This is a genomic window from Pseudomonas sp. c313 (genome assembly GCF_055407145.1).
The window spans coordinates 1-52122 of sequence record NZ_JBUZRD010000018.1; the positions used below are offsets into that span (position 1 = coordinate 1).

Annotated in this window: 58 protein-coding genes and 8 pseudogenes; 27 read left to right on the plus strand and 39 right to left on the minus strand. The window is 58.7% G+C overall.

Going from position 1 to position 52122, the window contains the following annotated elements:
* Positions 1-357, minus strand: a 357-nt coding sequence (locus ACZRKZ_RS25825) for a recombinase family protein (protein ID WP_162801227.1), incomplete at its 3' end; no start/stop codon positions are given.
* A gap of 920 nt (positions 358-1277) precedes the next feature.
* Entirely contained in the window at positions 1278-2120 is an 843-nt protein-coding gene (locus ACZRKZ_RS25830; RefSeq protein WP_003464996.1) for a helix-turn-helix transcriptional regulator, read from the minus strand.
* A 75-nt stretch (positions 2121-2195) separates the two neighbouring features.
* Here ACZRKZ_RS25830 and ACZRKZ_RS25835 point away from each other — a divergent pair, with 75 nt between their 5' ends.
* The 4 genes and pseudogenes from ACZRKZ_RS25835 to ACZRKZ_RS25850 all read left to right on the plus strand — a co-directional run bounded on the left by ACZRKZ_RS25835 (position 2196) and on the right by ACZRKZ_RS25850 (position 4021).
* Positions 2196-2771 carry a carboxymuconolactone decarboxylase family protein gene (locus tag ACZRKZ_RS25835; protein ID WP_003464997.1) on the plus strand — a complete coding sequence of 192 codons (576 nt, stop codon included), beginning with the start codon at positions 2196-2198 and terminating at the stop codon, positions 2769-2771.
* Positions 2772-2798: 27 nt separating this feature from the next.
* Positions 2799-3347 carry a cytochrome P460 family protein gene (locus tag ACZRKZ_RS25840; protein WP_003465000.1) on the plus strand — a complete coding sequence of 183 codons (549 nt, stop codon included), beginning with the start codon at positions 2799-2801 and terminating at the stop codon, positions 3345-3347.
* Between the two features lie 73 nt (positions 3348-3420).
* Positions 3421-3696, plus strand: a pseudogene (locus ACZRKZ_RS25845) (uracil-DNA glycosylase family protein); the annotation flags it as partial.
* A gap of 61 nt (positions 3697-3757) precedes the next feature.
* A complete protein-coding gene (locus tag ACZRKZ_RS25850) occupies positions 3758-4021 on the plus strand; it encodes a uracil-DNA glycosylase family protein (RefSeq protein ID WP_003830781.1) in 264 nt (87 codons plus the stop codon).
* 183 nt (positions 4022-4204) lie between these two features.
* Here ACZRKZ_RS25850 and ACZRKZ_RS25855 read toward each other — a convergent pair whose 3' ends face one another.
* Complete coding sequence (locus ACZRKZ_RS25855) at positions 4205-5089, minus strand: LysR family transcriptional regulator (protein WP_003465017.1); 885 nt, start codon at positions 5087-5089, stop codon at positions 4205-4207.
* 114 nt (positions 5090-5203) lie between these two features.
* Between ACZRKZ_RS25855 and argC the strand changes: the two genes are divergently transcribed.
* The 5 genes and pseudogenes from argC (at position 5204) to ACZRKZ_RS25880 (ending at position 9864) form a co-directional block, all read left to right on the plus strand.
* Positions 5204-6133: an N-acetyl-gamma-glutamyl-phosphate reductase gene (argC, locus tag ACZRKZ_RS25860; RefSeq protein ID WP_003465021.1), complete on the plus strand. Its 930-nt coding sequence runs from the start codon at positions 5204-5206 to the stop codon at positions 6131-6133.
* Positions 6134-6546: 413 nt separating this feature from the next.
* Positions 6547-6702, plus strand: a pseudogene (locus ACZRKZ_RS25865) (OmpA family protein); the annotation flags it as partial.
* A gap of 414 nt (positions 6703-7116) precedes the next feature.
* Complete coding sequence (locus ACZRKZ_RS25870; protein WP_003465024.1) at positions 7117-7743, plus strand: DNA methyltransferase; 627 nt, start codon at positions 7117-7119, stop codon at positions 7741-7743.
* A gap of 24 nt (positions 7744-7767) precedes the next feature.
* Positions 7768-8796 carry an IS30 family transposase gene (locus ACZRKZ_RS25875; RefSeq protein WP_003465026.1) on the plus strand — a complete coding sequence of 343 codons (1029 nt, stop codon included), beginning with the start codon at positions 7768-7770 and terminating at the stop codon, positions 8794-8796.
* A 36-nt stretch (positions 8797-8832) separates the two neighbouring features.
* The gene (locus ACZRKZ_RS25880; RefSeq protein WP_073454648.1) at positions 8833-9864 is read left to right on the plus strand and encodes a methyl-accepting chemotaxis protein; all 1032 of its coding nucleotides are present in this window, start codon (positions 8833-8835) and stop codon (positions 9862-9864) included.
* Between the two features lie 349 nt (positions 9865-10213).
* Here ACZRKZ_RS25880 and ACZRKZ_RS25885 read toward each other — a convergent pair whose 3' ends face one another.
* The 8 genes from ACZRKZ_RS25885 to ACZRKZ_RS25920 form a co-directional block, all read right to left on the minus strand.
* Positions 10214-11008, minus strand: coding sequence for an ABC transporter permease (locus tag ACZRKZ_RS25885; RefSeq protein WP_003465028.1), 795 nt, complete (start codon positions 11006-11008; stop codon positions 10214-10216).
* Positions 11009-11938, minus strand: a complete 930-nt coding sequence (locus tag ACZRKZ_RS25890) for an ABC transporter permease (protein WP_003465031.1) — start codon at positions 11936-11938, stop codon at positions 11009-11011.
* Between the two features lie 325 nt (positions 11939-12263).
* Entirely contained in the window at positions 12264-13316 is a 1053-nt protein-coding gene (locus ACZRKZ_RS25895) for an ABC transporter substrate-binding protein (protein ID WP_003465034.1), read from the minus strand.
* A gap of 280 nt (positions 13317-13596) precedes the next feature.
* Positions 13597-13821 carry a DUF2798 domain-containing protein gene (locus ACZRKZ_RS25900; RefSeq protein ID WP_003465037.1) on the minus strand — a complete coding sequence of 75 codons (225 nt, stop codon included), beginning with the start codon at positions 13819-13821 and terminating at the stop codon, positions 13597-13599.
* A gap of 54 nt (positions 13822-13875) precedes the next feature.
* A complete protein-coding gene (locus tag ACZRKZ_RS25905) occupies positions 13876-14577 on the minus strand; it encodes a cysteine hydrolase family protein (protein ID WP_003465039.1) in 702 nt (233 codons plus the stop codon).
* Positions 14578-14667: 90 nt separating this feature from the next.
* Positions 14668-15258 (minus strand): TetR/AcrR family transcriptional regulator, encoded by a 591-nt coding sequence (locus ACZRKZ_RS25910; RefSeq protein ID WP_003465041.1) that lies wholly within the window; start codon positions 15256-15258, stop codon positions 14668-14670.
* 81 nt (positions 15259-15339) lie between these two features.
* Positions 15340-16017 (minus strand): GntR family transcriptional regulator, encoded by a 678-nt coding sequence (locus ACZRKZ_RS25915; RefSeq protein WP_016487046.1) that lies wholly within the window; start codon positions 16015-16017, stop codon positions 15340-15342.
* 69 nt (positions 16018-16086) lie between these two features.
* Entirely contained in the window at positions 16087-16821 is a 735-nt protein-coding gene (locus ACZRKZ_RS25920; RefSeq protein ID WP_016487047.1) for an SDR family NAD(P)-dependent oxidoreductase, read from the minus strand.
* 228 nt (positions 16822-17049) lie between these two features.
* Between ACZRKZ_RS25920 and ACZRKZ_RS25925 the strand changes: the two genes are divergently transcribed.
* Genes ACZRKZ_RS25925 through ACZRKZ_RS25935 form a run of 3 tightly spaced genes read left to right on the plus strand, consistent with a single transcriptional unit; the run spans position 17050 to position 20521 of the window.
* On the plus strand, positions 17050-18081 hold the full coding sequence (locus tag ACZRKZ_RS25925; RefSeq protein WP_060501537.1) for an ABC transporter substrate-binding protein: 1032 nt from the start codon (positions 17050-17052) through the stop codon (positions 18079-18081).
* 53 nt (positions 18082-18134) lie between these two features.
* A complete protein-coding gene (locus tag ACZRKZ_RS25930; RefSeq protein WP_016487049.1) occupies positions 18135-19202 on the plus strand; it encodes a phosphotransferase in 1068 nt (355 codons plus the stop codon).
* Entirely contained in the window at positions 19199-20521 is a 1323-nt protein-coding gene (locus ACZRKZ_RS25935; RefSeq protein WP_016487050.1) for an aspartate aminotransferase family protein, read from the plus strand. Before ACZRKZ_RS25930 ends, ACZRKZ_RS25935 begins: the two co-directional genes overlap by 4 nt.
* Positions 20522-20525: 4 nt before the next feature.
* Here the strand turns inward: ACZRKZ_RS25935 and ACZRKZ_RS25940 are convergent.
* From ACZRKZ_RS25940 to merR, 9 genes and pseudogenes are all read right to left on the minus strand, one after another.
* Positions 20526-21023, minus strand: a pseudogene (locus ACZRKZ_RS25940) (ABC transporter ATP-binding protein); the annotation flags it as partial.
* Complete coding sequence (locus ACZRKZ_RS25945; RefSeq protein ID WP_078481962.1) at positions 20990-21547, minus strand: recombinase family protein; 558 nt, start codon at positions 21545-21547, stop codon at positions 20990-20992. The gene ACZRKZ_RS25945 and the pseudogene ACZRKZ_RS25940, both read right to left, overlap by 34 nt.
* Positions 21541-21912 (minus strand): hypothetical protein, encoded by a 372-nt coding sequence (locus ACZRKZ_RS25950; protein WP_003100853.1) that lies wholly within the window; start codon positions 21910-21912, stop codon positions 21541-21543. Before ACZRKZ_RS25950 ends, ACZRKZ_RS25945 begins: the two co-directional genes overlap by 7 nt.
* Positions 21909-22409, minus strand: coding sequence for a hypothetical protein (locus tag ACZRKZ_RS25955; RefSeq protein WP_003100856.1), 501 nt, complete (start codon positions 22407-22409; stop codon positions 21909-21911). Before ACZRKZ_RS25955 ends, ACZRKZ_RS25950 begins: the two co-directional genes overlap by 4 nt.
* Positions 22406-22732: a hypothetical protein gene (locus ACZRKZ_RS25960; RefSeq protein ID WP_003100858.1), complete on the minus strand. Its 327-nt coding sequence runs from the start codon at positions 22730-22732 to the stop codon at positions 22406-22408. The genes ACZRKZ_RS25955 and ACZRKZ_RS25960 overlap by 4 nt, the downstream gene beginning before the upstream one ends.
* Before the next feature lie 254 nt (positions 22733-22986).
* Positions 22987-23343 (minus strand): cupin domain-containing protein, encoded by a 357-nt coding sequence (locus ACZRKZ_RS25965; RefSeq protein ID WP_003465043.1) that lies wholly within the window; start codon positions 23341-23343, stop codon positions 22987-22989.
* A gap of 236 nt (positions 23344-23579) precedes the next feature.
* The gene (locus ACZRKZ_RS25970; RefSeq protein WP_003100872.1) at positions 23580-23966 is read right to left on the minus strand and encodes a HepT-like ribonuclease domain-containing protein; all 387 of its coding nucleotides are present in this window, start codon (positions 23964-23966) and stop codon (positions 23580-23582) included.
* Positions 23963-24229, minus strand: a complete 267-nt coding sequence (locus tag ACZRKZ_RS25975) for a nucleotidyltransferase family protein (RefSeq protein WP_016487057.1) — start codon at positions 24227-24229, stop codon at positions 23963-23965. The genes ACZRKZ_RS25970 and ACZRKZ_RS25975 overlap by 4 nt, the downstream gene beginning before the upstream one ends.
* A gap of 244 nt (positions 24230-24473) precedes the next feature.
* The gene (merR, locus tag ACZRKZ_RS25980) at positions 24474-24908 is read right to left on the minus strand and encodes an Hg(II)-responsive transcriptional regulator (RefSeq protein WP_000429838.1); all 435 of its coding nucleotides are present in this window, start codon (positions 24906-24908) and stop codon (positions 24474-24476) included.
* Positions 24909-24979: 71 nt separating this feature from the next.
* On the opposite strand from merR, the gene merT reads away from it, so the two are divergent.
* Genes merT through merE (ACZRKZ_RS26010) form a run of 6 tightly spaced genes read left to right on the plus strand, consistent with a single transcriptional unit; the run spans position 24980 to position 28127 of the window.
* Positions 24980-25330, plus strand: coding sequence for a mercuric ion transporter MerT (merT, locus tag ACZRKZ_RS25985; protein ID WP_001294667.1), 351 nt, complete (start codon positions 24980-24982; stop codon positions 25328-25330).
* A 15-nt stretch (positions 25331-25345) separates the two neighbouring features.
* Positions 25346-25621: a mercury resistance system periplasmic binding protein MerP gene (gene merP / locus ACZRKZ_RS25990; RefSeq protein ID WP_000735441.1), complete on the plus strand. Its 276-nt coding sequence runs from the start codon at positions 25346-25348 to the stop codon at positions 25619-25621.
* A gap of 2 nt (positions 25622-25623) precedes the next feature.
* Positions 25624-25869 (plus strand): mercury resistance system transport protein MerF, encoded by a 246-nt coding sequence (gene merF, locus ACZRKZ_RS25995; protein WP_000654684.1) that lies wholly within the window; start codon positions 25624-25626, stop codon positions 25867-25869.
* A complete protein-coding gene (gene merA / locus ACZRKZ_RS26000) occupies positions 25866-27512 on the plus strand; it encodes a mercury(II) reductase (protein WP_000136268.1) in 1647 nt (548 codons plus the stop codon). The genes merF and merA overlap by 4 nt, the downstream gene beginning before the upstream one ends.
* Before the next feature lie 16 nt (positions 27513-27528).
* The gene (gene merD / locus ACZRKZ_RS26005) at positions 27529-27894 is read left to right on the plus strand and encodes a mercury resistance co-regulator MerD (protein ID WP_003465059.1); all 366 of its coding nucleotides are present in this window, start codon (positions 27529-27531) and stop codon (positions 27892-27894) included.
* Entirely contained in the window at positions 27891-28127 is a 237-nt protein-coding gene (merE, locus tag ACZRKZ_RS26010; protein WP_001087809.1) for a broad-spectrum mercury transporter MerE, read from the plus strand. Before merD (ACZRKZ_RS26005) ends, merE (ACZRKZ_RS26010) begins: the two co-directional genes overlap by 4 nt.
* A 52-nt stretch (positions 28128-28179) precedes the next feature.
* Here merE (ACZRKZ_RS26010) and ACZRKZ_RS26015 read toward each other — a convergent pair.
* The 8 genes and pseudogenes from ACZRKZ_RS26015 to gtdA all read right to left on the minus strand — a co-directional run.
* Positions 28180-28644, minus strand: a pseudogene (locus ACZRKZ_RS26015) (recombinase family protein); the annotation flags it as partial.
* A gap of 361 nt (positions 28645-29005) precedes the next feature.
* Positions 29006-29479, minus strand: a pseudogene (istB, locus tag ACZRKZ_RS26020) (IS21-like element ISPre4 family helper ATPase IstB); the annotation flags it as partial.
* The gene (locus ACZRKZ_RS26025) at positions 29469-29768 is read right to left on the minus strand and encodes a beta-ketoacyl-[acyl-carrier-protein] synthase family protein (protein WP_078481977.1); all 300 of its coding nucleotides are present in this window, start codon (positions 29766-29768) and stop codon (positions 29469-29471) included. The gene ACZRKZ_RS26025 and the pseudogene istB, both read right to left, overlap by 11 nt.
* 549 nt (positions 29769-30317) lie before the next feature.
* The gene (locus tag ACZRKZ_RS26030) at positions 30318-31961 is read right to left on the minus strand and encodes an ABC1 kinase family protein (RefSeq protein WP_078481976.1); all 1644 of its coding nucleotides are present in this window, start codon (positions 31959-31961) and stop codon (positions 30318-30320) included.
* Between the two features lie 240 nt (positions 31962-32201).
* Positions 32202-32843 carry a maleylacetoacetate isomerase gene (gene maiA, locus ACZRKZ_RS26035; protein ID WP_078481975.1) on the minus strand — a complete coding sequence of 214 codons (642 nt, stop codon included), beginning with the start codon at positions 32841-32843 and terminating at the stop codon, positions 32202-32204.
* Positions 32830-34182 carry an MFS transporter gene (locus ACZRKZ_RS26040; RefSeq protein WP_078481974.1) on the minus strand — a complete coding sequence of 451 codons (1353 nt, stop codon included), beginning with the start codon at positions 34180-34182 and terminating at the stop codon, positions 32830-32832. The genes maiA and ACZRKZ_RS26040 overlap by 14 nt, the downstream gene beginning before the upstream one ends.
* Positions 34183-34232: 50 nt before the next feature.
* A complete protein-coding gene (locus tag ACZRKZ_RS26045; protein ID WP_078481973.1) occupies positions 34233-34931 on the minus strand; it encodes a fumarylacetoacetate hydrolase family protein in 699 nt (232 codons plus the stop codon).
* A gap of 15 nt (positions 34932-34946) precedes the next feature.
* Positions 34947-35996 (minus strand): gentisate 1,2-dioxygenase, encoded by a 1050-nt coding sequence (gene gtdA, locus ACZRKZ_RS26050; RefSeq protein WP_198834213.1) that lies wholly within the window; start codon positions 35994-35996, stop codon positions 34947-34949.
* Positions 35997-36106: 110 nt separating this feature from the next.
* Between gtdA and ACZRKZ_RS26055 the strand changes: the two genes are divergently transcribed.
* The 3 genes from ACZRKZ_RS26055 to ACZRKZ_RS26065 all read left to right on the plus strand — a co-directional run bounded on the left by ACZRKZ_RS26055 (position 36107) and on the right by ACZRKZ_RS26065 (position 38375).
* Positions 36107-37072, plus strand: a complete 966-nt coding sequence (locus ACZRKZ_RS26055) for a LysR family transcriptional regulator (protein WP_078481971.1) — start codon at positions 36107-36109, stop codon at positions 37070-37072.
* A 165-nt stretch (positions 37073-37237) separates the two neighbouring features.
* A complete protein-coding gene (locus tag ACZRKZ_RS26060) occupies positions 37238-37387 on the plus strand; it encodes a hypothetical protein (RefSeq protein WP_161493052.1) in 150 nt (49 codons plus the stop codon).
* Positions 37388-37466: 79 nt separating this feature from the next.
* Positions 37467-38375, plus strand: coding sequence for a YeeE/YedE thiosulfate transporter family protein (locus tag ACZRKZ_RS26065; protein WP_078481990.1), 909 nt, complete (start codon positions 37467-37469; stop codon positions 38373-38375).
* A gap of 375 nt (positions 38376-38750) precedes the next feature.
* Here the strand turns inward: ACZRKZ_RS26065 and ACZRKZ_RS26070 are convergent, their stop codons facing one another.
* The 5 genes and pseudogenes from ACZRKZ_RS26070 to ACZRKZ_RS26090 all read right to left on the minus strand — a co-directional run bounded on the left by ACZRKZ_RS26070 (position 38751) and on the right by ACZRKZ_RS26090 (position 42059).
* On the minus strand, positions 38751-39740 hold the full coding sequence (locus ACZRKZ_RS26070; protein ID WP_078481988.1) for an LLM class flavin-dependent oxidoreductase: 990 nt from the start codon (positions 39738-39740) through the stop codon (positions 38751-38753).
* On the minus strand, positions 39685-40197 hold the full coding sequence (locus ACZRKZ_RS26075; RefSeq protein WP_371350014.1) for a DDE-type integrase/transposase/recombinase: 513 nt from the start codon (positions 40195-40197) through the stop codon (positions 39685-39687). The genes ACZRKZ_RS26070 and ACZRKZ_RS26075 overlap by 56 nt, the downstream gene beginning before the upstream one ends.
* A 227-nt stretch (positions 40198-40424) precedes the next feature.
* Entirely contained in the window at positions 40425-40928 is a 504-nt protein-coding gene (locus tag ACZRKZ_RS26080) for a YkgB family protein (protein ID WP_078481986.1), read from the minus strand.
* Between the two features lie 225 nt (positions 40929-41153).
* Positions 41154-41352, minus strand: a pseudogene (locus tag ACZRKZ_RS26085) (hypothetical protein).
* Between the two features lie 128 nt (positions 41353-41480).
* Positions 41481-42059 (minus strand): TetR/AcrR family transcriptional regulator, encoded by a 579-nt coding sequence (locus ACZRKZ_RS26090; protein ID WP_078481984.1) that lies wholly within the window; start codon positions 42057-42059, stop codon positions 41481-41483.
* A gap of 39 nt (positions 42060-42098) precedes the next feature.
* On the opposite strand from ACZRKZ_RS26090, the gene ACZRKZ_RS26095 reads away from it, so the two are divergent.
* Positions 42099-42602, plus strand: coding sequence for a flavin monoamine oxidase family protein (locus ACZRKZ_RS26095; RefSeq protein ID WP_233100576.1), 504 nt, complete (start codon positions 42099-42101; stop codon positions 42600-42602).
* Between the two features lie 161 nt (positions 42603-42763).
* On the opposite strand, the gene ACZRKZ_RS26100 is transcribed toward ACZRKZ_RS26095, so the two are convergent.
* The 5 genes from ACZRKZ_RS26100 to ACZRKZ_RS26120 all read right to left on the minus strand — a co-directional run bounded on the left by ACZRKZ_RS26100 (position 42764) and on the right by ACZRKZ_RS26120 (position 46739).
* Positions 42764-43357, minus strand: a complete 594-nt coding sequence (locus tag ACZRKZ_RS26100) for a HupE/UreJ family protein (RefSeq protein ID WP_078481991.1) — start codon at positions 43355-43357, stop codon at positions 42764-42766.
* Positions 43354-44151, minus strand: a complete 798-nt coding sequence (locus ACZRKZ_RS26105; protein ID WP_078481992.1) for a DUF4198 domain-containing protein — start codon at positions 44149-44151, stop codon at positions 43354-43356. Before ACZRKZ_RS26105 ends, ACZRKZ_RS26100 begins: the two co-directional genes overlap by 4 nt.
* A gap of 49 nt (positions 44152-44200) precedes the next feature.
* Entirely contained in the window at positions 44201-44584 is a 384-nt protein-coding gene (locus ACZRKZ_RS26110) for a c-type cytochrome (protein WP_078481993.1), read from the minus strand.
* 55 nt (positions 44585-44639) lie between these two features.
* A complete protein-coding gene (locus ACZRKZ_RS26115) occupies positions 44640-45707 on the minus strand; it encodes a DUF4331 family protein (RefSeq protein ID WP_161493054.1) in 1068 nt (355 codons plus the stop codon).
* A 420-nt stretch (positions 45708-46127) separates the two neighbouring features.
* On the minus strand, positions 46128-46739 hold the full coding sequence (locus ACZRKZ_RS26120) for a TetR/AcrR family transcriptional regulator (protein WP_198834212.1): 612 nt from the start codon (positions 46737-46739) through the stop codon (positions 46128-46130).
* Positions 46740-47766: 1027 nt separating this feature from the next.
* Here ACZRKZ_RS26120 and gorA point away from each other — a divergent pair.
* From gorA to merE (ACZRKZ_RS26145), 5 genes and pseudogenes are all read left to right on the plus strand, one after another.
* A complete protein-coding gene (gene gorA / locus ACZRKZ_RS26125) occupies positions 47767-49125 on the plus strand; it encodes a glutathione-disulfide reductase (protein ID WP_078481996.1) in 1359 nt (452 codons plus the stop codon).
* Between the two features lie 278 nt (positions 49126-49403).
* A pseudogene (locus ACZRKZ_RS26130) lies at positions 49404-49512 on the plus strand (IS30 family transposase); the annotation flags it as partial.
* A 621-nt stretch (positions 49513-50133) separates the two neighbouring features.
* Positions 50134-50736 (plus strand): annotated as a pseudogene (locus ACZRKZ_RS26135) (FAD-dependent oxidoreductase); the annotation flags it as partial.
* Positions 50737-50752: 16 nt separating this feature from the next.
* Positions 50753-51118 carry a mercury resistance co-regulator MerD gene (gene merD / locus ACZRKZ_RS26140; protein WP_003465059.1) on the plus strand — a complete coding sequence of 122 codons (366 nt, stop codon included), beginning with the start codon at positions 50753-50755 and terminating at the stop codon, positions 51116-51118.
* Complete coding sequence (merE, locus tag ACZRKZ_RS26145) at positions 51115-51351, plus strand: broad-spectrum mercury transporter MerE (RefSeq protein ID WP_001087809.1); 237 nt, start codon at positions 51115-51117, stop codon at positions 51349-51351. The genes merD (ACZRKZ_RS26140) and merE (ACZRKZ_RS26145) overlap by 4 nt, the downstream gene beginning before the upstream one ends.
* A 52-nt stretch (positions 51352-51403) precedes the next feature.
* Here the strand turns inward: merE (ACZRKZ_RS26145) and ACZRKZ_RS26150 are convergent, their stop codons facing one another.
* The gene (locus ACZRKZ_RS26150) at positions 51404-52018 is read right to left on the minus strand and encodes a recombinase family protein (protein ID WP_000904941.1); all 615 of its coding nucleotides are present in this window, start codon (positions 52016-52018) and stop codon (positions 51404-51406) included.
* Positions 52019-52122 lie beyond the last annotated feature (104 nt).

Genomic DNA, 52122 nt, shown 5'->3' on the forward strand with positions numbered 1-52122 from the left:
GCGCTCGAACTCAGCGAAGGCCCCCATTACCGACAGCATCAGGTTGGCCATCGGCGAGTCCTCGCCGGTGAATACCAGCCCCTCCTTCAAGAACTCGATTCGCACGCCGCGCTGGGTCAGCTTCTGCACCAGGCGGCGCAGGTCGTCGAGGTTGCGGGCCAGGCGATCCATGCTGTGCACCACCACCGTGTCGCCCTCGCGGACGAAGCTCAGCAGCGCTTCGAGCTGGGGGCGCTGGGTGTCCTTGCCGGATGCCTTGTCGGTGAACACCTTGCTCACCTGGGTCTGTTCCAGTTGGCGTTCCGGGTTCTGGTCGAAGCTGCTGACCCGGACGTAGCCGATGCGGTGCCCCTGCACGATGTCTCCTTGGTTGAAGGCGGCTTAAGTGCACTTTCTGTTCCGTTGCGCCTCAAACCCCGTTTCTGTCAGGCTGAAATCTATAACCTTCGCGGGCATGTGTCAAAAAATGGGAAAGCAGACTCTATTCTGACGAAGCGGCGCGGCCCTGTTTGACATCAAGTTAGGGTATGCCCTAACTGGGCGTCAGGCCGGAACCTTGGGCAGTGTCAGAATAGGGCCGATTCCAGCATTTTCTGACGACTCGCCTGCAACCTCTAGGGCCTCAACCTGACAGGCCGCACGCTTAGCGTACGATTTTGTCCGTTTTCTCTATCGTCCCCTCCATGCCCGACGGACGGTCGCCGGCCCGCCCTGGTCGAAGGCCGCCCCACTCGGCCCGGCGAGGCCCGGCCAAGGTTGGACAGTTGCAGCGGCCAAAATCGCCCCCTGCGGCCTCCTGGGCGCGTTTCTGGTGCCAAGGTAGGCTTGCCCCCTGACTGACAGCTTCCGCGTTGTGTGGGCGATTCTGGAGGCTCTGACGCTGCTCCGGTTGCAGCGCTCCCGCCCCCTCTTTGGCGTTCAACCTGTCGTTTTCAGAAGACGGCTGCACTGAACGTCAGAAGCCGACTGCACTATAGCAGCGGAGGGGTTGGATCCATCAGGCAACGACGGGCTGCTGCCGGCCAATAGCCGACAATGACGACACTGGAAATCCCCGCCTGTGAGCGTCGGCTCAGGGCGGGACAGCGTCATCCAGCTACCTGCGCCACTGACTCAGCCTTGTCCAGCCGGCCGCGCCGCACGAACAGACTGACCAGCCGTTGACGGATCGCCACCTGGAGTTCCGCCAGTTGTTCCGGCGTGATGCGAATTTCACCCGCTCGACGAGCGCAACACCGGCGCCGCCTACGCCAAGAACCGGCGAATCGAACTCAAACTCACGAACCGCTGAGCGCCGCGTCACCGCGCTGCTGCGCCAGCCAGTCGCGCGGGGCGCAGCCCATGCGCACGCGGAAGGCGCGCGCCAGAGCGTTCGGGCTGCCGTAGCCGACGCGGTCGGCCACCACCGCCACCGGCCGCCCCTGCTTGAGCAGGGTGCAACTGACGTTCATCCGCCAGTCGGCCAGATAGTCGCCCGGCGTGACGCCCACCGCGTCCTTGAACGCGGCGGCGAAGCGCGCGCGTGACATGCCCGCCTTCGCCGCCAGCGCCTCGAGCGACCACGCGGTCTGCGGCGCATCGTGCATGGCGGTTATGGCGCGCGCGAGTTTCGGGTCGGCCAGGCCCGCCAGCAGTCCGGTGGCGCCAAGCCGCCCATCCATCAGATAACGCAGCAACTGGATCAGTAGCAACTCGCACAAGCGGTCGATGGCGGCCTGCCGACCGCACTGGTCGCGCTCGGCTTCGGCAAACAGCAACTCTAGCGTCGGCCCGAGGCCGGGCAAGTCCGCCAACGGAATCAGCAGCATCGACGGCAAGGCCATGGCCAACGGATTGCCCGTCGAAGCGCCCAGGTCGACCTCCGCACACAACCGCTCAGCGGTATCGCCGGGGGCGGCGACAAAACGATGCGACGCCACGCGCGGATAAAACAGCAGGCTCGGCTCGGTAACCAGCAGATCTTCATGCACGGGCGAACGCGCCGTAATCGGGCCGCGCCGCACCAGATGGATATAGCCATGCGGCGCCGCGTAATGATGCTGCCCACAGAAGGCGCCGCTGTGAAAAACGCGCGCCGAAAGCGAGTAGTGCCGGAGCAAGCCGGCCAGTCGATCCGCCATTCCACTCTCCATATAAGACGATAGGTTACGTATTTGATACTTTACGTGCCATATCGTACCAAACAAAGGGCGATCATGCCCACGTGCTCTTGCACCTCACCCACTACGGAGATAGACATGACCCAAATCGCCCCCCTGACCATCGACACCGCTGACGCCGCTACCGCTGCCACACTCAAGGCCGTCAAAGCCAAGCTTGGCATGGTGCCGAACCTGTTCGCCACGCTGGCCCACGCGCCGGCGGCGCTCAATGGCTACCTCGGCTTGTCCGAAACGCTGGGCACCGGCCGCCTGAATGCCTCCCAGCGCGAGATCGTTGCGCTCGCTGCCGGTCAAGCCAATCGCTGCCAGTATTGCCTGAGCGCACACACCCTGATCGGCAAAGGTGCCGGACTGTCGGCAGAGGCCATCGCCGCGGCCCGCACCGGCCAGGCGGCCAACGCACTTGACGATGCAATCGCCGGCTTTGCCCGCGCGCTGGTCGAGCAACGCGGCGTGGTGTCGGCCGACGCCATGGCCAACTACCGCCGCGCGGGGCTCGACGACGGCCTGATACTGGAAGTGATCGCCAACGTCGCGCTGAACACGCTCACCAACTACACCAACCACATCGCCGACACCACGGTGGATTTCCCCGTGGTCGCCGTCTGATCTCCATAGGCATATAAGGAGAACACGATGAAAATCGCACTCACCGGCGCTCTGCTCGCCAGCGCCCTCGTCCTGCCACTGGCCGTCACGGCCGGCGACTTTTCGCCCTATGTGGACAGCCAGGGCGGCATCAGCCGCCCCACAGACTTCCGCACAAACTTCGTCCACCTGGGCTCATATGCGGTGTTGGACGAAAAATCCGCCTCTCGCGGCTTGCACGATGTGTACACCGAAAAGGCCTCGGCCGAGCACTACCGCAAGACCGGCAAGTTCTTGGACGGCGCCACGCTGGTGAAAGAGATCCGCAAGCTCGAAACCAGCGCCATGACCACTGGCAACCCTGTGGTCTGGGGTTCCGATGCGGCCGTGTGGTTCGTGATGGTCAAGGACGCCAAAGGCCGTTTCGCCAGCAACCCCTTGTGGGGCGACGGCTGGGGCTGGGCGCTGTTCAAGGCCGACGCCCCCGCCAAGAATGTCGCCGTCAGCTACGAAGCCGACTGCATGGGCTGCCATGTGCCGGCGGCCAAGACCGACCGCGTATTCATCCAGGGCTATCCGACACTGACCCAGCACTGACTTGCTGCCGGGTTACGCTTCGCGCAGGATGGCACCTCCGTCCTGCGCGAGCCACCCTTTCCGGAAGCGCGCCATGCCGACACTCGACGCCTTTCTGACCGACGTCCGCGCCTGCACGCGCTGCGCACCGCATCTGCCACACGGCGTGCAGCCGGTCTTCCAGTTTCACCCGAGTGCGCCCATCCTCATCGCCGGCCAAGCACCGGGGGCCCGGGTCCATGCCTCAGGCGTGCCCTTCGACGACGCCAGCGGCGCGCGTCTGCGCGCCTGGCTGGGCGTGGACCGCGACACCTTCTACGACCCTACCCGCATCGCCATTCTGCCCATGGGCTTCTGTTATCCGGGCACCGGCAAAAGCGGTGACCTGCCGCTACGCCCGGAGTGCGCCCCCCGCCTGGCGCGAAGCCTTCATGCAGCGTTTCGAGCGCCTGTCGCTGGTCATCGTGCTGGGCAGCTACGCCATGGACTACCACCTCGGTACTGGCAAGACGCCGCTCACCCGGGTGGTCGAAGCCTGGCGCGAGCACTGGCCGCAAGCGTTCCCCCTGCCTCACCCTAGCCCGCGCAACAATCGCTGGCTGGTGCGCAACCCCTGGTTCCAACAAGACGTGCTGCCCGCGCTGCAAGCACGCGTCCAGGCAGTCCTCACCGCCAACCCCAAGGAAACCCCATGACCGACGACACCGCCGCCATTACCGAGCTGCTGCACAAGTACTACGACACCCTGGCCTGGGCGAACGGAGACAGGCACCGGCTTTGGAGCGATGAACGACGGCTTCAGGTGCGGTAGCTGACGCCTGGGACCTCAATCACCGTATGACCGGGTCGAAAGCGGTCCTTTCTCTGACAACATCGCCCTAGCCCGCACTCAACCCCCACAACACATCCAGCACATGTTGCGTAGGCCGCTCGACGTCCCCACCACGGTGGGCAATACCAAGTTGACGCCACAATAAGGGCTGTAATGGCCGCATGACGATCCTGGTATCGGGCAATGGCGTGGAGGCTTCATGCGGCAACAACGTCGCACCATAACCGGCCGCCACTAGGCTTTTGATCGCATCGTTGTAGTTCAGTTGAATACGCGGCGTGGGCTGCCGTCCATCACTGGCGAACCACTCCGAGGTCAAGCGCGAAAGCCGAGTAGTTTTGTCATTCAGAATTAATGGCTGGGCGGCCAGCCAACCGGGGGTCACAACATCCGGGCATTCCCAGCGAGCCGGCAAGAAGGCCATGACCGGGTCCCGCCGCCATGGCTCGATCCGCAATTCCTTCACCGGGGTCTGTGGCAGCGCGACCAGACCGATCTCCAAAGAGCCCTCGGCAAGCTTCTTCAAAGTTTCCTGCGACGTGAGCACCGCGACCTGCACATCGATAGCGGGATGGCGTTGGCCCAACGTCTCCAAAGCTTGCGGCATCAACTGTGCGATGGCCCCTGTGGAGGCACCCAGCCGCACACGCCCGGCCAAGCCCTGCACCTGACGCTCCACGTCCTCAAGCGCCTGCTCCGCATCCGCCAACAGGCGCCGCGCGCGCTCCACCAGCGTTTCTCCAATCGCCGAAGGCTGAATGCGCCCACGTGTGCGCGACAACAGCTTTCCGCCAACCCGCGACTCCAGGTCGGCAATATGCAAACTGACCGTGGGTGGCGCGAGGTGCAGCACACGGGCCGCCTCGGCAAACGAACCCAGGTCGGCAATGGCCACCAACGTGCGCAGACGGTCCAGGCTGATTTCGCGCATGAGTCACTCCTTGTTCAGAAAAGCTGAATTTCATCGTTTAGAAATTCAACTTTTCCTATCTTAGCCCCTCACTGAAGATTGGAACTCCTGATTTCCTATGTCCGAGAGCATTCCATGGCAAGTCCTCTTATATTCATCGACGGCGACCAAGGCACCACCGGGTTGCAAATCCATCAACGTCTACGCGACCGGACCGATCTGCGGCTTATCACGCTCAGCCCCGAACATCGCAAGGATCCGCAACGTCGCGCCGAAATCATCAACGCCTGCGACATCGCGATTCTCTGCTTGCCCGACCAAGCCGCACGCGACGCTGTAGCGAGCATCGAAAACCCCGCCGTTCGGGTGATCGATGCGAGTTCGGCGCACCGCACCCATCCAGACTGGACCTATGGTTTCGCGGAGATGAACTCGCAGCAGGCCCAACGCATCGCCACGGCACGGCGGGTCAGCAATCCCGGTTGCTATCCCACGGGGGCGATAGGGCTGCTGCGCCCATTGCTGGAGGCCGGGTTGCTGCCCAGGGACTATCCGACGAACATTCATGCTGTGTCGGGCTATTCCGGAAAAGGGCGCGTTGGCGTGCAAGAGCATGAGGGAGAGGGCGCATCACAGGCGCCCGCGTTTCAGGTTTATGGTCTGGGGCTGGCACACAAACATATTCCGGAGATTCAGCAGCAAAGCGGTCTGATGGAGCGGCCGATGTTTGTGCCGGCTTATGGGGCTTTTCGGCAGGGGATCGTGCTGACCATACCGTTGCAACTTCGCTTGTTGGCGCCGGGCGTGGATGCGGTGCGGTTGCATGCGTGTCTTATGCAGCACTACGTCGATGCGGACCATGTACAGGTGATGTCGATGCAGGAGGCCAAAGGGTTGACGTGCCTTGATCCTCAGGCGCTTAACGGGACTGATAGTTTGCGATTGGTGGTGTGTGAAAATGATGAGACGGGGCAGGTTTTGTTGGCTGCGGTGTTTGACAATCTTGGGAAGGGAGCCGCTGGAGCGGCGGTGCAGAATCTGGATTTGATGGTTGCAGGAACATGACTCCGACTACCCACTGGCTCTAGAGTCTATGGCTCGAATTTTCGAGCGGTTGTTTCCTCTCTGTTTATGGCCTGGCATCGACGGCATTAAACGAGTCGAAAACAGAATCTACGCGTGTCAGCAGTTTGCAATCCAGTCAGGCTTTGAAGTTAAACGGTCGTCCACGACAGGCAGCAATCGGCCAACAGCGGCCGTTTTAGAGTAGGGAAAATAAATCCCCTTTTCTGCTGTCTACGCTTCGCAGCGCCGGTTACCCGGTCACCACGCAAGACTCGCTTCCGGTCGGTGGCTAACCTTTACCGGGCGGGGGTCATACCCGCTGGGTTTCTTACGCCATTTCGTGACGGCTTGCGCCGTCATTCCCAGGCGACCAAGCTTTGCCTGGCGCACATAAATCAGTCCCCTTTTTCTCTTTGCGCAGCAATGGCGTCGATCCTTCGCGCCTGCAAACCTTTGGTGCAGGCTCCAGCTCGCCCATTGCCCCCAACGACACCGCCGAGGGTCGCGCCCAAAATCGCCGCGTTGAAATCAAACTGGTGCCCCGTAGCGGCGCTGTAGCTCAAGGGTAATGGTGCCTTGGTGCTCTTTTCGTCGGATGCCCAGCTATCTTTTAATGGGTTACGGGCGATTTGCAGTGGGCTCCAAAACCTGGCCTCAGGAGGTGCAAGCTCCCGTGGCACCGGCTTTGGACTGGGCAGACCAATACGCCGGCCCATAAGCCCATAAGGATCCCGGCCTCGGCCGGGTTCTTTATGCCCGCTTCGCGGGCTTGAGCCCAGAAGGGAGCGGCGTGCGCCGGATTCGCATCTGCCAGCCAGTACGCAGCCCGTTTGGAACTCAGTTGATCCGTCTTTTTCAACGGTTTAACAGCCAAATCAATACGTTCACAAGTACACTCGCCACCCTAGGGATGGTGAAGCATCCACGAGCGGTACTAGAATTTTCAGCTTTTCGGTGCCGCCGCACGAATTCAAGGGGCAAGCATGGATTACGAACAACTGCCGAGGGCCGCCTTGGTCCGTATGCTGCAGGAGCATGATGCGGCGCTTGCCGATGCTGGCAAGAATGGCATCGTTATGAGTTACACCGGGCGGGCTGCTCCCTGGCAGATCATCCGCCAGGTCAAGCCGAAGCTGCATCGTATTATCAAGAAAGTATCCTTTGGAGAGGAAACCGCCCAGTCAGAGAATGAGATCTGGGACGGTGAAAACCTTTCTGCGATGGTCACGCTCTATAAATATCGTGGTCAAGTTGATCTTGTAGTAACAGACCCGCCGTACAACACCGGCGAGGACTTCCGCTATAACGACAAGTGGGACAAGGATCCAAACGATCCAGATCTCGGCGATGTAGTTCCTAAAGATGATGGGTCCAAGCACAGCAAATGGTTGCGCTTCATGACACCCAGAATCTGGATGATGCGTGAGATGCTAACCCCAGGCGGGGTTATGGCTATCTGTATTGATCATAGGGAACTATTTAGACTTGGCATGCTCATGGACGAAATCTTCGGCGAAGAGAATCGCATTGGCATAATCAATTGGCAGAAAAGCTATTCACCTCGCAGTGATAATAAGGGGGCGGCGGCGAAAACTGAGTGCAACACCTGACCTTTCCGGTACGGTGCTGTCCCTATGTCTTATTCCGAACTCAGCGTTGAAGAGCGCGCCACCATTCAAATCGGTCATGCCCAAGGTTTCAGCCTGCGCGGGATTGCCTGCTTGATCAACCGATCCCCTTCGACCATCAGCCGGGAGCTGCGCCGCAATCGAGATGCCTGTGGCGGCTACTCGGCCCGCGTGGCCCAGCAGCAGATGCAGGCCCGCCGTCAGGTGTGTCGACCGAAGCAAAAGCTGTTGCCGGGTAGCGAGCGCTTCGAATTGGTGGCGCATATGCTGCGTGAGCGTTTGTCTCCCGAGCAGATTGCCGGCAAGCTGCGCAGCATGAATATTCCCAGCCTCAGAGATGCCTACGTCTGTCGCGAGACGATCTATAACGCGATCTATGCCTTGCCAGTCGGCGAGCTGCGTAAAGAGCTGATCATCTGCCTGCGCCAAAGCAAGACGATGCGCAGGCCGCGCTCTGGCGGCGTGGATCGGCGCGGTCAGATCCCTGAGAGGGTCAGTATTCATGTACGTCCGCCGGAGATCGAAGACCGACTGATGCCAGGGCATTGGGAAGGCGACCTGATCAAGGGCAAGGCCAACGCCTCGTCTGTAGGTACGCTGGTGGAGCGCACCAGTGGCTACCTGATGCTGGTGAAGATGAACGACGCGACGGCGACCTCGGCGATGGAAGGCTTCAGTGCAGCGCTCAATGGCATGCCGCTGGCGATGCGCAAGAGCATGACCTACGACCAGGGCCGAGAAATGGCGCGGCATGCTGAAATCACCCAGCAGACCGGGGTGGCGATTTACTTCTGCGACCCGCACAGCCCTTGGCAGCGCGGCAGTAACGAAAACATCAATGGCCTGATCCGCCAGTACCTGCCCAAAGGCACGGACTTGTCGGTGCATAGCCAGGAGGAACTGGATGCCATCGCACTGCAACTGAACATGCGCCCCCGTAAGCGCTTCGACTTCAAGTGTCCGATCGAGGTTATGGACGAGGTGATGCAGGAAGCTATGGCTATGCGGCATGATGCTCCAGCTTCAATTCAATAACCGTGTTGCACTCAGCTCCTGTAACCGCCCACTTTAATGTCAGGAAGCTTAAGCTCTGTTAGTGTTTTGGCTATTCTCTCTCCTCTTGGAAGACTGGTTGAAAGAGCCAGGAATATTTCCAATAACCCATTAAGTCAATCCCTCTACACTGGGCGCACCGATGAGTTTGGCCAAATAGAGTTTGCTTTACGAATGATGCAAGCTGAAACAGGCGCCATAGTAGGTCGCATAGGTGATGCATCAAATCGGCTTAGCGAACACACCCGAGGCCTACTAAAGGATATTGAGTCAAGCAATGTACTTACAGTTGAGCAGCAGGCAGAGACAGATCAAATAGCAACGGCAGTAAACCAAATGGCGGCAAGCATTCAAGAGGTTGCGAGCAATGCACAGCATGCTGCAGATGCGGCCGGAAGAGCAGACACTGAGACGGCATCTGGCCAGCGTCTGGTAGCCCACACAAGCCAGTCAATCACTGCCCTTGAAGGTGAAATTAGGCAAGCCGCTCAGGTTATTCATGAGCTTGAAGGTCAAAGTAACGAGATATCAAAAGTTCTTGACGTTATACGAGGGATCGCCGAGCAAACGAATTTGTTGGCACTCAACGCAGCAATTGAGGCCGCGCGTGCTGGTGAGCAGGGGCGTGGTTTTGCTGTTGTCGCCGATGAGGTTCGCAGTCTTGCTGCTCGCACACAGCAATCGACAACGGATATTCAAAGCATGATCAGCGCTCTACAAGAGCGAGCGCAATCCGCTGTTACAGTCATGGAGCAAAGTAGTCGGCAAGCGCACACGAGTGTAGCTCACGCAGAGGAAGCAGCTACAGCTCTTGATGGAATTGGCCAACGCGTTAACGAAATTACCGACATGAACGCGCAAATAGCGACTGCGGTCGAGCAGCAGGGAGCAGTAAGTGAAGACATAAACCGCAGTATTATCAATATACGCGATGCTGCTGATACCAATGTACAGACCGGGCAGAATAATTTGCAAAGTGCGAAATCTGTCGCTCAGTTAACTAGCGCTCTGAGCGAACTGGCAAAACAGTTTTGGGAAAAACGAGGATAACGCTTTTCAGTATCTCGACAGGGATAACTTACTTTACCATCGGTTATCCCTTTTAGCCGCACAAATTTTAGCCATGGCTTTTCAGGAAGTCAGGGCTATCAGAATGGCCTTAGAAAGCCTAGTCAAAGAGCTGTCACGAGAACACCGTTAGCTTAGCGTACGATTTTTTCCGAATTCTGCGGTTCCCCCGAGATGGGCCTGGACACGGGTGATAGATGCTGAATTAAGCCGTGTGACGGCAGGCTGTGCTGGGCTGCACGTCGGCATGGGCGTGCGTGGTCAGGACGCAAAAACACACTTGCCCGCAATGGCGGGCAAGTGTGTTTGCAGAGGGGGAGTGCGTTGTTGGTTATTGTTTGTTGCGACCGGCAATCACCACCAGGATCAGCGACGCCAGGATCAGGATCGAACTGATAGCGGCAATGGTCGGATCGATCTCGTCGCGCAGCGCCGTGAACATGCGCTTGGTCAGAGTCTGGTTGTCGCCGCCGGAGATGAACAGCGCCACCACAGTTTCATCCAGCGAGGTGATGAAGGCGAACAGTGTCGCCGAGACCACACTGGGCTTGATCTGCGGCAGGGTCACGGCCATGAAGGCGCGAAAGCGGTTCATGCCCAGGCTGCGCGCCACCATTTCCTGGGACATGTCGAAGTTACGCAGACCGGCCAGCAGCGCGATGATCACGTAGGGCAAGGCGAGCATGATGTGCGCCAGCACCAGGCCGGTCAGCGTGCTGATCAGGCCGACCCGGGCGTAAACGAAGAACACGCCGGCGGCGATCAGGATGATGGGCACCATCATCGGCAGCAGCAGGATGATCTGCAGCGTACGCACCACCTTCAGGCTGGAGTTGTTGATGGCGTAGGCGGCCGCCATACCAATCGGCAGGCTGATGGCCATGGTGAAAAATGCCGTGATCAGACTGACCCGCGCCGCCGACATCCACTCCACGCTGTTGAAGAACGCCTCGTACCAGTGGAAGGACCATTGCTTGGGAGGGAATTGCAGGAAGCGCGCCTCGGAGAACGACATGGGTACCACGATCAGCACCGGGATGATCAGGTACAGCAGGATCGCCGCGACCAGCACCGTGAACAGCACGTGGGACAGGCGAAGGTGACGCAGGTTGGCAAGCAGGTTCATTTAGCGCGCTCCCAGGATGCGTTCGATGGGGATGAAGCGATTGATGCCCCAGAAGATCAGGAACACCACAAACAGCAGCACCAGGCCGACTGCGCTGGCTGCGCCCCAGGCGTGATAGAGCTCGACGTTGCGTTGCACCAGCATCGACACCAGGATCGTGCGGCCACCGCCGAGCAGTTCCGGGGTGATGAAGAAGCCTAGGCAGATGACGAACACCAGGATGGAACCGGCCATGACCCCCGGCGCTGCCATCGGCAGGAAGACCCGGCGGAAGGTGTAGAAGGGTTTGGCGCCAAGGCTCTCGGACGCTTGCATGAGGTCCTGGGGGATTTTTTTCATCACCGAATACAGCGGCAGGACCATAAAGGGCAGCATGACGTGCAGGGTGCCGATTACCGTGCCAGTGGTGTTGTGCATCAGCGTCAGGGGTTGGTCGATGATGCCAAGGTCCATCAGCGTCTGATTGACCAGTCCGCGGCGTTGCAGGAGCACCAGCCAGGCATAGGCCCGCACCAGCACGCTGGTCCAGAACGGCAGGATCACGCAGATCAGAATCAGGTTGGCCCAGAAACCCTGCAGGCGCGAAGCGGCGTAGGCAATGGGGAAGCCCATGACGATCGACAGGATCGTCACCAGGAAACTGATCTTGAAGGTCAGGGCGAAGGTGTCCCAGTAAATGCTTTCCTGGAAAATCCGGATGTAGTTGGCCAGGGAAAACCCTTCCTCGGTCTGGACCGACTGAAAGGCCAGCCAGCACAGCGGCATGATCAACAGCACCACGACCATGACCAGCGCCGGGGTGAGCAGCAACAGCATGGAGGTGTGCTCCTTGCGTTCTTCACGGGCCAGGGCGTCTTCGCTGGTCATGGGCGGCTGGTGCTGCTGGTCGCTGGAGTCGGGCATGGATTTGGCGAGATAGGCGTTGGACATGATGACCTCTCGTCACTGCGCAGTGCTGGAGGGTATCCAGCACTGACGGGTAGCGCTGGCGGTGGCAGTCGTCCTGGCGGACAGCAGGGTGCGGTGCTCGGGTAATGTCATGTGAAGAACTCCCAATGGTGGGCAGGTACTTGAGGCGAGCGCGAGTTGTCTGCACAGGTCACTCTGCGGGACCCTCAGGCCTAATGTACCGGGATGCCAACGAATGAAGTGGACGCAATTGACCGGTGCGCAAGCGCTTTATGTCGAAATCGCGGGGGCAGACGGCATGTCCTGCGCCGAGGCCTCTGGCCTGCGGCGCAGCAACGGCCGATGGCTATTTTTTCTGGACGAAGGACAACCAGCGTTCTTCGGCCTTGACCCCGGCTTCGGAGGCCCACCATTGCGCCGAGAGCAGGGCCTGGCGCGAGATGTTGCCGGGTGCGGAAGGCAGCTTGGCCTCGCGCTCGGCCGGGATTACCCCGGTCTTGAAGGCTTCGGGGTTGAGCGGGCCGTAGTCGATGATCATCGGCAACGCCGCTTGCAGTTTGGCATCGATGGCCTCGTTGACGAATTTCATGGCGGCCACCTTGTGCGGCGAGCCTTTGAGGACGCACAACGAGTTGGTTTCCAGCACACCCTGGTTGTAGTCGAATGCCACGGGTGCGCCGGCGGCCTGTACGGCGGTGATACGGCCGTTCCAGGCCTGGATCATGTCCACTTCGCCGTCGCTGATCAGCTGCGCCGACTGCCCGCCGGACGTCCACCAGGTGGCGATGTCGGGCTTGATCTGCTCAAGCTTGCGGAAGGCGCGATCGACGTCCAGCGGATAGAGCTTGTCCATCGGCACGCCATCGGCCAGCAGCGCGATTTCCAGGGTTGGACGTGGCAGGTTACGTAGGGAGCGCTGGCCCGGGTATTTTTTGGTGTCCCAGAAGTCGGCCCAGGTCTTGGGTACGTCCGCGCCTTTGAACGCGTCCGTGCGATACGCCAGCACCGTGGAGTAGCTGATGTAGCCGACGCTGTATTCGTCCTTGAGGCTGTCGGGTATTTGCGCGGCATTGGGAATCAGCGCAAGGTCGAGCTTCTCGAACAGCCCTTCGGCTTCGCCACGGATGCAGTCGCCAGTGGGCAGGTCCACCACGTCCCAGGTGACCTTGCCGCTCTCGACCTGGGTCTTGATGATCGGGTAGGCCTTGGGCGAGCTGTCCTGTTTGAGCGTCAGACCGAGCTTTTTCGCCGCAGGCTCCAGGATCGCCTTGCTCTGGGCTTCCTGATAAGCACCGCCCTGGGATACGAACGTGATGTCCTCGGCCATGGCCTGGGTGGCGCTACCGATGAACAGGGCCAGACTCGCGAGTTGGAAAGCTGTAGTGCGCAATGTGCTCATGGAAAGACTCCGAATGGTTGGCAGATTTTCTTGGGCGAGCTGTAGGTTTTGTTGTCGGTCGCTCTGCGGGACCATGGAGGTCTAATGTACCGGCTTGTCCGTGAACGAAGCGGCTACAAATGCGCGGATGAAAAGTGGTTTATTGCGAAAATGCGAACGGGCACAGTATTTCGTGCGTCGGGTGCGGGCTTGCGCGCCTGTCGCGAGCAGCCCCGAAGCCCCCGGTAGGAGCGAGCATGCTCGCGATGGCGGTGTGTTGGGTGAGTCATAGCCAAGTCATTCAGCCCACCGTCATCCGCCTCACCACGCGCCGAATCATCGGCGCCGCCAGCACCACCACCGGCAACATCGATACCCACGACAGCGCCCACGCGTTCAACCAGCGGCCGGCAAAGGCCAGGTCGAGCGCATGGGGTGTGGTGGCGATGGCGGCCGCGACCGCGCAGGTCAGGCCGGATTGAACGACGCCGAAAACGAAATGCTCATAACGGGCGGGGATTTTCATCGGGGGTTCTCGAGAAAGAGCGGGGGGGCGCGATGCCCGGCCGCTCGGGCACGATCAAGCCGGTTGCAGTTGCGCGATAGTCTCTTCGGTGGTCCACAGCCCGTGGGCGAGGAAGCGGTAATTGATGATGGCCGCCAGGTAGCCGTCGCCATCCGGCAGGCGCGGGCCGGCGGTGGCGTCGCGTACCACGACTATTTCAAAGCCCTGTTCGAGCAGTTCGCGCAGGTGTGATTCCACGCAAAGGTTGGCCGCCATGCCGGCGAGGATGATCTGCGACACGCCTTTCTTGCGCAATTGCAGCGCCAGGTCGTTGGTTTCCGGGCCGTAGACCTTGTGCGGCGAGGCGATGATGGTCTCGCCGTCGAGAATGTACGGCTTGTAGATCTCGAGGAAATCGGCGCCGGAGCCTTCGAAGTTTTCCAGGGTGTTCGGTCCCTTGCGATCGAACATGCAGATGCTGTGCATGACCTTTTCCAGCGGACCGCCAAAATGCCAGTCGTGGTCGTGCGGGTAGTAATAGTGTGGCGACACGGCCACGGGCAGGTCGTGAGCCTTGAAGGCCTTGAACAGTTTTTCCAGGTTTTCGACGGTGTTGTTCTCGACGATGCTCTCACCGAACACCGCCCAACTGGCGCCGGCAGGGCTGAGGAAGTCGTTCTGTGGGTCGATGACCACCAGGGCGGCTTTGCTCAGGTCGAGCTTGAAACCAGTGGCAGGCAGTGCGGGTTCGGCGGGGTCGGCGTACAGATGGCTCATGACGATTTACCTCTTGGGTGCTTGCGTGGATGAGACGTGAATGTTGCTTTATATAAATGACCAGTCGTCTTATTAATGAGGAAAAAAAACTCACTCCAATAGCCGAGGCAAGACCATCGATACGAAACGCTGCAGAGGTGCACCGTCGCGCAGGACCTTGCCGCGCATGACCGCACCTTCCCAGCCTTCGACGATGACACTGGCCAGCGCTTCGGCGTCGTGAGTTTCAGAGAGTTCGCGGCGCTGCTGCGCTTCACGCAGGCAGCTCGCGAGCAAACCTTCCCAGCGCGCCAGCACATCGGCCAGACGCTTGCGGGTTTGTTCGCTGCCATTGGACATTTCCAGGGACAGGTTGCCAATCAGGCAACCCAGGCTGTATTCATGCTCGCCGTGCTCGAGCACCAGGGCCTGGAAGAACTGGCCGATGCGCTCCAGCGGCTTGACCCGGGCGTCGTAGAAGATCGGCCCGTGGCGGGTTTCGATCGAGGTCCAGTATTCCTCGAGGATCTCTGCCGCGAAGTCTTCCTTGCTGGCGAAGTAGTTGTAGAAAGAGCCCTTGGGAATCTCGGCAGCGGCGGTGATGTCCTGGACGCCGCAGCCGTTGAAGCCACGGTTGTGAACCACCTGGCGGCCAATCGACAGCAAACGGGATCTGACTTCGAGGTTGACCGGGCGAGCCATGACAGAGACATCCAGTGATGAGAAAGTTTTAATAAACTAACTGGTCATCTATGTTTCGTCAACAGTCGAATTGACTGCCAATCAGTCCGCCTGCGCCATCTCGATGTACTCGAGCATCTTCTCGTTGCCATCGAGAATGTCACGGCAGATGGCCGCCCGTGCCGCCGCGCCATCGCGGCGCTTGAGTGCGTCGAGCACTTCCCAGTGATGGTCGATGGCCATGCGCTCGTTGAAGTTGCCATAGGCACGGGCGATCAGTGGGCCGGTGCGCATCCACAGGCTATCGAGCAAACCCGCCAGCACCGGCATGCGCGCGATGGTGGTCAGCGCGTAGTGAAATTGCTGATTGCACTTGAGAGCGGCTTGCAAGTCCTGGGCGTTGATCGCGGCGATGTTGTTTTCGATGCAGGCTTGCAGGTCTGCGAGTTCGCTGTCGGTCACCAGCGCGGCGGCCGTCTCCGCAGCCAGGCCTTCAAGCGCCAGGCGGATGCTGCGGATCTCGCCGTATTGCGCGGCGGTGAGGATGGGTACGCGGATGTCACGCGGGGTCTTGAGGATCAGCGCCTGTTCCTTGGCCAGTTGCAGGATCGCGTCGCGCACCGGTGTGACGCTGGTGCCCAGTTGTTCGGCCAGGTCGCGGATGCGCAGGCGGTCATCGGGCTGGAAACGCCCGGTGATCAGTGCCTCGCGCAGCAACTCGTAGATGCCACTGCCCAGGTAAGAGTGATTGAGGGTTTGAATAGGGTAGGGGTTGCTCATTGATCGCTCATCTGCGGCGGATGCCCGGCCCGAATGATGGAAGTTTCCGGCCGGGATTTCCAGATTATTTCAGACGTGCTGACCACCGTTGACATGAATCTCCGAACCGTTGATGTACGACGCGCCTCGGGTGCAGAGGAAATGCACCAGGGATGCGACTTCTTCCGGCTTGCCCAAGCGGTGCATGGGGATCTGCTGATCGACGATCAGTTCGGTCCCGGCAGACAGGATCGACGTCTCGATCTCACCCGGTGCAATCGCATTGACCCGCACACCGTGTGGCCCGAAATCATGGGCCATTTCCCGCGTCAGTGCGGCCAGTGCAGCTTTCGAGCAGGCGTAGGCGACCCCGGCAAACGGGTGCACCCTGGAACCTGCAATCGAGGTGACGTTGATCACCGAGCCTTGCGCCGCCTTGAGCTCATCGAACAGCCCTTGGGCCAGTAACGCCGTGGAAAACAGGTTGACGTTGAACACGCTGAGCCAGGTGGCGTAATCGGATTCCAGCACGCCCAATCGTGCGCCGGCTTCGCCTTTGGGTGAAATGCCGGCGTTGTTCACCAGGGCATCGAGGCGTCCGCCGAGTTTCTCCCGGATCAATGGCAGGCTGCGGCGCACTTCGTCGATGTCTTCCAGGTCCAGGTGGATGTGGTTCAACTCGCCTTCAGCCCAGGGGCAGCCTTCGGTCCAGTTCTGTCGCGAGGCCGTAAACACGCGCCAGCCCGCAGCGTTGAAGTGCTTCACCGTGGCATGGCCGATGCCACGGCTCGCACCGGTGAGGAGGAGGGTTCGTTGCTCGGTCATGCAGGCGCTCCTGAGGAAGGGGTGGAGTGGTGAGACTATACCAGTAAAAATTATGATGCATCATATTCTAAATATGTTACTAATGAGCTGCGCCTCGGAATCATCGCCGTGCGCCGGCCACCAGGTGCAAGACACCCGGCGCTGACCGAAATATTGCTGCCAAAAACAAAAAAACCACCTGCCATCCCTTAGCTGCCGCTCACGCACGTAGCGAATTCGGAGAGACGCATGAACAGCAAAATCGCAACTGTACTGATGCTTGGAATGATTGCCGGCCCTTTGAGCGCCGCTGAAAAACTGACCGTGGTGTCCTTCGGCGGCAACAACCGCCAGGCCCAGGAAAAAGCCTTCTACAAACCCTTCACCTCGGAAAAGAAAGTGGCGATCACGGCCGATGACTACAACGGCGAAATGGCCAAGATCCGGGTCATGGCCGACACCGGGAAAACCAGCTGGGACGTGGTCGAGGTCGAATCCCCCGAGCTGTTGCGCGGTTGTAGCGAAGGCCTGTTCGAGCCATTGGACTGGTCGCGCATCGGCAAGAAAGAAGATTTCATCCCGGCCGCCGTCAGCGATTGCGGGGTGGGTATCTTCATCTGGTCTACCGTTCTGACATACGACCCGAAAAAACTCGCCAGCGCGCCACAGGGCTGGGCGGATTTCTGGGACGTGAAGAAATACCCCGGCAAGCGCGGCCTGCGCCGTGGCGCCAAGTTCACCCTGGAGTTCGCCCTGTTGGCCGATGGCGTGGCCAAGGAAGATGTCTACACCTTGCTCGGCACCGAGGAGGGCGTGCAGCGGGCCTTCCGCAAACTGGATCAGATCAAGCCCGACATCCAGTGGTGGGAATCCGGCGCGCAGCCGTTGCAATGGCTGGCGGCAGGCGACGTGGTGATGACTTCGGCCTATAACGGGCGTGTCACCTCGGCGCAGGCGGAGGGACAATCGTTTGAAATGCAGTGGAATGGCAGCCTGTACGACCTGGATCACTGGGCCATCGTCAAAGGCTCGCCGAAGAAGGCCCTGGCGGAAAACTTCATCGCGTTTGCCAGTGCACCGGTTCAGCAGAAGCACTTTGTCGAGGCCATTCCTTATGGGCCAAGCAACACCAAAACCGTGGCACTGGTCGATGAGGCGGTGGGCAGCAAACTGCCGACTTCACCGGATAACCTGAAGAACGCCCGGGCCACGGATGCCGAGTTCTGGATCGACCACGGCGAAGACCTGGAAGAGCGTTTCATCGCTTGGGCCAACAAGTAATGCAAGGGGCCTGCGCGAGCAGGCCACATCACCGAAGCGAGGAGTCATGAACAATGCCGCTTGAGAAAGTATCGGCGCAACCCTGTCTGCTGGAGGCGGCCCCTGCCCGTGTCAGTGACGGGCAGGTCCTTGGGGTCCTTGCGCAGCACTACGCGATCAGCGGAAAACTCGAGCAACTGGGCGGCGAGCGCGACCTCAATTTCCGGGTCATGCTCGCGGACGGTACGTCGCGTCTGTTCAAGTTGTCGCATCCATTGGAAAACCCGCAGGTCGTGGACTTCCATAACCAGGCCATGCTCCAGATCGAGCGTAACGATCCGGCGTTGCCGGTGCAGCGTGTCTTTGCATCACTCGGCGGGCGATTCGTGGAGCCGGTCGAAATCGAAGGCCAGCGCATGTTGGTCCGTCTCCTGTCCTTCGTTGACGGCTTGCCGCTGCACCGCGTCGCCCACACATCGGTGAATTTCAGGCAGAACCTGGGCCAAGCGCTCGCCCGGTTCGACCTGGCCCTGGACGGCTTCAGCCATCCCGCTGCCGGGCACGTCCTGCTGTGGGACATGCAACACGCCCAGCGCCTCAGGCCCCGGCTGAAACACATCGAGCCGGGCGTTCGTCGCGACCGGATCGAACACAGCCTGGACCGCTTCGAATCCCAGGTACTGGGCAAGTGCGCCACGCTGCGCCACCAGGTGATCCATAACGACATGAACCCGCACAACATCATCGTCGATCCGGATCAGCCCGATGTGTTGCGCAACATCCTGGATTTTGGCGACATGGTCCACGCGCCGTTGGTCAACGAGGTCGCGGTCGCGGCATCGTACCAATTGGGGGTGGCGGGCGACGTCCTGGCCCCGGCGCTGGACATGATCCGCGCCTATCACCAGGTCAATCCCCTCACCGGCGAAGAATTGCAACTGCTGCCGGTGCTGATCTCCACACGCCTGGCGTTGTCGTTGTGCATCAATTATTGGCGGGCCGACCTGCACCCGGACAATCGCGAGTACATCCTGCGCAACTCATACCGCGCCCAGGATGCCCTGGCGGGATTGTCCGCAATGGCACCCGCCGAGATCCACGACAGAATCCTTGCCGCTTGCACCCAGGAGGTTGGCGCATGAGCATGATCAACGGTTTCACTTCTGAAGATGCCGATCGCCTGTCAGACAAGGAAAAACGCCTTGTCGAACGCCGGGCACGGTTGCTCGGCCCGGCCTATCGACTGTTCTACGAACACCCCTTGCACACGGTGCGCGGCGAGGGCGTGTGGCTGTACGACGAACAAGGCCGGCGGTATCTGGATGCCTACAATAACGTGGCGTCGGTGGGGCATTGTCATCCCCGGGTGGTCGAGGCGATCAGCCGGCAGGCCGGGCAACTCAACACCCACACTCGCTACTTGCAGGAGGGCATGCTCGATTACGCCGAGCAACTGCTGGGCACCTTTCCCGAGTACCTCGAGCGGGTCATGTTTACGTGCACCGGCAGCGAGGCCAACGATCTGGCGTTGCGCATCGCCAAACAGTTTACCGGCGGCACCGGCGTGATCATCACCCGCTTCGCGTATCATGGCGTCACGGGTGATATCGCCGAGCTTTCTCCGTCGCTCGGCCCGAGCATGGTTCTGCCACCCCACGTGCGCACCGTTCGCGCCCCCGATGCTTATCGGCTGGGTGCGGATCAAGTGGCCTCGACCTTCGTGGCTGACGTCCGTGCGGCCATCGATGACCTGCGCAAACACGGCATTCGTCCGGCGGCGATCCTGCTCGACGGCATTTTCGCCAGCGATGGCGTCTTTGCGGGCCCAACCGGCTGCATCGCCGAAGGGATCGCATTGGCCCAGGCCGAAGGCCTGTTGTACATCGCCGATGAAGTCCAGTCCGGCTTCGCCCGCACTGGCCTGAACATGTGGGGTTTCCAGCGGCACGACGTGCGCCCCGACCTCCTGACCCTGGGCAAGCCGATGGGCAACGGCCACCCCATCGCCGGCCTGGTCGGTCGAGCGCAAGTGGTCGATCACTTTGGCCAGAACATGCGCTACTTCAACACCTTTGGCGGCAACCCGGTGTCCTGCGCAGCGGGGCAGGCCGTGCTGGACGTCATCCGTGACGAACAGTTGCAGCAGCGCTCGCACACCCTGGGTGAATGTCTGTTGACGGGGTTGCGGGAGCTGGCCGAGCGTTACCCGATCATCGGCGATGTGCGCGGTGCCGGGATGTTCCTGGGGGTCGAGCTGGTGACCGATCGCGCCACAAAAGCGCCTGCCGCCACGCAGACCCGTCAGGTGGTCAACGCGATGCGCGAGCAGGGCGTATTGATCAGTGCTGCCGGGCCGCTGGAAAACGTGCTGAAGATTCGCCCGCTGCTGGCCTTCGAACAGGAGCATGCGCACTTGCTACTGGAAGCGGTCGGCACGGCGCTGGAAGGGCTGCAGCCGTAGCGGTTCAGACGATATCGTCGATCAGGATATGGTGCTGCCCACGGCTGCAGCGTTCGATGCGCGCCTCGACCTTGTACACCGCGCGCAGCATCTGCTCGTTGATCACTTCATGGCTCGGGCCGCTGCCCTGAGCGGTGCCATCGGCGATGACCAGCACCTGATCGGCGAAGCGCAAGGCCTGGTTCAGGTCATGGATGGCGATGAACACGATGACTTCGCGCTTTCGCGCCAGGTCGCGCATGAAGTTCAGCACCTGGACCTGGCGGTGCATGTCGAGGGCGCTGGTGGGCTCGTCCATCAGCAGGATCTGCGGTTCGCGCACCAGCGTCTGGGCGATTGAGACCAGTTGTTGCTGGCCGCCGCTGAGTTCACCCAGGTTGCGGAATGACAGCGGCGTAATGCCCAGGGCGTCGAGGATCTCATCGACCAGTTTCAGGGGTCGTCTCAGAAAACGGAAAATAAAGCACGCTAAGCGTGCGTGGAGGCTGGCACCCAGCGGTACAGCGTCGGAATGGACACGCCGAGGTTCTTGGCCACGTCCTTGGGCGGCACCCCGCTGGCCAGCAGCTTCTTGGCCGACTCGATCTTGCTGTCGGTCATCTTCGGCTTGCGGCCGCCTTTGCGGCCGAGCTGCTTGGCGACTTCCAGCCCGGCGCGGGTGCGCTCGACGGTCAGCTCGCGCTCCATTTCGGCAAGGCTCGCCATGACGTGGAAGAAGAACCGCCCGGATGGTGTGCCGGTGTCGATGGAGTCGGTGAGGCTCCTGAACTGGACACCGTGCTTGTGCAGATCGTCGACCAGATCGACCAGTTGCTTGACCGACCGGCCCAGCCGGTCGAGCTTCCAGACGACCAAAGTATCGCCTTCGCGCAGCATTTCGAGCGTCTTGGCCAAGCCAGGCCGGTCTGCCCGCGTGCCACTCACCTTGTCCTCGAAGACCTTTTTACATCCGGCCTTGCTCAAGGCTTCGCGTTGCAGCTCCAGGTTCTGATCCTGCGTCGAGACGCGCGCATAGCCAATCAACATGGCTTGTCTCGCGCCCGGTCGATGCGTTCCTGCATCGCCTGCATCACTTCTTCGTGGGTGTACGATCTGGCGTTGGCGTCGGTGGCTTGCCGCAGGGCTTCCTCAACCTCGCGCGTCATCCGCTCGTAATCCTCCGGCCACAGCGCTTGCTCCATGCGCAGCGACGCCTGACCCAGCAGGTGCAGCAGGCTGAACAGCCGCATGTCGTTGGTGGCGACGATGCGCTCCCGAATCTGCTCCTGAATAGCTTCGCTAGCCCGATGCGCTTGTGGTGTGGCAGTCCCCTCGTAGTCAGCGGGGAATTCCGCTTCCTCGGCAATCCTTGCCCAGGCGCTGGCCAGCGCCTCGATGGTTGACGTGCTCATTTCCGCCGCTCCTGTGCTCTTTGGCGAATCAACCGGCCAAGGGGCCTCGACGCGAAAACCAGCAGCATCACGCCTATCGGATACCAGGTCGAGAAGACCACCAAGGCATCGAAGGCTGGCCGTCCGGTGTTGGTAGGCAGTACGGCGGTCACAGCCATCAACCCGCCGACCGTCCAGATGATGCGCCACACGTAGGGCATCACGCGGGGCACGTAGCCGTCATCGAAAGCGGTCTGGTAGTAGCGGCGCAGGCCGCGCTCGGCAAGCGCCTGGCGCTGCCGCTCCGACAGCGCATCCGTCCGGCCATACCAGCGCCGGAATGGTGGACAGCGCAGCAGCAAAGGGGTGAAGAGGATCATCACCGCCACGATCGCGACACCCCACGCCATGACGGCGCCGGCATCGGGCCGCTTGGCGTTCTCGATCACGGGCGCGAAGACGCCCGGAGCACCGATCATCCAGAACAGCGCAATGTGCTGATGGAAGGAGAGCTTCATTTGCTCATCCACTTGCGCAGCAGGCGCTTTTTCAGGGAGGCGCGTTCTTGCGGGTTGCGTCCCTTGTGATTGGCGATGCGATCCGCCGTGGCGGCCTGGCGCTTGACGGGCCAGTAGGAGCGGCCATCCTTGCCCATCGACCAGACGCTGCTGGCCTGGTTTTCCAGCAGGGGCAGATGGGCGCTCAGGGCTTCGGGCGACGCGCTGGTCAGCGCCGTGCGCTCACGGGTGCGCCAGCGCTGATGCCAGAGCTTCTTGTCCTCGCGCTCGCTGCCGCAGGTCGTGTGCCCGACGATGGGTGTTTTGCGGCGGCTGCGGCTCATAACGTAGTGGTCTCCAAGAACATTCAGGACTGATCCCAGGCGTCGATGGTCAAGACCTGATCGGCAGGACAGGCGGCTACGCGGTCGGGAACTGGATGGTGTTCAGTCTCATGCCGACCCCATTCGATTGATCGCGTCGCTTGCGGCACGCTGCGACGCAAGGAGGTTTGCGACCTGGTTTAGCAGCCGTGTCCGCTGCATGTCTGTTACCTATCTCCCCGACCGCTCATTGGACCAACTCCAGAGATTGGGCTCTATCGCTCAGCCAATACGAAACCGGCATTGGCTGATGCCACAACCGAGACGAACACAAATGGCTCGGTACCTGTATTTCGCGCCCCGTGCACTTGGCCCGGTCTTGCCACGGCTATCTCACCTTCCCTGAGGGCACGAACAATCCCATTGCCCTGAAAGTAATCAGCCATTCCCGACAAAACAGTCCACGTGTCTTGGCCGTGAGGATGAATGTGAGCCGCAATTTCCTGCCCGGGATGGACATGCCAAACCACGATAATTGAGTCTCGGGTTTCAAGCACAACGGAACGAATAGGCTCGCCTTCGGACGGCTGAACATACTCGGCTACAGAAAATATTCTCGATTCAACAGTCATCGGAGATCCCTCTTTCACAGTGCCCCCAGACAGGCTGGATATGAGTTCTAACTCGAATTTGAACGGGAGGCTGGTCGTGCGGTCGTGCAGTTGCCGATGAGCGTGTCGGCTGCTGCCTCCTTGCCCACCAGCGAACTCACGTCCGTTGCGGCCATCCAGAAGGTCTTGCCCGAGCGCGGCTCATAGGTCGCGGGATCGAACACGCCAGAGGGGCCGAACATCGGCGGCTTGATTGGTCATGGCTCCATGCCTTTGTCGTTACGGTCTTCATCGTCGGCATCCTGACGCACGGCGGGCAATTGCTGGAGCAACGCCGGCAGCCATTCCTGTACCGTCTCCCACACCACATCGAGGTTGATGTCGAAATAGCCGTGAGCCATGCGATTACGCATATTGCGCATGCTGCGCCACGGCACGTCGGCATGCGCCTGGGTGAACTCGACGTAGCCATCCATCACCTTTGTGGCCGCCTCGCCGATGACGATCAGGCTCATGATGACGGCCTGCTGGGTGCGCTTGTCGGCCAAGAAGTCGTCCTTGGCCATCCCTTCCACGAAGCTGCGCGCATCGGTTGCGGCCTGCTGAATGTGGTCGAGGTAATCGGGCAGGCGGTTCTCGCTCATATCGGTTGCGCCTCCGCGAGCACCTTGGCCCGGAACTTCGGCGGCAGGTCGCCGGGAGTCAGCAGATCGACGTCAACGCCGAGCAGCGATTTCAGTTCTTCTTCCAAATCGCCCAAGTCCAACAACGTGGCACCGGGCAGCGCATCGACCAACAGGTCGAGGTCGCTGCCATCCCGGTCGGTGCCATGCAGCACCGAGCCGAAGACGCGCGGGTTCGCGGCGCGAAAGCGGCCTACCGCTTCACGCACTGCGCTTCGCTTCATGTCAAGCACAACAGACGGTCGCATGGGCATCCTTTCTTATCGAAACTCGTTGAGATGATATGCAATCAAGAATAGAATTTCAAGAACTATTTTCGAGAATCGCAATGCCTTGATTCCCGTGCCGCGTGTCACTTTCAGAAGGCGACAGCACGAAATATCAAAAGTCGACCGCACGGTCTTTTCTGACGTTGGAGTCGCCTCAGAAAACGGAAAATAAAGCACGCTAAGGCGTAGTTCCCTCGGGCTACACCGCGTCCGCACTGCGCGGTTCTTTCTTCCCTTGCAGTGACGCAATCAGCGGGCAGGAAACGTTCCCCTTCCGCGCATGGCAGGCGCACACCAAATCAGACAGCACGGCCTCCATGCGCGCCAGGTCAGCCATCCTCTCGCGCACGTCCTTGAGCTTGTGCTCGGCCAGGCTGCTGGCTTCCTCGCAATGGGTGCCATCCTCCAGCCGCAGCAGCTCGGCGATCTCATCCAGGCTGAAGCCCAACCGCTGGGCTGATTTCACGAAGCGCACCCGCGTTACATCCGTCTCGCCATAGCGGCGAATGCTGCCGTAAGGCTTGTCCGGTTCCGGGAGCAAGCCCTTGCGCTGATAGAACCGGATGGTCTCCACATTGACCCCGGCCGTCCTGGCGAAAACGCCAATGGTCAGGTTCTCCAAATTGTTTTCCATATCGCTTGACTCCGTACATAACTACGGAAGTAAGCTTAAGCTATCCAATTCAGATTCGAAAGGACAAACGTATGTCTGAACCTCAAAACGGGCGCGGCGCGCTCTTCACTGGCGGGCTGGCCGCCATCCTCGCCTCGGCTTGCTGCCTCGGGCCGCTGGTTCTGATCGCCTTGGGGTTCAGCGGCGCTTGGATCGGCAACTTGACGGTGTTGGAACCCTATCGCCCCATCTTTATCGGCGTGGCGCTGGTGGCGTTGTTCTTCGCCTGGCGGCGCATCTACCGGCCGTCAGCCGCCTGCAAACCGGGTGAGGTTTGCGCGATTCCCCAAGTGCGAGCTACTTACAAGCTCATTTTCTGGGGCGTGGCCGTGCTGGTTTTGGTCGCGCTCGGATTTCCCTACGTCGTGCCATTTTTCTATTGATCACAGGAGTTCACCATGAAAAAGCTGCTTTCCGCCCTTGCCCTCGCTGCCGTTGTTGCCCCCGTGTGGGCCGCCACCCAGACCGTTACGCTGTCCGTACCGGGCATGACCTGCTCGGCCTGTCCGATCACTGTCAAGAAGGCGATTTCCAAGGTCGATGGCGTCAGTAAAGTTGACGTGACCTTCGAGACGCGCGAAGCGGTGGTCACCTTCGATGATGCCAAGACCAGCGTGCAGAAACTGACCAAGGCTACCGAGGATGCGGGCTACCCATCATCAGTCAAGAACTGATCATGAAAGACCCGAAGACACTGCTGCGGGTCAGCATCATTGGCACAACCCTCGTGGCGCTGTGTTGCTTCACCCCTGTTCTGGTCATTTTGCTCGGTGTGGTCGGCTTGTCCGCGCTGACCGGCTATCTGGACTATGTGCTGCTGCCTGCGCTGGCGATTTTCATCGGCTTGACCATCTACGCCATCCAACGAAAACGCCAAGCCGATGCCTGCTGCACCCCGAAATTCAATGGAGTAAAAAAATGACCGAAATCACCGTGAATGGCATGACCTGCACATCCTGCGCCACCCATGTCAAAGATGCTTTGGAAAAGATTCCCGGCGTGAATGCCGCTGTGGTGTCCTATCCAGAAAGCCGCGCGCAAGTCATGGCAGACACCGCCGTGAGCCACAACCAACTGCTGGCCGCCATCGCCGCATTGGGTTATCAAGGCTCGATCCGGGTTGGTGATTTCAAAGATGAACCAAAAATCCGTGATGCACTTGAGGGCGCCGGTTTGCATATCGCCATCATTGGCAGCGGCGGGGCCGCGATGGCGGCGGCGCTGAAGGCCGTCGAGCAAGGCGCGACGGTCACGCTGATCGAACGCGGCACCATCGGCGGCACCTGCGTCAATATCGGCTGTGTGCCGTCCAAGATCATGATCCGCGCTGCCCATATTGCCCATCTGCGCCGGGAAAGTCCGTTCGACGGCGGTATTGCGGCAACTGTGCCTGCGATTGACCGCAGCAAACTGCTGGCCCAGCAGCAGGCCCGTGTCGATGAACTGCGGCACGCCAAATACGAAGGCATCCTGGACGGCAATCCAGCCATCACCGTTTTGCACGGTGAAGCGCGTTTCAAGGACGACCAGAGCCTGGTCGTCCGTTTGAACGAGGGTGGCGAGCGCGAGGTAACGTTCGACCGCTGCCTGGTCGCCACCGGTGCCAGTCCGGCCGTGCCGCCGATTCCGGGCCTGAAAGAGTCACCCTACTGGACTTCCACCGAAGCGCTTGTCAGCGACACCATTCCCGCACGCCTGGCCGTGATCGGTTCGTCGGTGGTGGCGTTGGAACTGGCGCAAGCCTTTGCCCGGCTCGGCAGCCAGGTCACGATCCTGGCACGCAGCACCTTGTTCTTCCGGGAAGACCCGGCCATCGGCGAGGCCGTGACAGCCGCTTTCCGCGCCGAGGGCATCGAGGTGCTGGAGCACACGCAAGCCAGCCAGGTCGCCCATGTGAACGGCGAATTCGTGCTGACCACCGGACACGGTGAATTGCGCGCTGACAAGTTGCTGGTTGCCACCGGTCGGGCACCGAATACGCGCAGCCTCGCGCTGGACGCGGCGGGGGTCACTGTCAATGCGCAAGGGGCCATCGTTATCGACCAAGGCATGCGCACGAGCAACCCGAACATCTACGCGGCCGGCGACTGCACCGACCAGCCGCAGTTCGTCTACGTGGCAGCGGCCGCCGGCACCCGTGCCGCGATCAACATGACCGGCGGCGACGCAGCCCTCAATCTGACCGCGATGCCGGCAGTGGTGTTCACCGACCCGCAAGTCGCCACCGTGGGCTACAGCGAGGCGGAAGCGCACCACGATGGCATCGAGACCGACAGTCGCACGCTGACACTCGACAACGTTCCGCGAGCGCTTGCCAACTTCGACACACGCGGCTTCATCAAGCTGGTCATCGAGGAAGGTAGCGGACGGCTCATCGGCGTGCAGGCGGTGGCCCCGGAAGCGGGCGAACTGATCCAGACGGCGGTGCTCGCCATCCGCAACCGCATGACGGTGCAGGAACTGGCCGACCAGTTGTTCCCCTACCTGACAATGGTCGAGGGGTTGAAGCTTGCGGCGCAGACCTTCAACAAGGACGTGAAGCAGCTTTCCTGCTGCGCTGGATAAAAAAAGGAGGTTTTCAATGAGCGCCTACACCGTGTCCCGGCTGGCCCTTGATGCCGGGGTGAGCGTGCATATCGTGCGCGACTACCTGCTGCGCGGATTGCTGCGTCCGGTGGCGTGCACCCCGGGCGGCTATGGCCTGTTCGATGATGCCGCCTTGCAACGGCTGTGCTTCGTGCGGGCGGCCTTCGAGGCGGGCATCGGCCTGGACGCGCTGGCGCGGCTGTGCCGGGCGCTGGATGCTGCGGACGGCGATGAAGCGGCCGCGCAGCTTGCCGTTCTGCGCCAGTTCGTCGAGCGTCGGCGCGAAGCGTTGGCCGATCTGGAGGTGCAGTTGGCCACCATGCCGACCGAGCCGGCACAGCACGCGGAGAGTCTGCCATGAACAGCCCCGAGCGCTTGCCGTCCGAGACGCACAAACCGATCACCGGCTACCTGTGGGGCGCGCTGGCCGTGCTCACCTGTCCCTGCCATTTGCCGATTCTCGCCATTGTGCTGGCCGGCACGACGGCCGGCGCGTTCATCGGAGAGTACTGGGGTATCGCAGCCCTCACGCTGACCGGTTTGTTCGTCCTGTCTGTGACACGACTGCTGCGGGCCTTCAAAGATCGATCATGAGCGCTTCCCATTGAGACAAACCACGCTGTCGCTACGTTGCCTCATGCCGGCATCAAATTCGGCTGAGTAGCTTCTCGCCATCTGGACGTAGCTCACCCTTGGGTGAAACATGCCGATACAGGGTCTGCCGCGTGACGCCAAGTTCCTGGCACAGGTCGCCGACCTTGGTCTCTGGCTGACCCATTGCCGCCATCGCCAGCCGCAGCTTGGCGGCGGTCATCTTGAACGGCCGGCCGCCTTTCCGCCCGCGCGCGCGGGCCGAGGCTAGGCCGGCAATCGTGCGCTCCGCGATCAACTCGCGCTCGAACTCGGCCAGGGCGGCGAAGATGCCAAAGACCAGCTTGCCGGCGGCGGTCGTGGTGTCGATGGCCGCGCCGTGCCCGGTTAATACCTTCAAGCCGATGCCGCGCCCAGTCAGGTCGTGCACGGTGTTGATGAGATGTCGCAGGTCGCGTCCGAGCCGATCCAGTTTCCACACGACCAGTGTGTCGCCAGTTCGCAACGCCTTCAGGCAGCTGTGTCCTAGGAATAAAGGTTGTCACAAGCCCCCTTTTATTTCGAGGCCTCCAGCCAAAACCTGCGTGGCAAAAAATTAATAAACTCTGTCACAAATCTTGAATTTACAAAAAATGATGGGGTTTTTCGAAGAATAAAGATTGTCACAGCGGAGGATCAGAAGCCGAGGAGTCAGATGGGGCGGAAAAGCCCCCACTCAGTCATGATGTTATTTTTCTGACGGAAACGACCGCAACTGCATCAGTTGTGGTTTTAGAGTGCGGATTCCACAACACTTGGACACTCAGCCCACGATCATTTGGACACTCATTCCACGCTCACTTGGAGAGGCAGTCGGAGCGCAGCGACGCAGGTTCGCATTGTTAGTCTGAAGTCCCGGTTGCAGTCAATTTCGTTGCGCGCCTGCGCATCGATTTGCCCTTCAGTTCGATGCGGTAAGCGTTGTGCACCAGCCGGTCTAGGATCGCATCGCCCAAGGTCGGATCACCGATCAGCGCATGCCACTTATTCACCGGCATCTGGCTGGTCACCAGCGTCGAGCGGTTTCCGTAACGGTCGTCCAGCAGTTCCAGCATGTCGCGCCGCTGCGCGGCGGTAAACGGTGCAAGGCCCCAGTCGTCCAGGATCAGCAGATCGGTCTTGGCATAACCCGCCATGAGTTTGGCGAAGCGACCGTCGCCGTGGGCCAGGCCCAGTTCTTCCATCAAGCGAGGCAGACGAAGATAACGCACGCTGTAACCGTCCCGGCAAGCCTTATGGGCCAGCGCGCAGGCGAGCCACGTTTTGCCTACGCCTGTCGGGCCGCCGATGATCAGGTTCAGGCCGTCACGCAGCCAACAGGATCAGTTGCGGCCCGATATCAGCTGCAGTTACACGCAGATGATCAACAAATTCCTCCACCACCAGATGGGCATTGACGCCGCCAAAACCATAACTGTTGATGCTCGCCCGACGTGGCAGCTCGTTGCCGTCGGCATCCTGCACCGCCGGCCATGGCAGGTTCCCGGACGCGAGCGACAGTTGCTGCGGATCGAGCGTGATCGCCGGGCTGAGTTGTTGATACCCAGGTATGCCCGGCAGTTGCTGCTGTTTTACCGCATCAATCACCTTGAACAACGCCGCCATGCCGGACGCCAACTCCTCACCAGTAACCACGTGCGCCACATAGATCACGCTGACACCTAAGGCGGCTTACTTGGTGGTACAGCCGCCATTGATAGGACGGCGCGCCCGTTGATCCACCCATCAAGCCGCACCAAGTCAGCAATATCAGTCAACCAAGACTTGCCGACCGCTGACAGCGCTTTTGAAGGGGGTCGTTAGTTGTTGCGCCGCATTCTTGACCAGTACCAGCGAACCGGCCAGCAGCACTAGGTGCTTTGATCAAAAACGCGCGGATGCCGGTCATGGTTGGAAAACCACCTGCCGAAGCCTCCAGCCACCTGGAACAGTCAAGAGTAGAGTGGAGGTTGTCAGGTAAAACAGACAGTAGCCGACGGCGGCTATCGGTGCGATCCTCGGTGACCAGGCACCAATAGCTAGACCCAGACCAGTAGTCCATTCAGCTCCGCCCAGTGCATAACTTGTGCCCTGAGTACCGAATACTCCGTGCATCTAAGAAAGGAGAGGACTGTTACTGATCAACGAGATCAGTCCCTGAGCGTTGTAGTCCAATTAAGAACTTTTAAACAAACTCCATAAAAACGCCACCAGACCACCCGCCGTGGCAATCGCCGCCAGCCAACTGAGTATCGGCAAGCCCGCCCACACGGGCCCCACTGCAGCGATCTGCGGACCGAAGGTAATCACCAAGGCACTGATCAGCAACGCTAAGGAAAGCCTTGTGGAGGCCAGGCGCAATGAGCGCTCCAGACGCTCTAGCCCAGGCAGATCCATGCGCACTTCCAGCACTCCGTGCTTGAGCCGGTTGACTAGCAGTCGCGCCAGTTGCGGCAAGTCACCCAGCAGGCCGCGTCCCAACTCAAGGCCATCGAGGCCCAGGCGCTTTGTCATCCTCCAACTCAATTGCTCCCGGAGCATTTTGACGATGGCCGGCTTGGCTGTGGCGATAAGGTCTAATTCCGGGTCCAGACGCGTCAGCACACCATCGGCAGTCACCAGGGCCTTGAACAGCACCAACAAATCAGGCGGTAAGAGCAATTGGTGCTCGCGCATCAAATCAAGAAAGTCTTCAATGAGCGCACTCATGTTCAGTGCCTTGCCACCATGGCGCGCTATGTATTCGCGGGCGGCCTGTTCAATGGCGGGTATGTTCTGCACACCATTGCCGCTCCAGTCGATTAGCACAGTCACCAGCGCATCACTATTGTTCTCGGTCAATGCGCGCATGAAGCTCATCACCTCAAGGCGTCGGCGCTCGTCGAGACGACCAACCATGCCAAAGTCAATAAAACCGACACGATTACCACTCATGGCCTTGAGGTTGCCTGGGTGCGGATCACCATGGAACACACCGTCCTCCAAGAGCATTTTTATAAATGCACGTGCGCCACGGCTGGCCAGCAGGCTCGGGTCCAAGCCTTGCTCGATCAGAGCTTGGCGCTCCAGCGGGGTATAGCTGGGAAGATATTCCTGTACAAGCAGCCGCTCGCTACTATGGGCCCAATAAATACGCGGGATGACAATGTGCGGCTGCTGCGAGAAATTAGCCGCTACGGCGTCACAGTTAAGGCCTTCCTGAGTAAAATCCAGCTCTTCCAACATCGCTCGAGCCAGTTGTCGGACCATCTTGCGCGGTTGGTACTGCGCCAAAGCGCCGTTGTCTTCAATCAGTAGGGCGACGCTTTCCAGCAGTTGCAGGTCGGCAGTCATTTTACGTCGCAACCCAGGGCGCTGAATTTTGACCACCACGTCCTCACCACTGAGCAGGCGCGCCCGATAGACCTGGGCAATCGATGCTGCCGCAAGAGGAGTGGTATTGAACTCGGCGAACACCTGATCAAGCTCAGCACCAAGGTCTTCAAGAACCTGGCCTTGCAACTGCTCCCAAGTCAACGTTGCCGCGCCGCTGTGCAGGTTTTCGAGTTCTTCGATCCACAATGCCGGCAAGATGTCGCCGCGACTTGCAAGGATCTGCCCAAGCTTGACAAACGTTGGCCCCAACGCCTCCAACGCTCGCCTCACGCGCTGTGGGGTGCCCTCGTCAGTTGGTTGGCTGCCGACGGGCTCAGCCCCCCCCACCAGCCGTCCCAGGCCCAGACGGAATAGCACATCCTGAGCCCCGAAACTGGCGAGGATAGTAACAATTTCACGCCCCCGTTGATGGTGCTTGAGTGCGGTCCAAGTTGATTCGAGCATAGCGAGTAGCCCCCAGGTTTTTCTATCGTGTCGTGCACACAGCGAAATTCCAGAACTCGATGCCTGGATGCACCTTTGGACACTGGCAGCTCATTTTCGATCAGTTGATTGACCGCTTGGGCTTTGAATTCTTTCGGGTAATACGGGGGGCTATTAGCTCCCCCTGATCGGCCTCATTTTAAGGCACAAAGTTTCTACTAATCTGGAGGGATTCAGACGTGAAATCACTGTAATTGGCTTTCAGCCTATGTAATCAGGCTGATTGTGAGGCTGCGCCTTTATAAAAGCTGGATGCTCCAAACACAATTGGTAAACCGTCAAAACCTGCTCAAACCGCTGAAGTTCGCAGCCCATGCGCAATGCATTGGCCACCTGAGGTACCAGACAACAATCGGCCAGGCTCGGGCTGTCGCCAAAACAGTAGCTGCCGCTGCCATGGCGGCTCAACATAGTTTCCAACGCCTTGATTCCCTCTTCGATCCAGTGCTTGTACCACGCCTCTTTCTGTTGATCGCTGATTGCCAGTTGTTTATTCAGGTAACCCAACACACGTAGGTTGTTCAGGGGATGAATGTCACAACCTATTAGATTCGCCACTTCCAATACGCGGGCGCGGGCCAGAGGCTCTAGCGGGATCAGTCGCGCGTGTGGACTGAGGTTGTCCAGATAATCAATGATTGCCAGGGATTGGCTGATCGGCTGACCATCATCCGTGATCAGCAAAGGTACGCTGTGTGACGGGTTTAGTTTCAAAAACGAGGCCGTTGCCTGCTCGCCGACGCGGATATTAATACCCTGGTGCTGGTAGTCAAAACCCTTGAGTGCCAGCGCTATGCGCACGCGCCATGAGGTGGAGCTGTTGAAAAAATTATACAATTGCACCGTATTCTCCTTTTATCTTGGGTAGGGCGCGATAACGCCGACCCATTAAAAAAACAGCAGTCGCTGCGAGTAGCGCTGGCACCATCAGCCAAAGAAAAATACCGTTCAAACCAATCCCGGCACTCAATAAGGTGCCGCCAGCCAAAGTGCCTGCAATCGAGCCGATGCGTCCGACCCCATGGCACCAAGCAACACCAGTGGCACGGCTGGTAGTCGGGTAGAAGTTCGCCGCCAGGGCGTTGGCTCCAACCTGGCTGCCGCTGATACAAAAGCCCATGGCGGCCACGCATGCCAATAGCACTGAGAAATGCTGATAGAACTGGCTGATGGCCAACAACGTCAACGTGCCGCCGATGTACGCCGTAGTCAGCACTTTCCAGGCATCAATGCGATCCATGGTTGCGCCAAGGATAATCGCCCCCAGCGTTCCACCGACCTGGAACATTGCACCAGCCAGCGCCGCGTCCGACATCGCCTGACCCGTCTCGCGGATCAGGGTCGGCAGCCAGTTGGTGAGCAGGTAGATGATCATGAACCCCGTAAAAAACGTCCCCCATAGCAGCAAGGTTCCGTATTTCAAATGCCCTTGAAGGATCTCTCGCACGGGTGAATCTTTAGCCTGTGGAGGCACCTCAAGTTGCACATTGGCTGGCAGTGGAGCAATGCGCCGCAAGATGTCCGTCACCCTGTCGGGCACCATGCGCCTGGCGATCAAAAACCGTACCGATTCGGGCAGCCACGCCATTAGCATGGGTAAAAACAACAACGGTAACAACCCGCCCAGCATCAACACTGCGCGCCAGCCTACAAGTGGCAGCAAATGGGCAACCAGTACCCCGCTCAAGGCTGAGCCAAGGGTGAATCCGCAGAACATCAGGGTGACCATTAACGAGCGGCGGCGCACTGGGCAATATTCGCTGACCAGGGTAATCGCATTGGGCATCGCTCCGCCCAGCCCCAGACCCGTGAGAAACCGCAATACCGTCAGTGTTTGCACATCACCCGCTGTCGCCGAGGCCAGACTCCAACCGGAAAAAAACAGCACCGAGACTAACAGCACCATCTTGCGCCCGAAGCGGTCAGCTAAGGGCCCGGCAGCAAAGGCCCCCAGCATCAATCCCAGTAATACCGCGCCCAGCAACGGATTAAGCTGCGCGGTCGTCAGCGCCCATTCCTCGCGCAGTACAGGTGCGATAAAGCCGCCGATAGCCGTGTCCAAACCGTCCAGCGTCGCAACCAGAAAGCACAGTATGAGGATGCGCCACTGAAAGCCTGACATCGGATGGCGATCGATAAACGCCTGCACGTCCACGCTCTTCTTATTATGAGTGGATGACATTACATCGCTCCTGCAACGAGTGGACGGGGGTTACCCATTGATAAACAGGCTCAAATCACCTGCACACGCAGCTGACCGAGACCGTCAATTCCGGCGGCTATCAGGTCGCCGGCTACCACCGGGCCCACGCCTTCGGGCGTACCGGTCATGATTAGGTCTCCGGGCTGCAATTCGAAGTAACGGGATAGGTAAGCGATGATTTCCGGCACGGACCAAATCAGTTGTGCAATGTCGCTGCGCTGTTTGTCTTCACCGTTGACCGTGAGCCACAATCCGGCCTGCTTCGGGTGGGCAACCAACGTAGCTGGCCACAAGGGTGCAATCGGCGCCGAGTGATCAAAAGCCTTACCGATTTCCCATGGACGCCCTGCCTTGCGCATCTCCAGTTGCAGGTCGCGACGGGTCATATCGAGACCAACGGCATAGCCCCAGACGTGCTCATTGGCCTGTTCCTGGGGAATGTTGCTGCCACCCTTGCCGATGGCGACAACCAGTTCGGCTTCGTAGTGGTAGTTACTGGTTTGCGTCGGATATTTCAGCGTCAGGACCTCATCCTCCGCCACGGGTACAACTGCATCGCTCGGCTTGCAAAAGAAAAACGGGGGTTCGCGGTCAGGGTCAAACCCCATTTCCCGTGCATGAGCGGCGTAATTGCGCCCCACACAATAGACACGGCGCACGGCAAACAGCTCGTCACGGCCTTGGATAAAAAGCGACGTCGGCTGCTGCGGTTGAAAAATGTAAGTCATGGTCATCTCCAGGTTTTAAAAAGACTCGCGCGATTCACGCAGCAACCCCAGCGCCTGCTGCACGGGGCGGTCGGAAAAGCTGAAGAGCACGCACTCCTGATCCGCCGCCAAGCTGACTTGGGCCCAACTGGGGACCACGAATATGTCCTTGGGCTCAAAGTTCAGGCGTTGCCCGGCGATGCACACACTGCCACTGCCTTCCACCACAGAAAATACCGAGGCGTCGGTGCTGCGATACGGCTGGCCGCGAAAGCCTTTGGGTAATAGCTGCATGAACGCGGCGATGGTTGGGATCGGCCAGCCCCCCGTGAGCGGGTTGACGTAGCGCAACTTGATACCCTCCCAGCAATCCAGCGGTTCCTGGCGCAACAGGGTGTCGAGAGTTTCCCGGGTACGGGCGTAGGGATAATTGAAAATCGGCGAGGTGCGTGAGCTGGACTCATAGCGCATGGGTAATAAATTCATGCCATAGCGGGCCCCACTATTGCCCTCAGGCCGAGTCAGGGGCGGGACCGGAACTTGATGGTTTTCGGCGAAGCCGGCATCGAAGAAACGCACCATGGGTATGTCTAGGCCATCGAGCCACACCACGGGTTCACCACCTTCGTCGGCGGCTGGGTTGCCGTGGTCATGCCATGTCCAGGAGGGTGTGATGATGAAATCTCCGGGTGACATCGTGGTTCGCTCACCGTCTACCGAGGTAAATGCGCCTTGCCCGTCGACCACAAACCTCAGCGCTGATTGGCTGTGACGATGACTCGGAGCGGTCTCTCCGGGCAAAATCAGTTGCAGTCCAGCGTACAAGCTGGAAGTGATCGAAGCCTGCCCACGCAGAGCCGGGTTTTCCAGCACCAACACTCGGCGCACAGCCTCCTCGGCGCTGATCAGTTGCCCAGCTTCAGTCAGGAAAGGGCGCAGCTCGCGATAGCGCCACAGGGCCGGAACGCAGGCCGCGGCTGGCTCCGCAGGAACCAGATTGTGCAAGCGTTCCCAAAGCGGAAACAGACCCAGGCGATCAATACGCTGGTAAAAATCTTCCCGTACGGCAGTGATGTTGTTGTTCATGGATACACCTACAGGTTGAAACCGAGTCCTTAGGAGTATCCTGTGACTACCTATATGTGAATAATGCTATTTTAAGATAAACCCATACCAATCTACATATGGATACGCTCATGAGCTGGACTCGTCGCCTGCGTCTGCAACACCTTAAATGGTTGGTCAGCCTCGCCGAAACCGGGAGCATCAGCGAAGCTGCCCGAGCGTGTTTCAGTACCCAGCCTGCGTTATCCAAATGGCTTAAGGATCTCGAAGAAAGCATCGGCGCGCCTTTGTTCGAACGCCATGCTCGAGGCTTGAACCCCACTGCACACGGTTTGACTCTACTAGCCCATGCGCGGCGGGTACTCAGTGAAATGGAGCGTGCCCGTCACAACCTTGACACGCTACAAGGCACCAGCACCTTGCGGGTGGCTATTGGCACATCCGCCGCCTCGGCGCCCAACTTGGTACCGGCCGCCATCATGGAGTTTTTGCGGCGCCATCCCATGGCCCAGGTAGACCTGGAAGAAAACACCATGACGGCCTTGCTCGAACGACTGGAGCTCGGCCAGTTGGACCTGGTGGTCGGCCGTCTCGACAGTTACGTCCCATCCCACACGCTGCGTAGCGCGCGGCTATACGATGAAAAAATGCGTATCGTCTGCCGCGCAGACCACCCCTTGACTCAGCGAACAGGGCTGACCTGGGACGACTTGTACAACGTCAATTGGATTCTATGGCCGACCACCAGCCCCATCCGCAGCAAACTGGATATGGCCCTGGCCCACGCAGGGCGTCCGCCACTGCCATGTCGCATAGAATCCTCTTCACTGGTGGGCAACCTGTGGCTTTTGCAATACAGCGACTTACTGTCAGTAGCTTCCGAACGAGTAGCTGAACACTTCGCCCTGCGCGGCTTGTTGGTAAGCCTGGACTTTGAGCTGGATGCCACAGGCTCCCTGGGTATGTGCTGGCGTGACGAACCGTTCACTGACGTGGCCCTACCCGACCTTATGGCTAGCCTACGCCATGCCGCCGGCTGTCAACCCGGACGCTTGAATTCGTTTCTTACCACCGAAACCAGAAAGGGGCGTAATTGAAACCCGCTGAATACGCCTGACAGCTTAAAAGGTTAGATGTGTGCATGACGTTTCCCCGATAATGGCGATGCGCTCTGGAGCGTTATCGACTTCCCGCGAGACAGCGGCGAGTTGATCGAAGCATCCTTAAGTGACGTAATAGAGGCATCAGGATGACGTCCCGTTATGCCTGGTAACATCATTGATCCTGGCAAGTCGAACCTTAAGACCATCAAGGCATACAAGAACGCGGGCTTCGAAGCTGTTGGCGACTTCCTTGCAAGCACACGCGTTTTTGACGGGCTTGAGACGGTGCTGATGGTGGAAAAATTTTAACGGATGCCCGACATGGAAAGTTGCTGGCCATGTCGTCTACGCGGGCTCCCATCATCCAAATCAGCAGTGGCGCACGAACATGGTTTTCTCTTTACTGATGGCGTTGGTATTAGCATTCCTGATTGGCTGGATTTCGCAGCGCATGGGCATGTGCCTTGTCAAAGCGAGCGGACAATTGCTGGCTGGGCGCCCTACGTTGTTTCTGGCACTGACATCGTGTGGATTGTTTGGATTGATGCTGGCACCCCTCTATCGTTTCTCCGAGGCCAACCTGCCGCTGTACTCGCCCGGCATTTCCTATCCTTTGCTGGTTTTGGGAGGTTTGTTGTTCGGAGTGGCATCGGTGCTGAACAACGGTTGCAGCGTAGGCACGCTGACTAAGTTTGCCTGTGGCGATGTCAATAAAGCGTTCACGATGATCGGCTGGGTCCTGGGGATCGTGCTTTGGTACTACATGCACAAGACCCACGAACAGAAGGTCATTCTGGTGCCGGAAATTACCAGCCAGCATTACTGGCTTTTGATCGGGGTAGTAGCGCTGGTGCTGATGTTCCTGGTCCGCATACACGGTAATAAACACCTTGTGCTGTCCAGTATGCTACTGGGTGCGCTGACAAGTGCGCTCTACACGTTCGAGCCGTTATGGACACCCAGTGTGTTCTTTTACAATGTTTCGCAGATGTTCTGGGACGATACATCGGTTAGCGCTCGGCGTATTGCGGTGTTTGTTACGTTGCTGGCAGGCATGCTGAGTTTTACCTTGTATAGAAAAACGTTCCGCTTCGAGGCCTTTACCCCTCAAAAGGCGGGCGTTCATTTGTTGGCGGGTACTTTGATGGGGGCTGGGGCCTCGATGATGCTCGGTGGTAACGACTCGCAAATACTGTTGGTATTTCCAACACTAGTTGTTGAATCAAGCATTCCATTGGTGTCCATCGTCACAGGTATTATGGTGTCATTGTGGTGCAAAAAACGCGGTATGAGTTGATGCTGAGCGCAGCAGTTTCCACATAGTCCCGTGGTCCGCGTTTAGCGCATGAGTCAATGTGACAGGCGCAGGGCTTCACCGGCGATAACTTACTCAGTGCTGGTACGCGGATCTGCGAATTGAGTCAGGAGCGCGTGGGTAGCGAACTACCCTCGAGTATTGGTATCAGCGATTATTTGCTGTACTGGGGTATTTGCCCAAGCGATGAGTGTTGGGAGAATTTCGACTTGCAGCCGACGCGCGGCAAGTCGATCGGAGCATCCCTAAACGATCAGTCCGTAACAGCACTTAGCTACAGTCATAAAGAACATGCCGCTTAATGCAAGCCCGTGTGTTTTCAAACACGAGCCGCTACACCTAATAGCACCGAATCGATCAGGCGTTATCGGTAAACGCTCGTGCAGCAAGTGTGAATGAGTGACGGTGTGCGGCATGATCGAAGATAGTGCCGGAGAGCATCAGCTCGTCGGGACGGTGCTTGGCGGCGAATGCCATGATGCCCTCATGAACATCGGCCGCATCGCCGACTATCGCATACGACAGCGACTGCTCGACCATCGCCTTTTCCTGTGGTGTCCAGAACGCCTCGATGTCGTCGACTGGCGGCGGGATCAGGCCGGGATTACCACGTATCACGCTTACGAAGACTTGCTGCAGGGTCGTAAACAGGCGTCGTGCCTCGGCTCGGCTGTCGGCGGCCACGACATTGAGCGCTAAAATCACATAAGGCTCAGCCAGATATTTCGACGGTCGGAAATCTTGTCGATAACGGATCAAGGCCTCTTCAGTCATTGTTGGCGCGAAATGCGACGCGAATGCAAACGGCAAGCCCAGTGCCCCCGCAAGCTGTGCACTGAAAAGGCTTGAGCCCAATAGCCAGACCGGTACATCCAGACCAGCCCCCGGCACTGCCTGAACCGTTTGTCCCGGTTTCACCGGATGGAAGTAGTGCAGCAGTTCTTCCACATCGCTTGGGAAGGTATCGGCACCATCGAAGTAGCGGCGTAGCGCATGGGCCGTAGCCCCGTCGGTGCCTGGCGCTCGCCCGAGCCCCAAGTCTATGCGACCAGGATACAGCGAGGCCAGCGTGCCGAATTGTTCCGCAACCTGAAGCGGCGCGTGGTTGGGTAGCATCACTCCGCCTGCCCCGACCCTAATGGTCGATGTCCCGCCAGCAATATGCCCGATCAGCACCGCAGTCGCAGCACTGGCGATACCTGGCATGTTGTGGTGCTCTGCGAGCCAATAGCGCTTATAGCCAAGCGCTTCGGCATGTCGGGCGAGCTTGAGCGAGCGCTCGAAGGATTCGCTAGGTGTGCTGCCTTCGGTAACCGGTGCAGCGTCGAGAACTGAGTAGGGGATCATGGAGCAAGCCTCTTGAAATCATTACGAAGCGACGGCGCGCCTGGAGAGCGCATCGCTCCCCCGGCCCGTCAATTTTTGCATCTACCCTGCGGGTCGTCCCATAAACACCTCGATATAGGTGTTGCGACAACCGGTTGAATGCGCCTTGCGAGCCCTGATCCGAGTAAAACGGCAGCCCTTGAGGCCTGCCACGCTGCTCGTAAGCCATGTCCAACGCCTCAATGACTCGATTCGCATCCGGCTTGTTTGAAAGCGCCCAACGCAAAATTCGGCGTGCGTAGAGATCCAGAACGACAGCCAGCATGATCTTCAACCTGTTCGTACGCTGAAACCCGCAGTTCCGGTAAAGCGAGGTTATCCGGCCATCGAAGCTCCTGCTGAGCAGTATCAATGCTTTTCGATCTGTTGATTTTCGTATGTAGGTAGGCTGCCTCCCTAGTAACCACATGCGCCACATAGGCCACGCTGGCGCACCCGCTTATGAGCACCATGATTTTGACTAGCCTAATTCCTGCGGGTTTCATGCATTCCCTCTCCAAACGGATGCAAGCACCGACCCTCACTTGTGAGGACCGAAACAAGAAACCCAATCCTCAGCCCTGCCAGGCAACACCAAGGGCATTGATAGCGGCGGCGTTGGCCTAGGTTGCGTCGCTGTTGTAGCTGACAAGCGTGCTTTTCGGCCTAGATCGCAGCACCTTCCGCATCAGTCTGCTTGGTGCGGGCCGTCAGTTGCTGCGCCGCGTCCTTTACCAGCACAAGCGAACCGGCCAGCAATATTAGGTCTTTGATTAAAAATGCGCTGATATCGGTCATGGCCGGAAAACCACCAGCCGAAGCCTCCCAGCCACCTGGAGTACTTAAGACTAGAGTAGAGGTTGTCAGGTAGGTCAGGCAGGAGCCGGCGGCGGCAAGTAAAGCGATACTTGGCGACCAGGCACCAATAGCCAGACCGAGACCGATAGTCCATTCCGCAACGCCCAAGGCATAACTTGCGCCCTGAATACCGAACACGCCGTACATCCACGACAGGAGAGGACTATTACCAATCAGCGGGATCAATCCCTGAGCTTCATAATCAAACCATTTAGCGTAGCCAAACATAAAGAAAATCAAGACCAGGGCCCAGCGCATGAACTCAACTTCATACGGCCGGCGAAGAAAACGAGAATAAATTGATGAAGGCATGGGACTTCCTTGAAGGCAGTGAGATTTATAGACGTAGAGTTTGCTTAAAGTGATGCGTTACAGTTTTCGTAATTTTTTTAAACTCAGCAGGAAGGGGACGCTGCGCTCGCCTAGCGTCTCTACGAGCGCTGGCTATAATGCTCTGAGAAATGACGAGTCAGAGCTACACGACCAGGCTCGATCAGCTTTGGTCGGTTGCATCTAAGTAGTGGCAGTATCTGGCGATCAGTCAGGCGTCATGAGGACAGCCAGGGTCAGCTTGATGAACTCTTCGTTCCGGTCGAGGGTATCCGTTCTCGGTTACTTTGGCGTCGCCCTACTGCTCAACCCGATTGGTGAGTTCCATGATTGAAGCCTGCTCAATGGCGAGCAGGTTTCCATTCATTTTGGAAAGTAGGGAAAGCAGCAGGTCAGAGTTCGGCATCGATGTTCCTCCTTGGAGTGAACAGAGCAGCAGCTGGGTGATGCGAGCCCAGTCAAAGTCATTCTTTGCGGGCAAATAGGTCTACGGCCTGCGTTCTGAAGACTAAATAGCGCAATGGGCCAGCGGCATTAGCGGTTTAACTGAACCGCACCGCTGGCGCCGTTCAAGAAGATCGAGATGAGAAACTCAGGCCCCTGGCGTTTTCCCATCGACTCAGCGTCGATAAGGTCCGAAGTGGTTTCGCACAGTCCTTGAAACGCCCCCGTCATCCAGGCCGCCGGAAGGTCCTGGCGAAACAGCCCGGCCTGTTGACCACGCTCAAAAAATCCAACGAGCCGCGCATTAATGGTTTCGACCCGCACTGCCAGGTCGGACAGCAACGTTTCAATATGCGACCAGCCATAGCCCAGACCGTAGCCGCCCCCCCACACCTGCCCCAGCATCCTGAAATTCTCGGTCAGGCAGGAAAGACCCCGTACAAGGTCGCCATCTTCCAGCTTCGCTTGATCCAGCACCGCAGTGGCATCATTCAGCACACGATCAATGAGCGCTACAACCAAGTCCTCACGGGTGGGGAAATGGCGGACGAGCGTCGTACGACTAATGCCCGCCGAGGCAGCGATTTGCTGCATTGATGCGCTGCGGTCACGGGCATACACCGCTGCAGCAGCGTCCAGGACAGCGTCTCTCTTCTGATCGCGGGACATGAATCAAATATTTCCTTAATTACTTTTTATGATACGCGAATGTACCACTTGTTCTATTTATGTAATTTTAGCGTCGATCGCGTCAATCACGAGGCAACAATGATAACCCTTACTCGACCCCAGGGGTCGATCGCGCCCAGCGCGATGACCACCCCTCTTACAGGTGCAAACGCCAGCACGGCAAAAGACTCGAGCACAGACGCCAACCGCCTCAGGAAGGATTCGGTGCTGATTATCGGAGCCGGGATCTCAGGCCTCGCCGCTGCCCGAATGCTGTCCGACGCGGGCCATACGGTGATCGTGCTCGAGGCCAGGGACAGAGTCGGTGGCCGCATTTGGACGGAACGAACGTGGGGCGAGGTGCCAATAGATCTCGGCGCATCCTGGATTCACGGTGTCGATCAGAACCCGGTTGCCAGCCTGGCGCAAGAAATGGGCATCGAAACCACCGTGTTCCAGGCCGGCACTTTGCTGACCTGCCACGACGTGACGCGCTATGACCAGGCCGGTAAGCCTCTGTGCTTGGACGAAGCCATAGTCTGATCTCCTGCAACTGGGAAAGTCGTTATTGGCGGTTGCAACATTTAATCGTTTAAAGAGCGTCCGTAAAACAAGGGCGAGATCACAAATACGCTCTACCCCATAAACAACCACCCCCTAAAATGTCAGTTTCACGTTGTGTAATGACTTAACACCAGAAACCATCAAAGATTTGCGACGGCACTGAACAAAATCCAGCCCCCACACATAGAGCAAATCAAACCTAGCCCTCGCAAAATCTTGCCGCCGCCCTGGACGCGCATAAGGCCAAGTGCTCCAAATGCGCCGACTAAATGCAGGGTGGCGGTGGTGGCCAGAAAGCCGAGCGTGTAGCCAACCTTGTCGTCAATGACAGGCATTTCATAACCATGCGCATAACCATGCAGCATGCCGAACAGGCCGACCCCTAGCGCGGCAACCACGGTAGGCATACGTTGATGCAGTGCAATGGCCGCGCCCAAGGCAATGACCGACAGCGCAATGCCAACTTCCAGGCCTTGCAGATCTATCATCGACATGCCGAGAAGGCCGCCGCAGAACATGCACAGCACAAAAGCGCCGGGGACGAGCCAGATGGCGCGACCGCCGATTTGGGCACTCCAGGCCCCAACCGCCACCATCGCCAAAAAGTGATCCAGCCCAGTCAATGGGTGCAACCAGCCGGCATCTATGCCGCTGTGGGCTTGTGCGCTAAACGTGGTTAGTGCCAAGACGATGGCGACACAGACGCCCTCAAGTTGGTGTTGGCGAGTACTCATGGCGTAGGTATCTCAAAACTTAAGGAGGCCCAGATGCTTTCCCAGTCGGCCTGGTACTCGATCACCGAATGCATCTGGACTGCACTCAGAAACCACAATCCAGTCTTTTCCAAAGTAAGTTCCACTACACCGTCCTGGTCCGTTCTGACCTGTTGTTCATGCTTTGGATCATCCTTGGCCCAGGCCCTAACCAGCACCCCAGCCACAGGTTTGCCCTCGCGCAGCAAGCGGGCTTTGAACCGCCCGCCCGGCTTGAGCTGGAACGGGTCAGTGACAGCAACAAGTTCCAGCGGCAAATCCACCACCCGGTCAAAGCCAGCACTATCGCTATTGACCCGAACCAAAGTCTTGGCGCAACGCAAAAACTGCTCACGTCCCGGCGCATCGGCGATACCCAGTGTTTGCCGTTCGCTGCGCACCTGATCCAGCCCTTCTTCGACCAAATATTTGTCGAACTCAACACCGGGCAACGTGATGGCCTGAGCATGGGTAAGCATCGCCACAACAACGGTACCGGGCGTCCCGGCGCGAAAATGTCCCACCGGGGCCGCGCCGTCACGCCCCTTCACGGCGTGTTTACCTTGCGCGTCGTAAAGATCAAACGTCTCGATCATGCCGGGCAAACGCCCTACCCGCTCACCTGGCCAACTGACACCCACCCGCAGATCTATGGCCACCAGATCATCTTTGCTGACCAGCCCTTTGTGAGGAACCAGCCAGAAGGCATGGGCAAAACAGTTGCCGCTTAGTGTCGCCAGCAATACCCCAATCCAAATAGGCCGCCAAATCATCATGCTTTCCTCACTTCGCCCCAGCAGCTTTCACACCCCTAACTGCAACCGATCAAGGCGCTTTTTGTGTCGACAAATAGGCAATGATGTCCTCCCGCACCTGTGCGTTTTCAACACTGAACCCCATTGCCTGCCCCGGGATAAACTGTTCCGGCTCTGTCAACCATCGGTTCAGGTTGGCGGGCGTCCAGGTAACGTCGGACGCCCTTAGTGCCTCTGAATACGCAAAACCGTCTGCACTACCAGCATGCCTGCCCACAACGCCACGGTGCATCGGCCCGACCGAATTCACATCCAGTTGATGACACCGGCTGCAATTGAGCAACCAAGCCTTCTGGCCACGCACAACGTCACCCGTATCAGCCTGAACTATTGCGCTGGTCATCAATAGCAGTACGAAGCTCGCACCCACTGTGCCTAAGTGATTAGTGATCATGGTGTGCCTTTCCTTATGGTGCGGGCCTAGCCTCATGTTCAAGTTTGACCTCAGATCACTTTTTGTCTGACGGAATGACGTAGGGGAACTGATCGGTATACAACTTTGGATTGTCGATGGCCTGGTCGGTGGGTTTGCCTATGAGGAGGGTGAGCATGGCACTCATCGCATCATCATCAAGGTAACGTCCGTTACGCACATCGGCCGAATACCCTGCCTTGCTGCCAACCTCATAATTCAGCACATCGGGAATCAGCGCATCCGCCACTTTGTCGCCATAGGCGAATGGTTGAGCCTGCGTCTGTGCAATGCCTGAAGCGCGCGCAGTGCTCGCTGATACGAAGTTTTTCAGTACTGACTGGGTGTTGGGTCGGCTGCGATCATGCTCGACTCTGACAGCCTCGTCTTCGAAATACATAACGTGCGACAGCAAAGGATTGGCCGAGTATTGAACTTGGCTCCACTTGCCATTTTCCTTGAGCGCCGTCGTCATGAAGACCTTGATATTTTTGCCCAGCATTTCATTGGGAATTTCCAGCACAATTGCACCACATTCCTGGTCTTTGAAAATATTGGTGCCGGAGGCGGACTTCCAGACTTGAGGGTCATACTTGCCAGCCTTCAGTTGCGCCGAATACGCTCCCAGGCCAGACGAATTACCGTAGAACGGGTCTTTGATGATACCGGTCCAAAGTTCAATCTTGTCCTTCAGATTGACGCTGCCGCCGACCTTACCTTTACCAATGTCCACACCCGTTTCACCCACTCGCCCGTTTGGGTTGTCCGACAAGTAGGCCATGACCTGACCGTCGCGAAACTGGAACGAGAATGTGTGCCCCTCCTTGAACTTGTCATCCAAGGCAACATGAATGTTGTACAAGGCATTCGGCGAGAAGGTAGCACCATGACGCGGACTTGAATTCACATTCATGATAATGACCGTGCGCCCCGGTGAAGCCGCTTGAAACACGTAGTTGTCCAACTGGCTGATCGCCGTGTTGGTTCGTGCAATGGCAACCTCAAAATGGTGGCTCGCATGTGCCGGCAGCGTAGAACTGGCAAGAACAGCGGCAAGTACCGCTTTCATCAGCAAGCGATGGGGGGCAAATGCTTTATTATTCATAGAGGTGCTTCTCCCGGTAGGTGTCCAGTCCAGCTTCATTTCGAGGTATATATGTCCTGCACCCAGTTAGTACTGCGGACGTCTACTTAAACATTGCGTCGTAACCGGCCACGGGCAATGGCCTCAGTGTCATCTGCTTGTAGAACTCGCTACCAGCCTGAACAACCTCACTTAGACCACTATGCACGGTTTACGTAGCCTATTGCGCCGTTGGCAAATGCCGGAAGGTCCAGCAAAGCCGAGCTAGCGGCAGTTACGTATTAAAAATCATCAAACTGGAATATTACCAAAAAGTAACACCCAGCAAGCTACCACCTACTGCACAAAGGAGCAATAGGCAGTGATTGGCTGTTAGAGAAACGTTGAAGTGTCAGCCAGGGCTATTAGCACTGACCGAAAATCGGTGTAGCACTGAAGCCCTTAATGCGGCTCATGGGGGGCGATCAGTGTTTGTACCATTTGACGAAGCGATACTGCCAAACGATGAGTTCCGATATGGCGGCTTTCGTCTGCGCCCTTAAATACAATGAACAAATTGACAGCCAGTACCTCATGGCTCTTGAAGCCTATGGCACGGCACATCTCGATCAGATGATTGATGTGCACATGATTGATTTCCTCAATCGCCACCCGAGCTGGATGTTGAGCGTCCCGTACATCTATTGCCTTATCTATGAATTTGCAGCTCAGTTCTCCTGGCGACTGGATATAGGCGTACATCATTTCTAGCCAACCGTTGAGCTCTCCCCGCGGATCATTCGGATACGCCTCCTGTAATGCTTGCCATGCAGCTTCACTCGCTTTGTGCTGCTCTCGAATGGTGGCTGCAATTAACATCTCTTTAGAGGAAAAGTGTCGATACAAAGTCATTTTGTTGCTGTGCGCTGCTGCTGCAATCGCCTCAACCCCGACTGCGTGAATTCCATATTTATGGAACATCTCTCCTGCAGCACGCAAAATTCTCTCTCTCGGTGCAGTTGAGCGCTTCTCTTTTTCTGCAAGCGCTGTCTGGTCCGTTGGAGTATTAGTCATCACATAACACCTATTTTTTTATGTGGCACCCACTGCTCTTGACATGCTACTTGCCGGAAAGTAACATCCGGCGCAGGCGTTAGATTCTTGACGAGACTATACCAAAATCTGACAGGTTTTGCGTTGGAGGTGGGGGGGGTTGGATGGAGTGTTTACGGAAATTAGGTGAGAGGATTTTGGCAGTAGGTGCGACCGCGGATGCAAGCGGTAGCCTTTGTGTGGGGTAGGCCTACTTTCAGTAAGGGTACGTGAGTGTCGTTCAGGGGGGGCAGTTGCAGTGACTGAGCGCAATGCCGCACCACGTGGGTCGGTGCGCCTTGATGGGTACTATGTTGCTGACCTTTTCACTCCGGGGGACAGCGTGGCCGTCGGCCCGAGTGCCAGCACACAACATAGGCGGAAAGCATAACTAGATTCGTTTCCATACTACGTATAACAACTCTATGATATGTGATTGCTGTTAATCAGCAATGTCAGAGAGTTAGGCAGGGCGTGATTCAATCATTGTCATTTAAACACGACTATGTATGGTCCGTGAAGTTGAACCAGCCTGGCTTTCAACGGGAAGGTGATGCCGCAAAACTCAATCTCGAAGCCGCTTTCGCCGAATAGTCTTGGCGAACATTGCTTGTCCAACAGAGCAGCAACTTTTGCTATGTAAATGAACCTGCGGCTAAACCGGCGCAAATTTGACCGGGGACGTTTAGTCCCCTGCTATTTAGACGTTGTTTACGATTTTCACATAACCAAGTCGAAAAAAACGGCGCTCTAGTCGCCGACGATATCGTCATGGAACTCAACGGTGGCGCCTTCAGCATGCCTAACGGCGCGACTTTCAGCGAGCGCCAAGTGGTTATCCAAGCCACCGAGTTTTTACGTTCAATAGTGAAGGCATATTGGTCCACTTTAGAGATGCGAACAAACGATCTGGGTGCCCTCACCCAATTGACGAGCAAGTAGCTGGCCGGTCGCAATGCGCCGGATAAGGGCCGCAATAGGTTTGCTGTTGCCTGCCGAGGAGAGTGATATGGCCTACGATTTTGACCTTTATGTAATTGGTGCGGGCTCTGGCGGTATTCGGGCTGCGCGTTTCGCCGCAGGCTATGGTGCCAAGGTGGCCGTGGCTGAAAGCCGCTACCTAGGCGGTACCTGCGTCAACGTGGGTTGTGTGCCCAAAAAACTGCTGGTCTACGGCGCGCACTTTGCCGAAGATTTTGAGCAGGCCAGTGGTTTCGGCTGGTCGCTGGGTGAGGCGAACTTTGATTGGCCGACCTTGATTGCCAACAAAGACCGCGAGATCAATCGCCTCAATGGCATTTATCGCAACCTGCTGGTCAACAGTGGCGTGACCCTGCATGAAGGGCACGCGCGCCTGGTGGATCCGCACCAGGTGGAGATCAACGGTGAGCGCTTCACCGCCAAACATATCCTGATCGCCACCGGCGGCTGGCCGCAGATTCCGGACATTCCGGGACGCGAGCATGCCATCGGTTCCAACGAAGCGTTCTTCCTCAAAGCACTGCCCAAGCGCGTGCTGGTGGTGGGTGGCGGTTACATCGCGGTGGAGTTTGCCGGGATTTTCCATGGCCTTGGCACGCAAACAACGCTGTTGTATCGCGGCGATCTGTTCCTGCGCGGCTTTGATGGAGCGGTGCGCAAGCATCTGCAGGAAGAGCTGACCAAACGCGGGATGGACTTGCAGTTCAATGCTGATATCGAACGCATCGATAAACAGGCCGACGGCAGCCTCAAGGCCACCCTGAAAGACGGGCGCGCGCTGGAAGCAGATTGCGTGTTCTACGCCACCGGCCGACGTCCGATGCTCGACAACCTGGGGTTGGAAAACACCGGCGTCAAACTGGACAAGCGTGGCTTTGTTGAAGTGGACGATCTCTATCAGACGACTGAGTCGTCGATCCTGGCCATTGGCGATGTGATCGGGCGCGTGCAGCTGACGCCAGTGGCGTTGGCCGAAGGCATGGCGGTGGCGCGTCGTCTGTTCAAGCCTGAGCAATATCGCCTGGTGGATTACGCGATGATCCCGACGGCGGTGTTTAGCCTGCCGAACATTGGCACAGTCGGCTTGAGCGAAGAGCAAGCCAAGGCTGACGGCCACAAGGTGCAGGTTTTCGAAAGCCGCTTCCAGCCGATGAAGCTAAGGTTGACCGACTGCCAGGAGCGCACCCTGATGAAGTTGGTGGTCGACGCAGACACCGACAAGGTTCTGGGTTGCCACATGGTGGGCCCGGATGCCGGTGAAATCATCCAGGGGCTAGCGATCGCGCTCAAGGCAGGCGCGACCAAGCAGCATTTCGATGAAACCATCGGCGTGCACCCGACGGCGGCGGAAGAGTTCGTCACCATGCGCATTCCCGTGGCGGGCTGATCAGCTTTCGTGTTCTTACTCACGTATCACCCGAAACAACACCGACGCTGAGGACGCCATCGATGCCTGATCTCTTGCCTATCTGGGTACTGGTGCTCGTAGCTGCCCTTGCGTTTACCGTGGGTTTCATCGTGAACCGATCCGGCACATGCCTGGTTTCTGCTGCGCACGAGGTGCTGTACAAGCGTCGTGCCTGGCGCGTGGGTGGGCTCGCTTTGGCTGCGATGGCGTCCAGCGGGCTGCTTCTGCCATTGCCCTGGATGTCTTCGCCTACGCTGGTAGCCCTGCAATTGAACATGCGCCCACGCAAGCGTTTCGATTTTAAAATGCCCCGTCGAAATGATAGGCCAAGTGACGCAAGACGCCATGGCTATGCGGCATGATGCCCAACTCAAGTCAATAACCGTGTTGCTCTCAGCTAGAGTATTGCTCAGAGTGTTACTATTCGGTAACATTCGATTCGGTTTCTAATTTAACTCGGCATACCAGTTTCAACTGATCTGCGCAGCAACACTCATCTCTGGAGCTATTTTGTCGCTCCTTTGTAGCTTCTTTGGGAAGAGATGAGTTTTAACGCCCCACCGGGGCGTTTTTTTTGCAGCCGTTTATTCGCAGCCAACGGCTTGGTAAGGCAGGTGAATCCCCTGATCGCTCGATGGATCAGTACTTCACTTTAAAGGTGGCTTCGCTATCACAGCAGTCCAGCGCAAAGGACACGCTTAACTTCGCACCGTCGTCGCAATGGAACTCAAAACCATCCTAACACCAGCGGTATCACTGGTAGTGACGGAGATCCGGCCTTCATGCCGGCGCTGTACGGCAGGCTGTTTGATTCGTCGTGCCAACAACGAGTTGTGATCAAGCAGGACGCGATAAACTCGCTTCACGTTGATCGGTGGCAGCGACGGGGTTTCACGCTCACGACGCAACAAGCCCCAAAGGCGACGAGCCATAATTGGGCAGCTCGCTGACCTGGTGCTTAATTTCGACGACCAATCCCGTACCGTCGGTCGGGCACCGAATACGCGCAGCCTCGCGCTGGACGCGGCGGGGGTCACTGTCAATGCGCAAGGGGCCATCGTTATCGACCAAGGCATGCGCACGAGCAACCCGAACATCTACGCGGCCGGCGACTGCACCGACCAGCCGCAGTTCGTCTACGTGGCAGCGGCCGCCGGCACCCGTGCCGCGATCAACATGACCGGCGGCGACGCAGCCCTCAATCTGACCGCGATGCCGGCAGTGGTGTTCACCGACCCGCAAGTCGCCACCGTGGGCTACAGCGAGGCGGAAGCGCACCACGATGGCATCGAGACCGACAGTCGCACGCTGACACTCGACAACGTTCCGCGAGCGCTTGCCAACTTCGACACACGCGGCTTCATCAAGCTGGTCATCGAGGAAGGTAGCGGACGGCTCATCGGCGTGCAGGCGGTGGCCCCGGAAGCGGGCGAACTGATCCAGACGGCGGTGCTCGCCATCCGCAACCGCATGACGGTGCAGGAACTGGCCGACCAGTTGTTCCCCTACCTGACAATGGTCGAGGGGTTGAAGCTTGCGGCGCAGACCTTCAACAAGGACGTGAAGCAGCTTTCCTGCTGCGCTGGATAAAAAAAGGAGGTTTTCAATGAGCGCCTACACCGTGTCCCGGCTGGCCCTTGATGCCGGGGTGAGCGTGCATATCGTGCGCGACTACCTGCTGCGCGGATTGCTGCGTCCGGTGGCGTGCACCCCGGGCGGCTATGGCCTGTTCGATGATGCCGCCTTGCAACGGCTGTGCTTCGTGCGGGCGGCCTTCGAGGCGGGCATCGGCCTGGACGCGCTGGCGCGGCTGTGCCGGGCGCTGGATGCTGCGGACGGCGATGAAGCGGCCGCGCAGCTTGCCGTTCTGCGCCAGTTCGTCGAGCGTCGGCGCGAAGCGTTGGCCGATCTGGAGGTGCAGTTGGCCACCATGCCGACCGAGCCGGCACAGCACGCGGAGAGTCTGCCATGAACAGCCCCGAGCGCTTGCCGTCCGAGACGCACAAACCGATCACCGGCTACCTGTGGGGCGCGCTGGCCGTGCTCACCTGTCCCTGCCATTTGCCGATTCTCGCCATTGTGCTGGCCGGCACGACGGCCGGCGCGTTCATCGGAGAGTACTGGGGTATCGCAGCCCTCACGCTGACCGGTTTGTTCGTCCTGTCTGTGACACGACTGCTGCGGGCCTTCAAAGATCGATCATGAGCGCTTCCCATTGAGACAAACCACGCTGTCGCTACGTTGCCTCATGCCGGCATCAAATTCGGCTGAGTAGCTTCTCGCCATCTGGACGTAGCTCACCCTTGGGTGAAACATGCCGATACAGGGTCTGCCGCGTGACGCCAAGTTCCTGGCACAGGTCGCCGACCTTGGTCTCTGGCTGACCCATTGCCGCCATCGCCAGCCGCAGCTTGGCGGCGGTCATCTTGAACGGCCGGCCGCCTTTCCGCCCGCGCGCGCGGGCCGAGGCTAGGCCGGCAATCGTGCGCTCCGCGATCAACTCGCGCTCGAACTCGGCCAGGGCGGCGAAGATGCCAAAGACCAGCTTGCCGGCGGCGGTCGTGGTGTCGATGGCCGCGCCGTGCCCGGTTAATACCTTCAAGCCGATGCCGCGCCCAGTCAGGTCGTGCACGGTGTTGATGAGATGTCGCAGGTCGCGTCCGAGCCGATCCAGTTTCCACACGACCAGTGTGTCGCCAGTTCGCAACGCCTTCAGGCAGCTCGTCAAGCCGGGCCGATCCTCGCGCATGCCGGATGCCTGGTCCTCGTAAAGATGTACTGGATCGACCCCGGCGGCAATCAGCGCGTCGCGCTGCAAATCGGTAGCCTGGGAGCCGTCCGCCTTCGATACCCGCATGTAGCCTATCAGCATGTCGTACCTGTCACATATACGTTCGATTATGTGACAGTTTGAGTCGGAAAGCTCTGGCCGTCAAAAATTGTCACTTAACCCGTTATTTAATTTAAGACATGCAA

Bases quoted from the DNA above. Each gene is read 5' to 3' on its own strand.
- ACZRKZ_RS25830 (WP_003464996.1), bottom strand. From the start codon at position 2,120: ATGGCGGATCGACTGGCCGGCTTGCTCCGGCACTACTCGCTTTCGGCG.
- ACZRKZ_RS25835 (WP_003464997.1), top strand. From the start codon at position 2,196: ATGCCCACGTGCTCTTGCACCTCACCCACTACGGAGATAGACATGACC.
- ACZRKZ_RS25840 (WP_003465000.1), top strand. From the start codon at position 2,799: ATGAAAATCGCACTCACCGGCGCTCTGCTCGCCAGCGCCCTCGTCCTG.
- ACZRKZ_RS25850 (WP_003830781.1), top strand. From the start codon at position 3,758: ATGCAGCGTTTCGAGCGCCTGTCGCTGGTCATCGTGCTGGGCAGCTAC.
- ACZRKZ_RS25855 (WP_003465017.1), bottom strand. From the start codon at position 5,089: ATGCGCGAAATCAGCCTGGACCGTCTGCGCACGTTGGTGGCCATTGCC.
- argC (WP_003465021.1), top strand. From the start codon at position 5,204: ATGGCAAGTCCTCTTATATTCATCGACGGCGACCAAGGCACCACCGGG.
- ACZRKZ_RS25870 (WP_003465024.1), top strand. From the start codon at position 7,117: ATGGATTACGAACAACTGCCGAGGGCCGCCTTGGTCCGTATGCTGCAG.
- ACZRKZ_RS25875 (WP_003465026.1), top strand. From the start codon at position 7,768: ATGTCTTATTCCGAACTCAGCGTTGAAGAGCGCGCCACCATTCAAATC.
- ACZRKZ_RS25880 (WP_073454648.1), top strand. From the start codon at position 8,833: ATGTCAGGAAGCTTAAGCTCTGTTAGTGTTTTGGCTATTCTCTCTCCT.
- ACZRKZ_RS25885 (WP_003465028.1), bottom strand. From the start codon at position 11,008: ATGAACCTGCTTGCCAACCTGCGTCACCTTCGCCTGTCCCACGTGCTG.
- ACZRKZ_RS25890 (WP_003465031.1), bottom strand. From the start codon at position 11,938: ATGTCCAACGCCTATCTCGCCAAATCCATGCCCGACTCCAGCGACCAG.
- ACZRKZ_RS25895 (WP_003465034.1), bottom strand. From the start codon at position 13,316: ATGAGCACATTGCGCACTACAGCTTTCCAACTCGCGAGTCTGGCCCTG.
- ACZRKZ_RS25900 (WP_003465037.1), bottom strand. From the start codon at position 13,821: ATGAAAATCCCCGCCCGTTATGAGCATTTCGTTTTCGGCGTCGTTCAA.
- ACZRKZ_RS25905 (WP_003465039.1), bottom strand. From the start codon at position 14,577: ATGAGCCATCTGTACGCCGACCCCGCCGAACCCGCACTGCCTGCCACT.
- ACZRKZ_RS25910 (WP_003465041.1), bottom strand. From the start codon at position 15,258: ATGGCTCGCCCGGTCAACCTCGAAGTCAGATCCCGTTTGCTGTCGATT.
- ACZRKZ_RS25915 (WP_016487046.1), bottom strand. From the start codon at position 16,017: ATGAGCAACCCCTACCCTATTCAAACCCTCAATCACTCTTACCTGGGC.
- ACZRKZ_RS25920 (WP_016487047.1), bottom strand. From the start codon at position 16,821: ATGACCGAGCAACGAACCCTCCTCCTCACCGGTGCGAGCCGTGGCATC.
- ACZRKZ_RS25925 (WP_060501537.1), top strand. From the start codon at position 17,050: ATGAACAGCAAAATCGCAACTGTACTGATGCTTGGAATGATTGCCGGC.
- ACZRKZ_RS25930 (WP_016487049.1), top strand. From the start codon at position 18,135: ATGCCGCTTGAGAAAGTATCGGCGCAACCCTGTCTGCTGGAGGCGGCC.
- ACZRKZ_RS25935 (WP_016487050.1), top strand. From the start codon at position 19,199: ATGAGCATGATCAACGGTTTCACTTCTGAAGATGCCGATCGCCTGTCA.
- ACZRKZ_RS25945 (WP_078481962.1), bottom strand. From the start codon at position 21,547: ATGTTGATTGGCTATGCGCGCGTCTCGACGCAGGATCAGAACCTGGAG.
- ACZRKZ_RS25950 (WP_003100853.1), bottom strand. From the start codon at position 21,912: ATGAGCACGTCAACCATCGAGGCGCTGGCCAGCGCCTGGGCAAGGATT.
- ACZRKZ_RS25955 (WP_003100856.1), bottom strand. From the start codon at position 22,409: ATGAAGCTCTCCTTCCATCAGCACATTGCGCTGTTCTGGATGATCGGT.
- ACZRKZ_RS25960 (WP_003100858.1), bottom strand. From the start codon at position 22,732: ATGAGCCGCAGCCGCCGCAAAACACCCATCGTCGGGCACACGACCTGC.
- ACZRKZ_RS25965 (WP_003465043.1), bottom strand. From the start codon at position 23,343: ATGACTGTTGAATCGAGAATATTTTCTGTAGCCGAGTATGTTCAGCCG.
- ACZRKZ_RS25970 (WP_003100872.1), bottom strand. From the start codon at position 23,966: ATGAGCGAGAACCGCCTGCCCGATTACCTCGACCACATTCAGCAGGCC.
- ACZRKZ_RS25975 (WP_016487057.1), bottom strand. From the start codon at position 24,229: ATGAAGCGAAGCGCAGTGCGTGAAGCGGTAGGCCGCTTTCGCGCCGCG.
- merR (WP_000429838.1), bottom strand. From the start codon at position 24,908: ATGGAAAACAATTTGGAGAACCTGACCATTGGCGTTTTCGCCAGGACG.
- merT (WP_001294667.1), top strand. From the start codon at position 24,980: ATGTCTGAACCTCAAAACGGGCGCGGCGCGCTCTTCACTGGCGGGCTG.
- merP (WP_000735441.1), top strand. From the start codon at position 25,346: ATGAAAAAGCTGCTTTCCGCCCTTGCCCTCGCTGCCGTTGTTGCCCCC.
- merF (WP_000654684.1), top strand. From the start codon at position 25,624: ATGAAAGACCCGAAGACACTGCTGCGGGTCAGCATCATTGGCACAACC.
- merA (WP_000136268.1), top strand. From the start codon at position 25,866: ATGACCGAAATCACCGTGAATGGCATGACCTGCACATCCTGCGCCACC.
- merD (WP_003465059.1), top strand. From the start codon at position 27,529: ATGAGCGCCTACACCGTGTCCCGGCTGGCCCTTGATGCCGGGGTGAGC.
- merE (WP_001087809.1), top strand. From the start codon at position 27,891: ATGAACAGCCCCGAGCGCTTGCCGTCCGAGACGCACAAACCGATCACC.
- ACZRKZ_RS26025 (WP_078481977.1), bottom strand. From the start codon at position 29,768: ATGGCGGCGTTGTTCAAGGTGATTGATGCGGTAAAACAGCAGCAACTG.
- ACZRKZ_RS26030 (WP_078481976.1), bottom strand. From the start codon at position 31,961: ATGCTCGAATCAACTTGGACCGCACTCAAGCACCATCAACGGGGGCGT.
- ACZRKZ_RS26040 (WP_078481974.1), bottom strand. From the start codon at position 34,182: ATGTCATCCACTCATAATAAGAAGAGCGTGGACGTGCAGGCGTTTATC.
- ACZRKZ_RS26045 (WP_078481973.1), bottom strand. From the start codon at position 34,931: ATGACTTACATTTTTCAACCGCAGCAGCCGACGTCGCTTTTTATCCAA.
- gtdA (WP_198834213.1), bottom strand. From the start codon at position 35,996: ATGAACAACAACATCACTGCCGTACGGGAAGATTTTTACCAGCGTATT.
- ACZRKZ_RS26055 (WP_078481971.1), top strand. From the start codon at position 36,107: ATGAGCTGGACTCGTCGCCTGCGTCTGCAACACCTTAAATGGTTGGTC.
- ACZRKZ_RS26060 (WP_161493052.1), top strand. From the start codon at position 37,238: ATGCCTGGTAACATCATTGATCCTGGCAAGTCGAACCTTAAGACCATC.
- ACZRKZ_RS26065 (WP_078481990.1), top strand. From the start codon at position 37,467: ATGGTTTTCTCTTTACTGATGGCGTTGGTATTAGCATTCCTGATTGGC.
- ACZRKZ_RS26070 (WP_078481988.1), bottom strand. From the start codon at position 39,740: ATGATCCCCTACTCAGTTCTCGACGCTGCACCGGTTACCGAAGGCAGC.
- ACZRKZ_RS26075 (WP_371350014.1), bottom strand. From the start codon at position 40,197: ATGTGGCGCATGTGGTTACTAGGGAGGCAGCCTACCTACATACGAAAA.
- ACZRKZ_RS26080 (WP_078481986.1), bottom strand. From the start codon at position 40,928: ATGCCTTCATCAATTTATTCTCGTTTTCTTCGCCGGCCGTATGAAGTT.
- ACZRKZ_RS26090 (WP_078481984.1), bottom strand. From the start codon at position 42,059: ATGTCCCGCGATCAGAAGAGAGACGCTGTCCTGGACGCTGCTGCAGCG.
- ACZRKZ_RS26095 (WP_233100576.1), top strand. From the start codon at position 42,099: ATGTACCACTTGTTCTATTTATGTAATTTTAGCGTCGATCGCGTCAAT.
- ACZRKZ_RS26100 (WP_078481991.1), bottom strand. From the start codon at position 43,357: ATGAGTACTCGCCAACACCAACTTGAGGGCGTCTGTGTCGCCATCGTC.
- ACZRKZ_RS26105 (WP_078481992.1), bottom strand. From the start codon at position 44,151: ATGATGATTTGGCGGCCTATTTGGATTGGGGTATTGCTGGCGACACTA.
- ACZRKZ_RS26110 (WP_078481993.1), bottom strand. From the start codon at position 44,584: ATGATCACTAATCACTTAGGCACAGTGGGTGCGAGCTTCGTACTGCTA.
- ACZRKZ_RS26115 (WP_161493054.1), bottom strand. From the start codon at position 45,707: ATGAATAATAAAGCATTTGCCCCCCATCGCTTGCTGATGAAAGCGGTA.
- ACZRKZ_RS26120 (WP_198834212.1), bottom strand. From the start codon at position 46,739: ATGACTAATACTCCAACGGACCAGACAGCGCTTGCAGAAAAAGAGAAG.
- gorA (WP_078481996.1), top strand. From the start codon at position 47,767: ATGGCCTACGATTTTGACCTTTATGTAATTGGTGCGGGCTCTGGCGGT.
- merD (WP_003465059.1), top strand. From the start codon at position 50,753: ATGAGCGCCTACACCGTGTCCCGGCTGGCCCTTGATGCCGGGGTGAGC.
- merE (WP_001087809.1), top strand. From the start codon at position 51,115: ATGAACAGCCCCGAGCGCTTGCCGTCCGAGACGCACAAACCGATCACC.
- ACZRKZ_RS26150 (WP_000904941.1), bottom strand. From the start codon at position 52,018: ATGCTGATAGGCTACATGCGGGTATCGAAGGCGGACGGCTCCCAGGCT.